Genomic DNA, 57,671 nt, shown 5'->3' on the forward strand with positions numbered 1-57,671 from the left:
GCGCCAAAACCCATGCCTTCTTCGATCATGCGCGCGAATTTGGCGACGTCGCCATTGGCATCGGGGTCGGTGGTGCCGCGACCGACCAGCACCAGGCAGGTGTCGGCACGGCGCACAGTCTTGGAGGATGCCGATTCGGCCTCGACGATACGTTGCTGAACGACTTGCAGCAACAACGGATGCAAGCCCATCGGCGCACCGAAATGAAAATCGACGTCGGGATGTTCGCGAGCCGAGGTCAGAAGTTCGCTGGGCAGGTCATTTTTGGCATGAGTTGCCGCCAGCAGGATACCGGGCACCATGACGATTTGTTTGGCATCGGCGTTCAATTGGGCTGCGATCGCCTGATCGATAGTCGGACTGGCAAACTCCAGGTAGCCGTGACTGACCTGATGCTGCGGCGCACGCTCCTTGACCAGTTCAACCAGTTGCTCGAATTCCCGGATGCCGTCGGCATCGCGGCTGCCGTGACCTGCGATAACGATGCCGAATTGTTGGTTTGTTTCAGCCTGCATTCGGTAACGGCTCCATTGCGGGTTCAATCTGGCTGGACATAGGGCTGCGAGTGCGGATCAGCATGATGCTCATGTCGCTGAATTCCTGTTTCACACAGTCGGCCAGCGTGCCGTGCCACTCCGCTTCCGAGCGGGTCAAATTCTCCCAAACCTCGGTCGGATGATCGGGCGATATGCCTTGCTCCAACAGATAAGCGGCGATATGGCGTGGCATGAATGAGCGAGCCTCGTCCCACGGGCAGGGGATCACGATCGCATTGCGTTGGTCTTGCAGCACATGCACCAGGTGTTGCTTAAATGGGGTTAAATCGCCGCGGCGGTGGAAGGTGATAAATGTCGTTTCGTCGAAACAGACCTTGGCACGCGATGCGAGTATCTGCGCCGAAGAGATGCCCGGCACGGTTTCCACCGGATGGCCGCAAGCGCGCTCGACCCGTTCCAGATACTGGAAGCCGCTGAAATGGATGTCGCCCATGAACACCACGACGCAGTTCTTGCCCGCATGGTGTTCAATCGCCACTTTCGCCAATTGTTCGGTCTGGTCGCGATAATTCATCAGCACGGTTTGCGCCGTAGCGGGAATCAGGCTTTGCACGACATTAATAACGGCATCGAATCCGGCTACCACATCGGCATTGCTGATCAGCTCCGCGCCGCGTTGGGTCAGGTAAGCCACGTCGCCGGGGCCTGCGCCTATGCAGATAATCATAATTGTTCCTTGCTATATAAAAACTTTTCACCACGAAGACACGAAGAAATAAAACTTCGTGTTCTTCGTGTCTTCGTGGTGAATAAAATATTTTTTAATCAACTTTATGCTCACTTAATACATCCACGCACCGTAAGCGCCAGGTTTTCAGCTGATAATTCTTCCAGCGTCAGGCATTCGGCACCCAACGCCTGCGCCAATTGCCGGGCTCTACCCAAGCGTAAATAGCCGGTTTCGGTATCGAGCACCAGGGCGGGTACGCTGCGTTCGGCCAGTAATTCTGCAAATCTTAGCGATTCCTGCCAGGGATCGTTACCATCTGTCAGCGCAACATTGGCCTTGCCGTCGGTAAGCAGCACGAGCAACGGCGGCATGCTGGTCTTTTCCAGTGTTTCCAATGCCACAGACAGCGCATGAGGCAAGGGCGTGCGGCCGCCGGTAGGCAGTTCGCGCAGATTCTGTTCGGCAAGATCGACGCTGCGGGTAGGCGAAAGCATTAACTGGGCGGATTCGCCGCGAAAGCTGATAACTGCGACTTCGTCACGCTGTTGGTAGGCATCGGTCAGCAGGGACAACACCGCGCCTTTGACCACTTCCATGCGCCGCTGTGCCGCCATGGAACCTGATGCATCGACCACAAACAAGATCAGGTTGGCGTTTTTGCCTACGCGGACTTGTTGGTGCAGATCGCTTTTCGTCACCTGGAAATCGTCGGCACCTCTGAGCGCCGCGCTGCGCAATGTCGCGCCGACGGCGAGACTGCTTGGATTTTGGTCCTGCACGACTCGCACGACACGGCCGCGCGGCGCATCTTGTGCAGTGCTGCGCTTGCCGGAAGCGTACCGATTGGCAACCGTATCGACTTCTATGCGTCGTACATTACCGGCAGACGCGGTGGCGAAGACTTGTTGTTGGTCTTGCGACTCGCCGTTATCTTGATTGTTTTCCTGCTCCGTATCAGCGTCGGATTCGCCTTCATCCGGCGGCTGTAACGCCTGTTGCATCAGCTCATCAAGCTGGTCTTTATCCAGTCCCGGTTGCTCGAACGGTTTGCGCCTGCGCCGGTGCGGCAACACCAGTTCCGCCGCGCCACGCACGTCTTCCGGCGTTACCTGAGATCGGCCTTCTAATGCCGCCAGTGCGCGCGCCGCTTTGTGCATGACGATGTCGGCGCGAAGACTTGCCACTTCGAATTCACAACATAAATGGCTTATCAGGTCGAGCAACGCATCATCCAGCGTCACTTTGGGAAGCAACAGTTGCGCGGTAGCGAGTTGATGGCGCAAAGTTTGTTGCTTCGCCATCCAGGCGGCAGCGTAAGCCGTAGGATTGGCCTCGAACGCGATGCGACGGCGCACGACTTCGGAACGCAAAACCTTGTCGCGCGGCGCGGTCACTTCAACCATCAGGCCGAAGCGATCCAATAACTGCGGGCGTAAATCGCCTTCTTCAAGATTCATCGTGCCGATCAGCGTGAAGCGGGCAGGGTGGCTGACCGACAAGCCTTCGCGTTGCACCGCATTGACGCCCATCGCCGCCGCATCCAGCAGCACATCGACCAGATGGTCGGGCAGCAGGTTGACTTCGTCGATATAGAGTATGCCCCGGTGCGCCGCAGCCAGTAAGCCGGGCTTGAAAACACGCTGGCCACCTTTGAGCGCCTGTTCCAAATCCAGGGTGCCGATAACGCGGTCTTCGGTGGCTCCCAGCGGCAAGGTGACGAAAGGCACGCTGTCCGCTTGCGCTGTCGCGTGTTCAGTATTGCAGGTCTCGCAATACTTATACGGCGCACCGGGAGCGCAATTAAATGCGCACCCATCAACCCGTTCGATCAGCGGCAGGATGTCGGTCAGCGCCCGCGCCGCCGTGCTTTTAGCGGTGCCTTTGTCGCCGCGTATCAGTACGCCGCCCAGCGACGGATCAACGGCGCACAGTAGCAACGCAGTCTTGAGCTGAGTCTGTTCGACGATGGCGGAAAAAGGGAAGGTGGCGTGGTTCATTTTAAAAATGGATATTTGTCCACGAAAAACACGAAAGAAATCAATAAAGTTGTCTGCAAGCAATTTGACCCTAATATTACGCTCGTTCCCAAGCTCCAGCTTGGGAATGCAGTTTTGGAAGCTCTAGCTTCCCATCCAGTATGCGAAGCTAGAGCTTCGCGTACTGAGTTCCCAAGCTGGAGCTTGGGAACCAGCTTAAATGATAAATACTGTTTACAGTTTAAAATTCGGTTTTTAAATCTCCTCACCCCAGCCCTCTCGGCAACCGCTCCCTGCGTTGCTCTACCTTCTGCATCCGTGCAGTCGTCCAGCAGGAGAGGGAGTTTAGGTGCCGAATTTTGATACATGAGGAATTGATCAAATTTATTTGGACAGTTATCTGAGTATTTTCGTGCTTTTCGTGGATAAAACAAATTTTCCATAGGCATTATGCCCCGCGCGGTGTTTCGCCGCGCGCCTCCAACAGGGTTTCGCTATGCAGGTATAAATCTTGTAAGGCATCCAGCGTTTGCTGCTTTGGTTCGGCCCACATGCCGCGGCTGGCGGCTTCCAGCAGGCGTTCGGCAATGGCGTTTTGCGCCCACGGGTTGGCTTGTTCCAGAAAGCGTTGCATCTCCGGGTCCATCGCGTAGGTTTCGGCGACTTGCTCGTACATCCAGTCGTCCATCACTTGCGCGGTGGCGTCGTACCCGAAAAGATAATCGACGGTCGCAGTCAGCTCCAGTCCACCTTTGTAGCCATGACGGCGGATGCTGTCCAACCATTTGGGGTTGACGACGCGCGAACGGAATACCCGCAAGGTCTCTTCCTTCAGGTCGCGCACTTGCGCCCGCGACGGATCGTGGCTATCGCCGAAATACTTGCGCGGCTGCGATCCGGTCAATGCTCGGATGGTGGCGATCATGCCGCCGTGAAATTGCAGGTAATCGTCGCTGTCGAAAATATCGTGTTCGCGGTTGTCCTGGTTGTGCAGCGCCACCTGAACGCCGGACAGGCGAGTACGGAACGCATCGCGCTGGTCGTTGCCTTGCTGGCTGCGGCCATAGGCATAGCCGCCCCAGTTGACGTAGGCTTCGGCAAAATCGGCATCGGCCTGCCAGTTCTTTTCCTGGATCAGCGGCAAGATACCCGCACCGTAACTGCCGGGTTTTGCGCCGAAGATGCGGAAGGCGGCGCGCTGCGAGGCTTCATCTTCGGTTAGGCCTTGGCCTATCCAGTCGCCCAGTTCGGCAAGATAGTGCTTGCGCACAAAGTTTTGCGCCAGCGGTTCGTCCAGCGCAATCACGGCATTGACAGCGTCATCAATCAAATCGATCAGTTGCGGAAAAGCGTCGCGGAAAAAGCCGCTGATGCGGGTCGTGACATCGATGCGCGGGCGTTTTAATTCGTCCAGCGGGATGACTTCGACGCCGGTCACGCGGCGGTTTTCAGTCTGCCACACCGGGCGGACGCCGAGCAGCGCTAGAATCTGCGCAACGTCGTCGCCATGGGTGCGCATCGCGCTAGTGCCCCAGATGCTGATGGCGACACTCTCGGGATAATCGCCGGTTTCGCGTACGTAGCGCGACAGCACTTCATGGGCTAGTTGCTGGCCGACACGCCAGGCGGATTGGGAGGGCACGCTACGCGGATCGACCGAGTAAAAATTGCGTCCGGTCGGCAGGATGCTGGCCATGCCGCGTGTCGGCGACCCGCTGGGGCCTGCGGGTACATAGCCCCCGGACAGGCCGCGCAGCAAATTATCGATTTCGTCGGTGGCTCGGGCAAGATTGGGCGCCAATTCGCGGCAGGCGAAGTTCAGTATGCGTCTTATGGCAGTGAAATCATCGTTCCCACGCTCTGCGTGGGAATGCAGGTTGAACCGCTCTGCGGTTCGGGACGCTGGAGCATCCCCGACTGGGTTACCACGCAGAGCGTGGGAACCATAAATACTGGTATCAAAGGTTTTACTGATAACTTGGTCTATGGCTGACTCGGAGTAATCATGCGCCTGTAATTCTGTGAATAACTGTTTGCATAGCGCTTCGATGGTTTCCATGACATCGGCGTGAGTAGCCAAAGGTCGTCCGGCCAGTTTTTCTAGCTCCGTATTTGCTTGCTCCAACCGACGGCCCTGATGCTCCAGCAGCGAGTCCATGCTCAGGCCGAACAGCCGCGCAATTTCTATAGGCAGTCCGGGAATGTCTTGGTTCGGCAAGCGGGTCAGCGAGACCAGCATGTCGGTCAATTGCTCGTTTTCGGGCGCCAATCCGAGTATATGCAAGCCGTCGCGGATTTGCGCCGCGCCCAGTTCGCAAAGATAGCCGTCCAGATCCTCGATCAAATGCGCAACGTCGGCACCGGCCATTTTGGTCAGGAGCTCGGGAAGTCCATCTTCGTTATCGTGATGATCGTCGTCGTGGTCATGATGATGTCCGTGGTGGCACTCCGCATGTTCATCGTTATGATCGTGATGATGTTCGTCATGTGCATGATCATGGTGCCCTTCGTCGTGGTCATGATGATGGTGATCATCATCATCGTGTTCATGCTCATGATGGTCATGACAGTGATGCTCGTGGTCGTGATCATGAGAATCATCGGCATGGTGATGATGTCCATGATGGTCGTCATCGTGATCGTGATCGTGATCGTGATCGTGATCATGGTCGTGGTGCAGCAGCCGGGCCTGCAAGTCGGCATCGAGATTGGTTTCCTTTACCAGGTCCCAGATTTGCTGTTGCAACAACGGCAGTTTGGCCGGATCGAGCACTTCCACCTGATAATATTCATCGACCAGTTGGGTCAGTTGCGCCAGTGCGCCGTAAGTGTCGGCGGTAGTCATCGGCGGCGTCAGGTGATCGACGACGACGGCATGGGCGCGGCGCTTGGCCTGTGCGCCTTCGCCGGGATCGTTGATGATGAACGGGTAAAACAGCGGCATGTCAGCCAACAGCGCATCAGGAAAGCAATTCTCCGATAAACCCACGCCTTTGCCTGGCAGCCATTCCAGCGTGCCGTGCTTGCCGACATGCACGATCGCATCGGCCTTCCATTCGTCGCGTAGCCAGCGATACAGCGCATAGTAATGATGGGTGGGCGGCAAATCGGGCTGGTGGTATATCGCGTCGGGATCCATGCCGTAACCGCGCGGCGGCTGTAATGCGACGAAGCTGTTGCCCAGTTCCAGGCCTGCCAATGAGATATGGCCGTCATGGACATAAGCCTCGCCCGGCGCTGCTCCCCATTGCGCGGTCATTTTGTCCTGCATCTCAATAGGTAGATCGTCAAACCATGCTTGATATTGGGTTGCCGATACGCGGCCGACAGCATGGTTTAGCTGTTCGCTGGTCAGATAAGTGTTGTCGTAAGCGCAACGGTCGATCAGTTCGTGGATCAGCGCCGTGCCGCTTTCCGGCAGTTCGCCGATGTTATAACCGGCGGCTTGCATGGCTTGCAGAATTCGCATCAATGATGCTGGGGCATCCAAGCCGACCGCGTTGCCGATTTGCGAGGCTTTGCTGTTGGAGTTGGTGAACACGAAGGCGATACGTTTGTCGGCATTGTCCAGGCGTTTAAGCCTTGCAAAGCGCGAGGCGATTTGGGCAATGCGCGCGACCCGATCCGGCAGCGGTTCGTATTCGATCAGTTCATTCGATAGGCCGGAGGCTTTCGCCTTGAACGACAGCGGTACGGTAATGATGCGCCCGTCAAATTCCGGCAATACCACGTTCATTGCCGCATCCAGCGGATTGAGGCCGCGCGCCGATTGCTCCCACTGATGCTGCATCATGCCGCTGGTGATGGCTTGCAGCACGGGCACATTGAGTTGTTCCAGCACCGACACCGACCAGCCTGCGGGTGTTGCTCCGCCGGGGGTGATTTCGCCCATCGCAAATGCGGTGGTGTTGATCAGTACATCGATATGCGCGCCTTGTTCGCCGTTAAAATAGCTTAACGCTATAGGAAGGGCATTATCGTTGTGGCCTGCGCGTAATGACGAAGTGAACACGGGCAATACGTTTAGTCCGCGTTTTTCAAGGGCGTCAACCAACGCGTCGATAAAGCGCGTGTTGCCGCTCATCCAGTGGGCGCGGTAAAACACGATGCCGGCGCTGGCTCGTTCGGGCCCTCGCAGGGCAAGCCAATCCTCTATGCTCGCATCTTGGGATAAATCGGGGTGATAAATGCCGTGTTCGGGCAAATCGACAGCCGGTTCAAAACCGACGCCGGTCAGTAAAAAATGATCGGAAAGATAGCGCAGCAGTTGCGCCATATTGACGCTGCCGCCCGCCTGAAAATAAGCCTGTACCTGATGCAGCACATCGGATGATACGGTGGATGCCGCCGCCAATTCGGGGTCCGGCTCGCCGGTGCCGCTGATCGCGATTAAGTGCAAACCTTGTTTTTTGGCGTGACGAATCAGATCGGCAAAGCCGGGCACGCTACCGAGACGACCCAGTACGCGCAGCACGATGATATTGGCCGAAGCAAGCTGATGTTCCAACAACTCGGCCATTTGCGCGTCGCTTTCCAATGCCTGCAAGTTAATGCCGGTGACCTCCGGAAAACCTTCCGGCATTTGCGCTTGTGCGTTTTGCAGCACCATCAGGTCGTTGGGTGCATGGGTCAGCAGGGCAATAGGCTTGTTCATATCGGCAATTGCTCCCTGCATTGCTCTACCTCCTGCATCCATACAGTCGTCAGACATCGCCGGTGCCCACGCGATGGAAAACATGCTCGCTGACTTCGGTGTCATTTTCCAGGTGTTCGCTGACGATGCGCTCCAGCACGGACTCGTCGGTACAGGAATACCAGACGCCTTCAGGGTAAACGACCAGGATCGGGCCGTTTTTGCAGACGGCAAAACAGTTTGAGCGTGTGCGTTTTACTTTAAGCTGAGGGCGGGCATCGATTTTTTGACCCAGCTGTTGAAACATGGCTTCGGCAACTGCTCCCTGCGTTGCTCTACCTCCTGCATCCATGCAGTCGTGTTCGTTGTTTCCAGAGCAGCGCGGGCCTGTACACATCAGTACGTGTTTGTTGTGGGTTCTCATAACTCTTTTTTGTAAAACTGCCCCATCAAGCCGCCAATCGCCAGCCAAAAGACAGCATTGGCAAAAACGGTGGCTGTTATAAAAGACTGCGCCAATTCGGCAGGCGCAGCGCTGCTGTGAACTTCCGGCTGCGGCGCACTGATTAAATGAGGCGCTGCGAGCAACACGATGCCGAAAAACTGGTTGGTTCTGGTTTTAGCAAAAGCCAGCAGCGACAGACCGAAGCCGGTATCGAGCACCGTTATCAGCCACCAACTTTGCCGGTCCGCCAGTCTGGCAGCCTCGGTACCGGGAACTTCCGGCGGCAAGCCCAATGACGGTGCGACGAAAAAGGTCAGGTAACCGGCCAGTCCCCACAACAGCCCCATGCGCCAATTGCCTGGGCGACCGCGCAAGCACATGACCGCGCCGATCAGCAGGGCGAAACCCACGCCCAGGCTGATATTGGCTACCGCAGTAAAAAATGTCCGCTCCCAACCGTTTTCAGGCTGCCATTCATGGTGTTCGTGACTGTTTTCCGTGCTGGGAACGACCGCAGCTTCCTCGTACACTTCGGCCTTGAGCAGCGTCGGGATAACTTGGATTTGTTGAACGGCGGTTAATAACAAACCCGCCAGCAAGCCCGTCCAGAGAGCCGCAATAACCAGCTCTCTGAAGGTGGTCAGATTAAACATTAATGGCACGGAAAACTGGCAGAATGTCGTCCATCATGGGCAGCGTTATGCAGTTGTGCGGTTTCGGCGAAACCGGCGGCATACAGCAGTCCCAAGCCAAGCATACCGGCCAGCATAGCGGGCAGGATTCTATCTTTTAAGGCTTCAGAACGGGCTGGTGATTGGGCGTTATCGAGCAAAACAGGTGTTGATGACATGTGTTTTCTCCTGGTTAAAGAGACAGCAAAGCCGGTAACGTTGCCGGCGGAAATAATCTGTACAGGGAGAAAATGCAGGACGGACGCGAAGGAGAGCAATCCATCTGGGCGCCCTCCGCGCACAAATTCGATTATCGCTTCAGGCCGGTCTCCGGGCTCACGAGTTGAAAGCAATGCTTGAGCTTCCAAGGTTGGCGCCTTCCCATGCGTGACACAGTGGCGTTTGCAAACCTTTTACTTGTTTACCGTTGCGGGGGCAGCGTGGGCTTCGTGCGCTAAATTTAAGCGAACTCACCAACTTCCCGTTTCAATTCTGCGGACGATAGTCCATGAATACCTAAAGCAAGTTATACCGGGCTAGTATATTCACTCGATAAAAAACTAGCAAGCGTGAGTCATTTCGGTATTCATACGTATTGTGCATTTAATTCGAAATCTTGTATTTTGAGGTTACGGTTGGGGGCAGTAATTTCTGATTGGGCAATGCATGAGTGTTTTGCGTCTTCATGATGATTCCGAACGATCAAACTAAGGCTACTTTTAGTAACGCCTAAAGGGACGTCAGGCTAGGATTGGTTGAGCCTGCAGACCTAATTCTATGGCTTCTTGGAACGCCTCTCGGATGAGACCCGTAGCTCGCCGACCCCGATCCGTAGCGCCTCGACATCGAGCTCATGTTCAAGGCGATGCAGAATATCGTCGCTGATCACACCGTCGTCCCGAAGATCGATCACGGCTAATCGTTCAGCGGTCAGGGTCTCGTGCCGCAAACGCCGGAATGCCTCGGCTGCCACTTTCGTGCATTTCGTGTCTGGAGTTTCGATGTCGACATAGCGTTGCAGTCGATGAGCGTAGTGAACGCGTAACTGTTCGATGTGATCCGGAACCGACCAGTCTTCGGCGGCCACATCATCGAGCCGTGCCAGAGCCGCCATTGCCGCACGTTCCCTGGCGTGTCTTTCCTCATGCTCAATGTTACTGTCTTCATTCAAATCCAGGGAGCGGATCAGCAAAGGAAGCGACAAGCCTTGTAATACCAAGGTAACCAGAATCACCATGAAGGCAATCAGGATGATTTCCGCACGAAATGGAAAGGGAATCCCGGCGGCAGTGGTCAGCGGTAAAGCCAATGCCGCAGCAAGTGAGACGATGCCGCGCATACCGGCCCAGCCGAGGATGAACAGGTTAGACCAGGGCGGCATCGGATCGCGTGCTCGCAACGAAGGACTCAGAAATCTCGGCACCCAGGCCGCTACAGGAACCCATATCAGACGCACGACGATGGCTGTTGCACTCACCAGTAGGCCGTTCACAGTGAGCAAAGCCAACTCGCTGGACGGAATGGCGTCACGGAGGGTATCAAGTTGCAGGCCGATGAGGATGAAAATGATGCCGTTGAGGATAAACACGAGAAGATCCCAGACCGCCCGCGCCTGGATTCGAGTAATGGGTGCAACAATGGCGCTGAAGTGTTGGCGGATATAAAGCCCTCCGACCACGCAGGCCAAAACAGCCGAGGCATGGGCTTGTTCGGCCAGGACCCAGGCAATGTAAGGGGCCAGCAGCGTGACGGCGATCTCGCTGAAACTATCTTCGGTCAGGCTTAAAGCCCAGCGGCTCACGATGCCGACGACGAACCCGACTGCAATGCCCATGGTTGCCGCAAGAAAGAAGTCCATGAGTGTGACATTTAACTCAAAAGTTCCACTGACGGCAGCGACAAGGGCTGTGCGGTAAAGCACCAGAGCGGTTGCATCGTTCACCAGACTTTCGCCTTCCAGTATGCTGATTCCGCGGCGAGGGAGGTGGAGTTGTTTCAAGATCGCGGTAGCGGAGACGGCATCGGGAGGAGAGACGATGGCTCCCAAAACAATGGCTCCGGCCCAGCCTAGACCGGGCAATACGGTATGGGCGACACACGCCACCGCTGCCGTCGTGACCAGCACCAAACCCACGGCCAATAGTGTGATCGGACGGGCGTTTGCGCGAAAATCCCGCCAAGAGGTGAAATAGGCGGCCGCCCAGAGCAGGGGCGGCAGGAAGACCAGGAAGATGAGATCAGGATCAAGGCGAATCGTGGGCAGGCCGGGTACAAAACTTAAAATCAGGCCCCCGACCACCAGCAGAATCGGATAGGGAATGGCAAGCTTGCGTGCGACCGTCGTCAAAGCGAGTACGGCCGTCAACAGTAAAATGATTATCTTGAGTTGGTAAAGATTGTTCATACAGCCTCCCCATTTCGTCGCAAAATTCAAAAGCCTTGTTTGCAGACAAAATTATACAGCTAAAGCCGTAAATTGCTTATAAGCGGGATTTGATACGATGTTGCCGAGTCATAAAACGGAAGTATCGACATTAAAAATTGCGTAAGCAACTTTTTAAGCTTGACCGGGCGAGTCGGTTTGCTCTATTAATCCGATTGAGTCACTAGGCAAACTTCATAGCACTGTCCCGTAACCCAAACGGTGCAGATACTCTCATCCTTGTTTGGTGGAGGAAGACCATGAACAGCGAAACGTCCCCTAGAGCCGAAAGAGATCGATTGGATAAACAGCGCCTCGGTAAGGAAGACTGGTTCCTGTGGGGGCCGTATCTTGCCGAGCGTGCCTGGGGTACCGTACGCGAAGATTACAGCCCGGGCGGCGCTGCGTGGGAAGACTTCGATCATGAGCAGGCGCGTTCCCGCGCCTACCGTTGGAGCGAGGACGGACTGGGCGGGATTTGCGATTGCGAGCAGCGTCTGTGTTTCGCGCTGGCGCTGTGGAACGGACGGGACCCGATCTTGAAGGAGCGCGCTTTCGGCCTCACTGGGACTCAGGGGAATCACGGCGAAGACGTGAAGGAATATTACTTTTACCTGGACGCGACTCCGAGCCACAGCTATCTGCGCTATCTTTACAAGTATCCGCAGACTGCCTACCCCTATGCTCGTCTGCTGGAAGAAAACCGCCGCCGTGGCCGTCACGAGCCGCCCTTCAGCTTGTGCGATACCGGTATCTTCGAAGACAGCCGCTATTTCGACGTAGAAGTCAGCTATGCCAAAGCGGGGCCAGCCGAGATCCATATCCGCATCTGGGCGAGTAACCGGGGTCCTGCGGCATCGCCATTGCATTTGCTGCCCACCCTTTGGTTTCGCAATACCTGGTCCTGGGAAGAACACTCAGGCGTCAAGGGCGAATTACGCCAAGCAGCCGTACCGGAAGGCGTGGCATGGGCCGTCGAGGCGGTTCATCCGAGCCTCGGCAGCTATTATCTCTACGGCTGCCAAGCGGCCGAACCTCTTTATACGGAAAACCAAAGCAACAACGAAAGGCTGTGGGGACGGCCGAATGCCACGCCCTTCGTGAAAGACGCGTTTCATCGCCGGGTGATTGCCGATGATCGTCAGGCGGTCAATCCCGATCATCGGGGAACCAAGTTCGCCGCCTGGTACTCACGGATGCTTGCCGCGGGGGAATCGACATCCATCGACCTGATATTGTCTACACAAATCCCGGCACAACCGTTCGCGCAGAGTCAAGATGTGTTTGCTCTCCGCAGCAAGGAAGCCGACCTTTTTTATCGCGATTTGCTCGATGAAGCCGACGAGCAGGACGGGCGTATCCTTCGGCAAGCCTGCGCCGGAATGATCTGGACCAAGCAGTTCTACCACTACGAAGTGGAACGCTGGATCAAGGGCGACCAATCCCCTCCGCCCGCGGAGCGTCAACACGGGCGAAACAGCGGTTGGCTCCACTTCAGTGCCGCCCATGTACTCTCCATGCCCGATACATGGGAATACCCGTGGTTCGCCGCTTGGGATATGGCCTTTCATTGCGCGGTGTTGGCCCTGATCGATGTGGATTTCGCCAAGTCGCAGATCGAACTCCTGCTGAAGGAATACTATCTGCATCCCAACGGCCAAATTCCAGCCTACGAATGGGGCTTCGGCGATGCGAATCCACCCGTTCACGCCCTGGGGGCGCTCAAGGTGTTTCGCGCCGAACGGGTGCAGCGGGGGACTGCGGACATCGACTTTCTTCGTCGCGTATTCAACAAGTTGCTGCTCAATTATTCCTGGTGGATTAACCGTAAGGATGCCGATGGCTACAATCTGTTCGAGGGCGGATTCATGGGCCTGGATAACATCTCGGTTTATGATCGCTCGAAGCCGTTGCCTACAGGTTTTCGGCTGAAACAGGCCGATTCGACCGGGTGGATGGCGATGTTTTCGCTCAATATGACCATGATGGCGCTGGAGCTGGCTACGGAGGATTCCAGCTACGAGGATATCGCCATCCAGACTTTCGAGCAGTTTCTGGCTATCGCCAACACCGTGCGCGGCCGCTCCGAGCACGGTGTTTCCTTATGGGATCCGGATGACGGGTTCTTAAAAGACCTGGTATTGCGACCCGACGGACAATATCAGCGGGTCAATATTTATTCGTTTGTCGGACTGATTCCCTTGTTCGCGACCGAGATCGTCGACCGCCGCCTCCTAGCCAACGTACCGCGTTTTGCCCGTGTACTGAAAAAACACGCCGGCGGTCTTTTTCGCGGAAACGCCATTTGCGCCTGCCCGGTGCATACCAATGACAGGGGCGAGCACATTCTGTCTTTGGTCGACGAGCAGATGCTGGTTCGCATTCTGACGCGGGTACTCAACGAAAAGGAGTTCCTATCGCCCTACGGGGTGCGCAGTATCAGCCGTATCCATGCCGAGTTGCACGCTATCGGTCATCTGGAAGGGATTGGCGAAGCGACCATAGACTATGTACCCGGCGAATCCACTTCGGGTATTTTCGGCGGCAATTCCAACTGGCGAGGTCCCATTTGGATGCCCACCAACTACCTGTTGATTCAAGCGATTGAGAAATTCCACCGCTTTTTGGGCGATGGTTTCCAGATGGCGGTACCCTGTAAGGTCAATCGGGAGATGAACTTGAAGGAAATCGCAGCGCTTTTAACAGGAAGATTGATCGCCATCTACCGGCGCGATGCCAATGGCTTGATTCCCGCCTATCCTGCCGAAAGTCCCTTCCAGAAGGACCCGCATTGGAAAGACCTGATCCTGTTCCACGAATACTTCCATGGCGACACCGGGCTTGGACTTGGCGCCGCCCACCAAACCGGCTGGACCGGCCTTTTGGCCAATCTGGTGTTGCGCCGCTATCGTCAAAATATTCCCGAATATTGGCGCGACCAGCCCAAGACCGGCGGTCAGTGTGAATAACTGCGATGGCTTGAGGGTGCCGTTTTTCAGGGATACTGAAACAAAGCTATTATCCCTCGGACTTGAAAAGCCGGACGTGACACGGGGTATCGAAATCAGGCGATTCAGCATTACGCAAGTCCCGTATTCCGGCAGGGATCCCGGATTCAATTCGCACGATTATAGCGGTTAATCATGCGCTGGATCTGCAGCGTTTCAGGAGCAAAATAATCATTTTTGAACCGGACTAGGTGGTCATGACACTTTCAAGCCTGTAAAATACAAACTACTGCAAAAAATTAAAGGTAATTTTTGGCGCATTTTTTTAACAACAATTAAGTTACGGAATAATTTATGTGTTTTAGTGCTGATATGTCTCTTGGCCTGGGTCTGGCTGGACTGGCCGCGTCTAGCGTTACTTTTCTTGATAAAAGCGAGCCGCTGTGGGTTCGGGTTGCCCGGTCTTACGCCATTTTTCATTTTTCCTTGATGGAATTTATTCAGTATTTCGCTTATCCGGTTGCGGATCAGTGCGGTTACGGCACCAATCAATTGTTGAGTGAGCTGTCGGTTTACCATATCAGCTTGCAGGCGCTGGCGATTATGCCCGCGTTGGCGACTTATTCATCCGATAAAACCGCGCTGAAAAAAGCGACCATCATCGGCGTAATCCTCAGTTCGTCGTTCCTGTTTTTCAGCTTTTTACCCAAAGAATGGCAACTATCCGAAATTGCGCCGAATTTTATCGGCAATATGATCTCGTGCTTGTTTATGGGCAAGTACCATATCGGCTACCACATCTCCAGCGCGTATGGCTTACTGGTTACGTGGGGTTCGTTGTTTGCTCTGGCGGTCAGCGGTTTTGTCTGGAAGGATAACTGGCGCATTTCTAGCTACCATTTCGTCATGGCGATTATGACCTTGTTTATGCCCCAGTGGATGTTCGGCGTGTCAACCGGCGAAGGCGCGGCGATGTACTGTTTTTATTCCATACCGATTACTGTCAGTTTTATGCCGCACTTTAAAAAAATCTTTACTGCTCAAGCCGCAATGGATCGGCGCGAATATGCCTAACAAGAGGGAGGGCGCGGTTTCTACCGCGCTTTGACGGTCTGCTTGGATTTCATCTATCTTATGCTTGCGCTAAAAAATAGCCCTGCTCGTTTTTAATATGTTTTTTGCCAAGGATTTTATTGAAACCGCTGAGGGACTCATTTTTGCGGTAGTGGAACGGGGTCTGGAAGGCGGTAAGGCGCTGTGTTTTTTACGCTATGTGCTTACGCCTTCCGGCTGGAAAAAAGTCGCGACTGAGCAAGCCAATCATCTTCTGCAACAACAGCATCCCGATTATCTGCATTACTCCCCGGTTTTGGATGCGCATCTGCATGCGGTCGCCGTAGACCGGGTCGTTAAACATCATCAGCCCAAACACCGATTGCAACAGCTCATGCAGGCAACCCGGCATGATGCTGTCGAGCGGGATTTGTTCAGGTTGTGCGAATTATTGGGTCAACACGGGCTGGATTTGGCGCAAACCGGCGTCACGGGTTCGATTCTGGTCGGCGTGCAAAATCCAAGTTCGGATATTGATTTGGTCTGTTACGGCAGGGAGATTTTTCACCAATGCAGGGCCATTACCCGCAAGCTTATCGAACAGGGACATTTGCAGGCTTTGAACGATCAGGATTGGCAGCAATCTTACGATCGCCGTTCGTGCGATTTGAGTTTCGATGACTATGTCTGGCATGAACGGCGTAAAAATAACAAGGCCGTGATTAACGGGCGAAAATTCGATTTGAATTTTATTGATCATCGTGCAAGTTCCGAGGCCGTTGTCTATCAAAAATGCGGGGCGATTACGTTGCAGTGCAGGGTGATTGATGATGCTCACGGGTTCGATTATCCTGCTGAATTCAAGATAGACCATCAGCAGGCTGGTTCTATCGTCAGCTTTACGGCGACCTATACGGGGCAGGCCGTCAGCGGCGAAAGGGTGGAAGTGTCAGGTATGCTGGAACAATCGGAGTTTGGCGTTAAGCGGATCGTGGTCGGCTCCAGCCGTGAAGCGTACGGGGAATATATCAAGGTTATTCAGTGATTAAGTTGGCTGATTTTTCGGCGGTTGTTTTCGATATGGACGGCCTGGTTTTGGATACCGAGAGTACCTACTTTATTGCCTGGCAACAGGCCGCAAATGCAATGGGTTATGGGTTTTCCGATGATTTTTGCCTGTCGCTGTCGGGGCTGCATTATAACGATATAGAACCGAAACTGATCGAATATTGCGGGACTGAATTTAATCTGCAAACCTTCAATCGGTTAAGCGGCGATTATTGGCGCGACCATGTTGATGTCCACGGCATAAGAATCAAACACGGCTTTAGCGAATTGCTGGAATTGCTGATCCGGCAAAAAATACCCTATTGTCTGGCGACTAACAGCCGGGCGGCAAATGCCCTGGAATGTCTTGAGCTGGCGGGAATAAAAGATGTTTTTTCAATCATCATCGCTCGCGATCACGTTCAGCACGGCAAGCCGGAACCGGATGTTTTTTTAAAAGCTGCCGAGGTGCTGCAAGTGGACATCAGCCGGTGTCTGGTGATTGAAGATTCTCATGCCGGTATCGCAGCGGCATCCAGAGCGGGAGCTGTTTCGGTGTTTATACCGTCGGTAGCGCAAGCCGATCCGCTGACAGTTGAACTGTGCGATTTGATGGTCAGCGATTTGGTGCAGTTAACCAATGCGTTCAGCCAATAAATTAACTGATTAATTCACCACGAAGGCACGAAGAGCACGAAGTTTTTTACTTTGGATTTTCTTCGTGAACTTCGTGTCTTCGTGGTGATATGCCGTGCAGATGGGTGTCAAGTTTCCACACCTTAGTTCGCAGCCGCTAGGCCGATCATGTATACTTCCAGCAATTTTTGCAGCACAAACACAGCCATAACCTTGATAGTTCAACATTCTAAAGTCTCAGTCATTGCTCCCGCCAGGTTACACATGGGGTTTATTGATTTAAGCGGATCATTAGGCCGACATTTCGGCAGCATCGGTGTTGCGCTTAATGAAATCAGCACCTGTTTGTCGGTAACCGGCGCCGAGCAACTCACCATTACCGGTCCCGCCGCACAGCGGGCAAAAAAGTGTGTGTCCATGTTGTGCAAGACGCTGCACGTATCCGACAAGCTCAATATCACCATTGAAACGGCGATTCCCGAGCACGTAGGCTTGGGTTCGGGTACGCAAATGTCGCTGGCAATCGGCGCGGCGCTTAATGAATTTTACGGATTGGGGCTTAGCGTGCGCGAAATCGCCGCGGTGACCGACCGGGGTTTGCGTTCCGGCATCGGCATCGGCGTTTTTGAACAGGGCGGGCTGGTTGTCGATGGCGGTCGCGGCGAAAAAACCATTACGCCGCCGGTGCTGGCGCATATGGATATACCAAACGACTGGCGGTTTATTCTGGTGTTCGATCAGCGAGGTCAGGGTTTGCACGGTCAGCAGGAAATACAGGCTTTTAAAGAGCTGCCGCCTTTTCCGCAGCAGGAAGCCGCTCGGTTATGCTACTTATTATTGATGCAAGGGCTACCTGCGGTAGCCGAAAACGACATTGTTAACTTCGGCGATGTGATCAGCCAGCTGCAACGCTCGGTTGGCGAGCATTTTTCCTCGGCGCAGGGCGGCGTTTTTACCAGTCCCGAAGTTGCCGCTGCCATGCAATGGCTGGAACAGCAAGGTGCGGTGGCTATCGGTCAGACCTCATGGGGGCCGACCGGGTTTTGCGCTATTGATGGAGTGGCATTGGCTGAATCAATCACTGATCAGGCCAGAAAGGCGTTTGCGCATTTCGATAAGTTGAGTTTTGTTGTTGCCAGTGCCAGGAATAGCGGGGGGGATGTTTTTGTTGGCTAGGGCGTAGCGTGGAAACGATATTGATAGTCGCCGGCTCAGGACGCATGCTGGCGCAGGCTGCAAAACACGCGGGCTTAAAGCCTTTGGTCATTGACCTGTTTGCCGATCTTGACATGCAAGGTTATGCGGAAGATTTCCGTCAGGTAAAGTCATTAGCCGAACAAGATTTAGCGCCTGCTGTAGATTATTTTATCGAACGTTATGCCGTAGCCCATGTCATTTACGGCAGCGGTTTTGAATGCTATCCGGAAAGCCTGTTTTACCTGAATAGTCGGTTGGTTATGCTGGGCAATGATCCCGACGCCTTTGCAATGCAACTGGATAAACCGGCGTTTTTTTCAACGCTGAATGCGTTAAATATTCCGCATCCCGATGTTGTTTTTAGCGCACCTGGTTGTGCCGAGGGCTGGCTGATTAAGCCTATGCAAGGGCAGGGCGGTATCGGGATACAACGTTATGATGGCGGTGCTGTCGATAATTCGGTTTACTGGCAAAGATTTCAAGCCGGTGCATCCTACTCGGTGCTGTTTTTAGCTGACGGACAGCAGGTGCAAGTCGTCGGTTTTAACAGGCAATGGCCGGTTCGTTTAAGCCAAACTCAGGAGTTTGTTTTTTCAGGGGTAATCAATAACGCCGATCTGTCGGATGCGCAAAAAACGGTGCTAACGGACTGGTTAAAACAAATAGTTCCGGCGTTTGGGCTAAAGGGCTTAAATTCGCTGGATTTTATTCATGCGGACGGTTGCAGTTATATTCTGGAAATAAATCCCAGGCCTTCTGCCAGTATGCAGTTATATGATCAGGATTTGCTGAACAGGCATGTAGGGGCGACTTCAGTCGCCTTGTCACCAGAAGTTGGGCGACTGAAGTCGCCGCCACAAACCGGCTATCAAATCATTTATGCCGAGCATGATTTAATTATTCCCGATCATTTCGAATGGCCGGATTGGTGCATGGATTTGCCAAAACCCGGCAATATGTGTCGCGCAGGACAGCCATTGTGCAGTATTATTGCGCACCAAAAAAACTCACGGTCAGTTGCAGAGCAGCTGCTGACTAAACAACAACTTATCATTAATAAACTAGAAGGTTTTGATCCTCATGGAATATACAGCCAGCGTTAATAAATTGACCCAGCCCTTGGTGCAGCATTTGCTCGATAATGCGGACAAATTGCGTTTAGGCGTGGAAAAGTTAGCCAATGGCTGCACCATCATCGACGCGGGTATTAAAGTGCCGGGCGGGATCGAGGCGGGGCGCATTATTGCTGAAATCTGCCTGGGCGGCATGGGCACTGTAACCATCAGTCACAGCACTTATACCGATAACTGGCCATTGTCTGTCAATGTACACACAGGAAATCCGGTTCTGGGTTGTTTGGGTAGTCAATATGCAGGCTGGAGTTTGTCTCATGAGAAATATTACGCATTGGGTTCTGGACCTGCGCGCGCTATGGCTACCAAGCTGAAAGACGGCAAGCAGGAACCGGTTGAAGAGTTATACAAGGAACTGGAGTATCAGGACAGCAACGATTCCACTGTGTTAGTGATTGAAAATGATGCGGTGCCGCCGGTTGAAATCGTCGAAAAAGTCGCCGCCGCCTGCAAGGTCGATCCATCCAAACTGACCATCATCGTTACTCCGACCAGCAGTCTGGCTGGTGGCGTACAAGTGGTTGCGCGGGTGCTTGAAGTGGCTATGCATAAGGCTCACGCCTTGCACTTCCCATTGGAAAATATCATCGACGGTAGCGGTAGTGCGCCGATCTGCCCTCCGCACCCTAATTTTGTTAAAGCGATGGGCCGAACTAACGATGCGATTTTGTTTGCCGGTCAGGTGCATATCTTTGTAAAAGGCAGCGACGAAGAAGCTGAAAAACTGGCTAATGAACTGCCCAGTTCAACCTCTAAAGATTACGGCAAACCGTTTGCGGATATCTTCAAGCAGTATGAATACGACTTCTTTAAAATCGACGCGATGTTGTTCAGTCCGGCCAGCGTTATTGTGACTGCGGTGGAGTCAGGCAAAAGTTTCCGCGCAGGCAAGCTGGATAATGCCTTGCTGGATCAATCATTTGGGGCGTAGAGCGTAGGCGTGGGTCGAATAGCAATTTTTACCGATGATCCCGGCTGGCATGGCAAACAATTAAGCTTGGCCTTTGCCAGTCGCGGCTATAGCTGCGATTACGTTTCGCTGACAGAGTGCCGGTTTGCAATCGAACCCGGTAGGCAGCCAATCTTTATTCCAGGCTTTGAACACGCGCTTCCCGATGCGGCTTTTGTACGCGGCGTGCCCGGCGGTTCGCTTGAGGAAGTCGTGTTGTACCTGGATTTTCTGCATGCGTTAAAGGCTATGGGGATTCCTGTCTACAATGACGGACATGCGGTAGAGCGCAGTGTCGATAAGGCCATGACCAGTTTTTTACTGCACCATGCAGGGCTTCCGACGCCGATGACCTGGGTGTTGCGTGATCGTGACGAAGCGTTGAGGATTGCAGAAGCTGAATTAAAACAGGGTAATTTGCTGATCAGCAAGCCCTTGTTCGGTTCGCAGGGTGAAGGCATACGCCGTATTGAAAAAACGACGGACTTGTTTTGGCTGACCGGCAGTCACGGCGTTTATTATCTGCAACGTTTTGTTCATTGCGAAGGTGAGGGGTTTTCAGATAACCGCGTGTTTGTGATTAACGGTCGGGCGGTTGCCGCAATGCGCAGACGCGGAAAATTCTGGCTCAATAACGTTGCCCGTGGCGCGAGCTGCGAGCTGATTGATTTGGAGCCCGAAATGGTCGATTTGGCCGTTAAAGCGACGACTGCATTAGCCATGGATTATGCCGGCGTCGATATTATTCGGGATAGGGACGGACGTTGCACGATTATTGAAGTTAACAGCATACCGGCATGGAAAGGCCTGGAAAGCGTTTGCGATATCAATATTGCCGGGCTGATGGCGGACGATTTAATCACCCGCAAGATGCACAAAAAAACTGTCGCCGCCTGATGGTTTCGCCAAAGCAGCTCAGCGAGCTCTATCGGCAAGCCTGCGAGGTTGACGTGCAGGCGTTTAAACCCGGCAATGTCAGTGTTTATGCAGAGGGTCATGATATGACCGTAGCTGATTTCAGAGCTAGCGCCGAGGTCAGTGCGGAGCCTCTTTGCAATCCCGATTACTCCTTGGGCGAGAAAATTTATTACGCCGTCAAAGCAACGCGTGAGGCAGTAGGATGCAACACCAATTTAGGTATTATTTTGCTTTGTGCGCCATTGATTCAGGCTATAAATCTCAAGGATCCAGAATTAACCTTAAGACAAGCGGTCAGCAAGGTTATTTTCGATACAACGGTAGAAGATGCTGACTGGGTTTTTAAGGCCATAACACTAGCATCACCGGGCGGTTTGGGCAGCTCCGATCAACAGGATGTTAATGAAAAAGCCTCGGTTACATTGACTGAGGCGATGAAAATAGCCAGCACAAAAGATCGTATTGCGCTCCAATACACAACTGATTATCAAGATATTTTTAATTTCCTACTTTTAAGGTATAATGCCAGTCTTGATCGATGGGGTGACAGGAATTGGGCCGCGGTGTCAGCGTATGCTGACATGCTGAGTCAATTTCCAGATAGTCATATCGAAAGGAAATACGGAGATCAGTACTCTGAGATGATAGCTACCAAAATGGCTCAGCTCAGTGAGGAGCTGTCTAAAACTGATAATCCTGAGCAAATAGAGCCATTGCTTTTTTGTCTGGATCAGGAGCTTAAGATTTATGGTATAAATCCGGGTACTACAGCCGACATGATTGTGGCGACAGTATTAACGGCATTTTTAGAGGATCTTAATCAGTAACAATACTGTTACTAATAGGGCTTCAAAAGGAATTTGTTAAAAACAAATAAGGGGACATTAACAATGTCGATAGTAGATTCAATTTTTTCATTTTTTTCTTCACAGGGGATAATAAGCATGGCTAAGATTAATAAATTATGCGTTGGCGAATCTTTAGTTGGTGAAGGCAACGAAGTTGCTCACATCGATTTGATGGTTGGACCACGTGGTTCAGCTGCTGAAACAGCGTTTGCAAACTGCTTAACAAACAACAAAGACGGCTTTTCTAGCTTGTTAGCTGTTGTTGCACCTAACTTGATGGTAAAACCTTCAACTGTTATGTTCAACAAAGTAACAATCAAAGGCGCAAAGCAAGCTGTTCAAATGTTTGGCCCAGCACAACGCGGTGTTGCTATGGCTGTTGCTGATTGTGTAGAAGACGGCACAATCCCTGCTGCTGAAGCTGATGATTTATTCGTATCAGTTGGTGTATTCATTCACTGGGCTGCAGAAGACGATGCTAAAATCCAACAATACAACTACGAAGCTACTAAAGAAGCTCTGAAACGTGCTGTTGCCGGTACTCCTACTGCTGCTGAAGTTGTTGCTGCTAAAGGTACTGCTGTACATCCATTTGCTGCTAACTAAGTTTTATTTAGTTATCAAGAATGGTAAAAATACCCCGGTTTAATGGGGTATTTTTTTGCCTGAAATTTCAGTAATCTCTTCAGATTTAATAGTGCGTGAGTGCAACGCACTGGCAACAAGCGCTTGATGAATTCCCGCCTTACTTAAAAGCACACAATCCTGTTTATTTCTTATACCGCCTGCGGCAATAAATTTTTTGTCCGGGTATTGCCTGCAAAACTCAGTTAACTTCTCCAGATCGGGGCCATGGTTGCTGCCTACGCGCTCCAGCGTCATGATGATGATATTTTCCGGCCAAAAAGTGGGATCTGAAAAAAGACTAGGCGCACCCAACGCATTTGCCTTCGAATAATCCAGCGAAAGAATAAAGTTGTTTTTATAGGCTTTGATTTCTGAAATGGTTTCATTTTGATAAGATTCACTGCCCAAAACAGGCAGAGTGTTGCCGGGAAGCTGTGCGGCCTCGTCATATTTTTGATAACCCTTGTCTATCCAGAATGTTATTTGCGGGAAACGAGTCAGTACGTCAGTTATTAAATGATTATGGCTGCCTTGATGAGTAATCGCATTCAGGTCTGCAATATAGAAGGTATCAAACTCATAAACACCCAGGAATGCCTCAATAACCTGAAAAATATCAGATGATTTGCACAAGTCAGTGTTAATGGGTTGATAGTGCTCGCGATGGCCTTGTTTGGCGTGAACGACTACGCCGTCTTTTAAATCTATTACCGGGATTATTTTCATGAAGCAGGATTTGCTGGTGATACAATATAACGTTTATTTTATAGCTGTTTATTGAATATTGTGAAAATTCTGGTGTTCGAGTATATCACTGGCGGCGGCTTTAATAAGCAGGCGTTGTCGGATTCATTGGCAGAGGAAGGGAGGTTGATGCGCAATGCATTGCTCGATAACCTGACCCGATTAAACCAAACCCGGTCAAACCGTCTCGAAATCACAGTCATGATGGATTGGCGACTTAACGATTCAGCAAGCATGACGGGCATAAATACCGTCATCATCAGGCCTGAGCATGATGTTACAGAAGAATTTGCGCGACTGGTTAAGCAATGCGATCTGGTATGGCCGATAGCGCCGGAGTTTGACGGTATTTTACAAAACCTGTGTCAAACGGTTGAATCATTAGGCAAGATATTACTGACGTCGCCTGCAACGGCCGTTGCTATTGCCGGTAACAAACTCAAGACTTATGAGCGGCTCAACCGTCATCATATAGCCGCCGTTCCTACCCGTATCTTTGATGATGATTACTCCCCCGGTGAATGGATGGTTAAACCGGTTGATGGCGTGGGTTGTGCAGACAGCTATGTCCTTACCACTCGGCAGGACTTTGAGCGGATGGCTACACAAAAAGGCCACGACTGCATGGATGCAGGAGGTAGAGCAATGCAGGGAGCAATTGCCGAATATGTCATGCAGCCGCATCTTCAAGGCGCAAAAACCAGTCTTTCGTGCTTATTCAAGCAAGGCCGCGGCTGGTTAGTGTGTGCCAATTTGCAGCGTTTTGAGTTCATCAAACAGCAATATCACTTGACAGACATCGTGGTGAATCACCATCCCGACCTTGGCCGGTATCAGCCATTGATTGATAAAATAGCCCGAGCCTTGCCTGAGTTGTGGGGTTATGTAGGTATCGATTTGATAGAAAGTGATCACGACTGCATGGATGCAGGAGGTAGAGCAATGCAGGGAGCAATTGCCGAGACATGGGTGCTCGAAATAAATCCCCGCCTGACCACTTCGTTTGTCGGTATATACGATGCTTTAGGTATCAATATTGCCGAGGCTGTTTTGCAGTTAGTGCATGGCGAGCCGATACTCAACCAGGCTTACAACAGGCCCATTACCGTTCAAGCAAAACAGGAAACTCATGCAAGCTAATATCATGGGCTGGGACATAGGCGGCGCTCATGTCAAAGCGGCGGCAATCAATAGCGCCGGTGAGATCATCGCCGTTTATCAGCAACCGTGTCCGTTATGGAAGGGACTGGACCAACTGCAACAGGCTGTAACCGCTATTATGCAGCAGCTACCCGACTCAAACCTTTGTCATGCTACAACCATGACTGGTGAGCTGGTTGATTTGTTTGATAATCGGGATGATGGCGTCAAGCAAATCATTCAAACCATGACCGATCTGTTGCCGGGATCGGAAATACTGGTTTTTGCGGGTCAGGAAGGCTTCCTGAAATCCACGCAGGTTGAAGTCAGTCATTATGCGTCCATCGCTTCCGCCAACTGGCTGGCGAGTGCCTCATTTGCCGCGCAAAAGCTGGGCAACGGGCTTTTTGTCGATAGCGGCAGCACTACTACGGATATACTCTTGCTCAATGACGGGCAAGTGCTGGCGGAAGGCTACACCGATTACCAGCGTTTAATATCTCAAGAGTTGATTTATACCGGTATCGTCAGAACCGCCGTGATGGCCGTTACGCAAACAGCATTGGATCAAGGCAAAAAAATAGGCCTGATGGCCGAGTATTTCGCCACCATGGCCGATGTCTATCGGGTCACCGGCGAACTCAATGAGATACATGACCAAACCGATACGGCGGATGGCGCGGAAAAAACAGTTCTCGCCAGCGCCAGACGGTTATCGCGGATGATAGGTTGCGATTTTTATCCCGAGGAACTACTGCGCTGGCAACAATTTGCCGAAAACATCCGTGGCCAGCAAATACAGCAAATACAACGCGGCTGCGAAACCCGGTTATCCCAACATGAGCTTTTGCAAGACAGCCCACTGATCGGCGCCGGAGTAGGGCGATTTCTGGTTGAACAGGTTGCATTGAACTTAGAGCGTCCTTACCTGGATTTTTCCGATTTATTTCCGGTAGCCGCAATTCAGTCAGGCATGACTACAGCGGATTGCGCTCCTGCCGCTGCTGTAGCTTATTTAGCCGCAAAAATGAATTCCAAAGGCGGTTAAAAAATTTACTTAGCAATATCGATTCGATACTTAATTAATTGTGATAAAATAGCCTTTTTTGTCAACATTAATAAATGTTTACAGGCTCTATGGAAAAAGTTGATGTATTTGATCTGATCGAGCGGATGTCAGCGCTGATCCGGTCTGAAGAACGTAAAAAATGTACTGAACTAGGCTTGCAACCGGTCCATTTGCAGGTCATGGACTATTTGTCTCGCTGCAACCGTTATAGCGACACTCCGGCAGCGCTTACCAATTATTTGGGCATGACCCGTGGTACCGTATCCCAAACTTTACAGTTGCTGGAAAAAAAGGGCTACATTAAAAAAACAGCTGATGTAAATGACCGGCGCATGGTGCATCTTAGCCTTTTGACGGAAGGCGATACCATCTTGAATAAAGCTCGTCCGGAAGATTTATACAGTCAAGCCTCGGCAATCTTTAACGAAAATGAAAGCCAGGAAAACGTTTTTGTTAACGCACTGACCGCACTGCAAAAAGCCAACAAATCCCAATCATTCGGGCTTTGTAAAACGTGCAAATATTTCACCAGAACGTCGGATGGTTTTTTTTGCGGCTTGACCAAAGAACAGCTTAGCCAAAGCGATAGTGAGAAAATATGCCAGGAGCATACCGTTTGTTGATGGTTGTATCCATTGCCTGCGTGGATGTGGCTGAGCAACGGCATAAAAAATGAAGAGCAAAAAAATCTCAAGAATCTGTGTACTAGACACATGATTGACTGAATTTTTTTCAGGAAACTGCTAGGCTTACAGGGTTGCCTTAATTTTTCAGAGAATAACGTGGAAGAAGATTTAACCACTGATTTAGTCGCGTTACAAAGCCATTTAGAAACCCTGTTTAAGCGTGTTCAGCAAAACAGCGCTACTTTACAGAAGTTTCGGGCGTTCGAAATAAGATTACTCAAGCTCAATTCCTTACCGGATACCATCGACCACCTGCTTGAAGAAGCTAAAAACTATTTTGATCTTGATATGATCAGCTTGTGCCTGATCGACGAAACAGGTGAAATAGCAAAAACGCTTATTGATAATGGTTACCCGTGCAACTCAAAAAACGGCTTAATGCTGCTGGATAGTGATACGTCTATAAAATCAACCGCCATTCAACCCTATATTGGCGTTTATGAAAATAGCCAATGCTCTGACTTTTTCCCGCATATTGAAAAACAACCCGCCAGCGTTGCCATTACACCCTTAACTCGCCGGAGTAAATACCTGGGGACTTTAAATCTCGGCAGCTATCAGCTGGATAGATTCGCCGATAATATGGCTACGGATTTCATTGAACACCTCAGTTCTGTCATTAGCGTGTGCCTGGAAAATAATCTTCACGTCGAAGAGATAAAACGAATCAGTTATATCGACGTATTAACCGGGGTTAACAATAGACGGTTTTTGGAACAGCGCATCGGCGAAGAATTAAAGCGCAGTCAACGCAATGCAGAGCCGTTATCTTGCCAGTTTTTTGATATAGATTTCTTCAAGCCAGTCAATGATAAGCATGGTCATCAAGGTGGTGACCTGGTTTTGTCTCTGGTAGCCGCCACCATAAAACACCAATTAAGAGACAATGACGTGTTTGTCCGTTACGGCGGAGAAGAGTTTGTCGCGTTATTGTCGAATACCGATGAGGCCAAGGCCCTGGAAACTGCCGAACGGGTACGCAAAGCGATTCAGACGCTGGTGATTGCAGTTAATGATATTTCCGTTTCGGTTACCGTTTCTATCGGCGTGTCAACTTACGTGCCGGACGGTACATCTATTTCAATAGACGGTGAAATCGCTACCCGCTTGGTTAAATCGGCCGATTCCGCCTTGTACAGAGCCAAACATAATGGCCGGAATCGTGTGGAAAATGGTGGGATTGTTACAGATAAACAAGTGTTATAAATAAACGACTAACCACGAAGACACGAAGACCACGAAGTTATTACATCGATTTTTCTTCGTGGTCTTCGTGGTCTTCGTGGTCTTCGTGGTCTTCGTGGTCTTCGTGTCTTCGTGGTGAATGCTTACCCCTTCAGCGCTTTCAATACCGCCTGCATAGTCGCATTGGCATCGCCAAACAACATGCGGGTGTTTTCCAGAACGAATAGCGGATTACCCACACCGGCATAGCCTGACGCCATGCTGCGTTTAAGCACGACGGTGGTTTCACCTTTCCAGCATTCCAGCACCGGCATACCGGCAATCGGGCTGTTTGGATCATCCAGCGCTGACGGATTGACAATGTCATTGGCGCCGATCACGATGGATACGTCAACATGCGCCCAATCTTCATTGACTTCGTCCATTTCATAAACGATGTCGTAAGGTACTTTGGCTTCGGCTAACAGCACGTTCATGTGACCGGGCATTCGTCCTGCAACCGGATGGATGCCGAAACCCACTTTCTTACCTTTATCGCGCAACAGTTTGGTAATTTCATTAACGGTGTGCTGAGCTTGCGCAACCGCCATACCGTATCCTGGAATGATCATGATGTTTTTTGCATCCAGCAATAATTGTGCGGTTTCTTCAGCGCTGATCGGTGTAACTTCACCTTCAACGACTGCGGCTTCGCCACCTGAACCGGTGCCGAAACCACCGGCAATAACGCTGATAAAGTTGCGATTCATCGCGCGGCACATGATGTAACTCAAGATTGCGCCGCTGCTGCCGACCAATGCGCCGGTCACAATCAACAGATCGTTGCTTAACATAAAACCGGTTGCCGCCGCCGCCCAGCCTGAATAGCTGTTGAGCATGGACACCACCACCGGCATATCAGCGCCGCCGATAGCCATAACCATGTGTATGCCGAACACCAGCGCAATCCCCGTCATAATCCATAAAGGTAAAGAACCGCCGCCGTTTTCCGTTTGTTGTAAAAACATCCAGCCCAGAACGATGGCTGCAACCAGTAAGCACAGGTTTAACCAATGACGACCCGGCAATAACAGCGGTTTGCCGCTGATACGTTCGCTGAGTTTGCAAAAAGCAATCACCGAACCTGAAAAAGTCACAGCCCCGATAAGAATACCGATGTAAATTTCTATTTCATGGATGTTTTTTTCTACACCGACCAGGCTGATAGAGCTGTCCATAAAATTGGCATAACCCACCAACACGGCAGCCATACCCACCAAGCTGTGCATGATGGCGACCAGTTCCGGCATTTGCGTCATTTCGACTTTTAATGCGGCTCTAGCGCCAATAGCGCCGCCGATCAGCAAGGCAACCATTAAAATAGCGTACGAGGTAACCGATGCGCTTAATGCCGTAGCGATGATGGCAATCGCCATGCCCAACATGCCGTAATAATTGCCCTTGCGGGCGGTTTCCTGGTTGCTTAACCCACTCAGGCTAAAAATGAACAGAATGGTGGCGACGATGTAAGACATCGTGACTAAACTATGGGACATCATATTCTCCTTGTTATTTTCTGAACATTTCTAACATACGGCGAGTGACTAAAAAGCCACCGGCAATATTGATAGATGCAATGAGTATCGCCAATCCGGCAAGGATGCTGATATTCTGGTCCTGAGCGGAAACCTGTACCAGAGCGCCGATCACAATAATGCCGCTGATGGCGTTGGTTACACTCATAAGCGGGGTATGCAGCGATGCCGAGACATTCCATATCACCTGATAACCGATGAAACACGCCAGCACAAACACGGTAAAGTGCGTCATGAACGAAGCAGGAGCGACCGACCCGATGCCGAACAGAACCAATCCGGCGATAACTAACGGCATAAACTGCTTAATCACGCTTGGTTTTTGCTGTTCTTGTGCCGCTGAATAAGCGGGTGCTTCGGTTTGCGGGGCAGGGGCTGCGGAGAGCTTGGGCGGTGGCGGCGGCCAAGTGATCTTGCCTTCCTTAATGACCGTGGTGCCGCGTATCACCTCGTCGTCCATATTGACGTTGATCGTGCCGTTCTTTTCGGGGCAAAGTTCGGTCAATAAATGCCTGAGATTGGTCGCATAAAGCTGGCTCGATTGGTTCGCCAAACGACTGGGTAAATTGCTGTAACCGATAATAGTTACGTCGTGTTTTACCACCACCTGGTCTTTCTCGGTCAAGGCGCAGTTGCCGCCTTGTTCGGCAGCCAGGTCGACAATAATACTGCCCGGTTTCATAGATTTGACCATGCCTTCCGTAATCAGCTTGGGTGCCGGTTTGCCGGGAATCAGCGCCGTGGTGATGATGATGTCCACTTCCATCGCCTGTCTGGCGAACAAGGCCATTTCAGCTTCGATGAATTCCTTGGACATGGTTTTGGCGTAACCGCCGGTGCCGGAGCCTTCTTCTTTAAAGTCCAGCATCAAAAACTCGGCATCCATGCTTTCAATTTGTTCTTTAACTTCGGGGCGGGTGTCGAAAGCCCTGACGATAGCGCCCATGCTCTTTGCCGTACCGATGGCGGCAAGACCGGCAACACCGGCACCGATAACCAACACCTTAGCCGGTGGAATTTTACCGGCGGCGGTAATCTGTCCGGTAAAAAACCGGCCGAAATGTTGCGCGGCTTCAATAACGGCGCGATAACCGGCAATATTGGCCATAGAACTGAGCGCATCGAGTTTTTGCGCCCTGGACATGCGCGGCACGCTATCCATAGCCAGAACCGTGGCATTTTTGGCCGCCAGTTTCTGCATTAATTCTTCATTTTGCGCAGGCCAGATAAAACTGATTAAACGGCCGCCTTCGGACAACATGTCAATTTCGTCCAGCGCCAACTCGGGATGCTGCTCTGGGGCGCGAACTTTCATGACAATGTCCGCTGATTTCCACAGCGTCTTGGCATTGTCAACGATTTCAACGCCCACTTCTTTGTAGGCTTCATCGGAAATATTCGCGGCAAGCCCCGCGCCGCTTTCGACCAGGACGGAAAAACCCAGTTTTATAATTTGTTCTGCGGCCTCAGGCGTAGTGGCCACACGTTTTTCACCTGGGTGGATCTCTTTAGGTATACCAATCTTCATACAGTCTCCAATGCGAGTAGTTTAGAGCATAGTGAGCAAGGGCTTTAACATCTGGTCAAAACCTCAGCGTGGAGAATAGGAGATTAAGCTATGTTTTTCAATAAAAAACATAATACGGGTGAGTGAATGTTGGTTTTTCAAGGGGTAGATGCTTTTTTATCTGTATGAAAGCCGCTACATCCAATTTGGATCATTGATAGCGCTAGGTTTACAAAAAATCAGTTTAAGCTTACAGAAAAATCAGCTTTGGCCGATATACAGCTGCAATTTTATGGCCGACGATGACACCATCGCTTAACCCCCTCAATCATACCGGACTTTCTTGTCCGACATCCTGCGGTTGAGTGCATGTCATGGGTGCTCGGAGCATGACCGCAATTGATGATGAGGGGGCGATGTACTTTGGGTATTCTTAAATTAAAGAACCGATAGGATTATCGTAGGAAAGCCTAAAACCTAGCATTGCTAGAACATACTTTTAGCTGTTTTTATAAAATTGATAATTTATAAGAATGGCATGACATTTTTTATAGGTGATGATTTTATGATTGATGATGTTCTTTTCTTGTTATCTGATATGTCATGCGTTTACGCGGTAACAGGTGATTTTTCCCATGCGTAAAATCTTATACTTATTACTGATATTGTCGTCAAACATTGCGAATGCAGGCGCTTTTCCGGCGGCTAACACTGGTCCAGCGCTCACTTTAACGGCCGAGTCGCAATGCACACAATCAGGGTTGTCAGCGTTATACGGGACGGCTTATACCTATGGAATTGCGGGGTATAATCCATCGCAATGGAGCGGTCTAAAATGCAAGGCATTTTTAAACGGCGTTTGGACTCTCACAGTTTTTTTATTTCCTTATCAATATTGTCCCGCTGGTGGTTCTTATTACATTTATGAGGATATATGTGTTTATGCATCTGCATGTATAGCCCCCCAAAAAAGAAACGCAACAACCGGCATTTGTGAATTACCGTCTACCCCTGCCGTCATCCCCCTCAAAAACACCGGAAAGCCACCACTTTGTTCAAGCGGCGGCAACCCCATCAACATCGGCACCGGCAACAAATACCAGCCTGAAACTGATTATCAGGGCGCTGGCGACTTCCCCCTGGTTTTCGAGCGCACCTACAACAGCGATGCCTCAACCGTTAGCGAACGCCTCGGAACCGGCAGCGGCTGGCGGCATAGCTACGAGCGCTCGATTACCAGCGCCGCCAACAGCAGCCTGGCGACCGCCTACCGCGCCGACGGCAGCGCTTACGATTTTACCTTAACCGGCAATAGCTGGTCGTCGCCTGCCGATGTCAACCTGAAACTCAGCCGCAGCGCCTCACCCGATACCTGGCTGTTAACCACCGAAGACGGCAGCGTCGAAACCTATAACGCCACCGGCCAACTGCAATCGATCAAAAGCCGCTCGGGCGCTAGCCAAACACTGACTTATGATGCCAATGGCCTGCTGACCGCCGTCACCCATTCCAACGGACGCAGCCTGACCTTGAGCTACGACAGCAACCTTCGCGTTACCACCCTGCAAGATCCGGCAGACGGCCTTTATCGCTACGGCTACAACAATGCCACCGGCAACCTTGAGACAGCGACTTACCCCGATCAAACCACACGCACCTACCTGTATAACGAATCCGCCAACGTCGGCGTCGATATGCCGCATGCCTTGACCGGTATCATCGACGAGAACAACCACCGCTTTGCAACCTTCCAATACGACAACCAAAAACGGGCCGTCTTGACCCAACACGCAGGCGGAGCCGAGCGCGTCAGCGTCGCCTACGGCAGCAATAGCAACGTCGTCACCGATGCGCTGGGCACCGCGCGTACCCACCGCTTTCAAACCCTGCAAGGCGTGGTCAAAAGCATCGGCAGCGACCAACCGGCGGGCGCAGGTTGCAGCGCCGCTGCCAGCGCCATCAGCTACGATGCCAACGGCAATACCGCCAGCCGCACCGACTTCAACGGCAACCGAAGCTGCTATGCCTACGATCTGAGCCGCAACCTTGAAACCACCCGGATAGAAGGCCTAGCCCCCGGCTCAAGCTGCCCCGCCGATCTGGCGAGCTACACCCCCGCCAACAGCAGCGAACGCAAGACCAGCAGCCAATGGCATGCCAGTTACCGTCTGCCCAGCCAAATCGACCAAGCCGGGCAACGCACCACCTTCAGCTACGATGCCCAAGGCAACCTGCTGCAAAAGATCGTCAGCGCAGACGGCCAAACCAAAACCTGGACACTGACCTACAACACCAACGGCCAACCCTTAACCATCGACGGGCCGCGCAGCGACGTTAACGACGTCACACACTTTAGCTACGACGCCAAAGGCGACCTCAACACCGTTACCGATGCACTGGGCCATGTCACCACCATCACCAGTTATAACGCCAACGGCCAACCGTTAGCCCTTAAAGACCCCAACGGCCTAATCACCACCTTCCAATACGACCTGCGCGGAAAACCGGTTGCCTCAGGCGTCGGCACAGAAATCACCCGTTACAACTACGATGCCGCAGAGCAGCTGATCAACGTCACCTTGCCGGACGCCTCCACCATTGCCTACAGCTACGACAACGCCCACCGGCTGGTGAGCATTGCCGATACACTGGGCAACCATATCGATTACACCCTGGATAAAATGGGCAACCGCCTCAGCAGCCAAGTCACCGATCCCGCCAACAACCTGACCCGTACCCGCGCCCAGGTTTTTGACAGCCTCAGCCGACTGGCGAAAACCATAGGCTCACAAAACCAGACCGCCAACTACGGCTACGACGCCAACGGCAATGTCACCACCATCACCGACCCGCTGGGTAACAAAACAGCGTTCGCTTACGATCCGCTCAACCGCTTAATAAAAAGCATCGACCCCACCGGCAAAGTCACCCAAAGCAGCTACGACAGCCATGACCACCCGCTATCCATAACCGACCCCTTGGCGCACATCACCGACTACAGCTATGACGGCTTCGGCAACCAGCTGAGCACCGACAGCCCCGATACCGGTCAAACGCAAGTCAGCTACGACGATGCCGGAAATCCCCAGAACAGAACCGATGCCCGGGGACAAACCGTCAACTACAGCTACGACGCCCTAAACCGCGTCAGCCAAGTCACTTATGCCGACAAACCGCCCATTACCTTTACTTACGACCAGGGCAGCAACGGAACCGGCCACCTGACCCAGATGGTCGATGAGTCAGGCACCACCCGCTGGAGTTACAACCTACAGGGTAAAGTGACCAGCAAAAGCTTCAACACCGGTTCGCTGACCCTGGTAGCCAAATACGCCTACAACAGCAACGGCCAACTCACCGCGCTCACCTACCCATCCGGCAAAGTCGTACAGCTGACCTACAGCAACGGCCAAATAAGCGCAGTGGACGCCAACCGCTCATCGCTGCTCAGCAACATCCACTACCAACCCTTCGGCCCCGCCCAAGACTGGATGTTCGGCAACGGCGTCCAAACCAGCCGCAGCTTCGACCTGGATGGCCGCCTCATCGACTACGACCTGGGCGACCGGTCGCGGCAGTTGACCTACGATGCCGCAGGCCGCATCACCGGCTACAGAGACTCCGACCTCAACTACGACCAAAGTTTCAGTTACGACCCACTGGGAAGATTGATAAATTACACCGACCCTACCAGTCAAACCCGCTACAGCTACGATGCCAACGGCAACCGCACCGAACAGCAAGGTGGCGCACAGGGCAAAAGCTTTAACATCGAAGCCATCAGCAACCGCCTGCTGTCCATCACCGACAACCAGCTCCAGACCCTGAAAAGCTACAGCTACGATGCCGCAGGCCACATAACCGGCGACGGCTATCATCATTTTGCCTATGATGGCAGAGGCCGGATGGTGCAGGCCTCCAGCATCGGCCACGGCACTGAACAATACCGGGTCAACGGGCTGGGGCAACGCGTGGCGAAAATCCATGGACACGCACATGAAAAGTCCAAAGATGACGATCATGACAGCAAGCAAACAGAGACCGACCACCATCGCAATGAGCAAGACAACCATCAAAACGATGTGCCAGCAGGCATCTACTTCGTCTATGACCAAGCCGGGCACTTGCTGGGCGAATACAACCAACACGGCAAAGCAATACAGGAAACCGTCTGGCTAGGCGACATGCCGGTAGCCGTGCTGGCAAATAACCAGCATTACTTCGTCTATGCCGACCACCTCAACAGCCCACGGGCGATTACCGACCGCACCGGCAGAGTCGTCTGGCGTTGGGACAGCGATCCTTTTGGCGCTACGGTCGAAAACGAAGATCATGACGACGACCATCATCACGCCTTCGGTAGCAAAAAAGCCGACGAAGACCCCGACCGGGATGGGCAAAGATTTGTTTACAACCTGCGCTTTCCGGGGCAGTATTACGACAAGGAAACGGGGCTGAATTATAATGGATTTAGGGATTATGATTCGGAGGTGGGGCGGTATCGGCAGAGTGATCCGATTGGGCTAGCCGGAGGCATTAATACCTATGTATATGTGGGTGGGAATCCGGTTAACAGGATTGATCCGACAGGACAATTTGCTCAAGTTATCATACCAGGGGTTGTCATCGGAACTGGCGTAGCTGCTATTCTTTGTGCGTCCAATCCTTCTTTATGCCAGAAAGCCATCAAAGGTTGCTTTGACGGCATCAACAAGATGTTTAATGAAGCTACTGACAAGCATCCGAGCACTCCAACAGGTCAACGTGGCTCACCAATGGATGTGCCTAAAGGTACAAATGCTCCAACGACTATTGGTGATAGAGATTATGGCGGTCACGCTCTCGATCAGATGCAAGGCCGCGGTGTTCCTCCAAGCGCGGTCGAAGATGCCATTGAGAACGGAAATTCAAGTCCGGACAAGAGCTACCCAGACTCACGCACCGAGAACACTAGTGCCGATGGTCGTGTTGTTGTTATTACAGATAATGACACGGGCCGTGTCATTACCGTTATCACTAAATGAACGAGGATTTGATGGACGAATTTTTAAGTCGACAATTGTCGCAAATTCGAATGGCAATAGCGGACTATCGAAAGGAAACACTCGGTTTGAATGCCCTAATTAATCGAATTGAAGCGGTTGGGAATATAATCGGGGGTGAGTTTTGGGAAGAACGACTGTTTCCACTCGTGCTAGATATGGAAAGAATTAATAGCGAGATTATCGATAAAAAACGAATGATGAATTCGGTTGAACGAGAACAAATCAATGTTACCTTAAACCTATTGGAAGCAATATTTGATAATTTGAGCGAAAGACGGGGTCAGTTCTAACATTCCAACATTTATGGCCGACATTTTGATGTTTAAATATAAAAACAGTGCAGTAGGCTGGGTTGAATGTAATGAAACCCAGCGTTGTTCGCATTAATTCTGGGTTACGCGTTGCTCTACCCAGCTTACGGCACCGGAATTTCGGGCAACGAAAAACTGTCGCCCGACGTAAAAAAGCCGGGGTCAGGCCTTACATTTGACATATCTATCATGCTGCCTTACTATTTTGTCAGTTTAATTTCGTATCGGATATACAGATGGCGAGGCCTTTAAGAATTGAGTTTGCGGGGGCGTTATATCATGTAACTGCGCGAGGTAATGCTCGGGAAGATATCTATCGAGATGATGCTAATCGTCAGCAGTTTTTGATGTTGCTACAGAATACGGTCAATCGCTATGACTGGTATTGTCACGCTTATTGTCTAATGGACAATCACTATCATTTGTTGATTGAAACCAATACGCCAACCTTGTCCAAAGGCATGAAGTTTCTCAATGGCACTTACACGCAATATTTCAATCGTCAACATCAACGTGTAGGCCATGTATTTCAAGGCCGATTCAAAGCCATACTGGTGCAAAAAGATTCCCACTTGCTGGAATTGGCACGTTACATCGCTTTGAATCCGGTGCGTGCTCAAATGGTGCATAATGCAGCAGAGTGGCGGTGGAGCAGCTATCGTGCAACGGCTGGATACGATGACAACGACGCCTGTTTAACCACCGAATGGATACTCGCCGGATTTGCCGAAACAAAAATCGTCGCACAGCAACGCTATCGCGAGTTTGTTCAAGAAGGCAAAGGACAGTCTTCACCTTGGCAACAGTTGAAAAATCAGATTTTTCTGGGTGACGATGGTTTTGTAAACAACATGCAATGCAAGCTTAACCCAGAGCAATCGCTTAAAGATATACCCAAAAAGCAAAAACAAGCTCCTGTAAAACCATTGAGTTATTATGCTGAGCGATATAAAACCCGCGACGAATGTATGACCCAAGCGTATTGGAGTGGACACTATACACTTGCCCAAGTGGGCGAATATTTTGGCGTGAGTTACGCCACCGTGAGTCGGGCGGTGAAACAGGCTGAAAAGAGGGGGAGTGTCAAATGTAAGGCCTGACCCCCTGACTCATTTGACCCCCTGGCTCATTTTGGCGATGCCTCAGAATCTGCCTGCCTTTTCCGTGAATTCACTGGATTCTTTTATGGTTTGCGTACTTGCTGCGAACAGTCCATCATCAGGCACCCGTTTTCTCAAATTAAGATTCGCTGATGAATAGCTTAACTAATACATGCAGTAATATCGTGATTGTGGATGATCTGCCGAATAACCTTCGTGTTTTGAGCGAGATTCTGCAATCGGGAGGTTACAATGTACGTCCGGCGATAAATGGAGAAGTAGCTTTAAAATCAATTGCATATAACCTACCCGATCTTATCTTGCTGGATATTCGCATGCCGGGTATGGATGGATACGAAATTTGCCGGCAGCTCAAGAACGACCCCATGACACGGGAAATTCCGGTTATTTTCATTAGCGCTTTAAACGACATTGAAGATAAATTGGCCGCTTTTAATGTCGGCGGCGCCGATTTCATATGCAAACCTTTCCAGACGGAAGAGGTGTTGGCGCGGGTCGCCACACATACGGCTTTATTTAAGTCTCGGCAGGCAATTAAAGCGCGCGAAGAATGTCTCCAACGCAGTCTTCAAGACCTGGAAGCGGCACACTTACGCTTGAAAGAGATGAGCGGCCAGCTGCTGCAATCCGAAAAATTGGCATCTATAGGGCTTTTGGCCGCCGGGGTTGCTCACGAAATTAATAATCCTATCGGATTTATCAGCTCAAATCTCAATATCCTAAAAAGTTACGTCGGCTCCTTACTGCGCTTGATAGACGAATATGCCTTACTAGAAACCAATGCGCCGGCTGATACGCTAAAACGGATAGACGAAACCAAGCAGGAAATCGATTTACTGTTTTTGCGTCAAGACGTGCTGGAATTGATAGGAGAGTCAATCGATGGGAGTGGGAGAGTTCGCAAAATTGTCCAGGATTTGCGCGATTTTTCGCATCCCGGAGACTCCGAATGGCAGCAAGTCAATCTGAATACGGCATTGGATAGCTCGTTAAACCTGGCCTGGAACGAGATTAAGTACAAAGCGGAAGTCATCAAGGATTACGATGATGTGCCGATGGTTGAATGCCTATACCATCAAATTAACCAAGTATTGCTTAACCTGTTGGTTAATGCCGCGCAAGCAATAGGCGAAAAAGGGCAGATTATTTTACGGACGCGTCGGCAAAATGACTGGGTTACTATCTCGGTTATCGATAACGGCTACGGAATACCGCCTGAAAATATCGAAAAAATATTCGATCCCTTCTTTACCACTAAACCGGTCGGCAAGGGCACCGGCTTAGGGCTATCGACGGCCTACGGCATTATTGCCAAACATGGAGGTAGGGTTGTTGTAGACAGCACGCTAGGTAAAGGAGCGGCGTTTACAATTTGGCTGCCTATTAAGCGTAACGATTCAGCATAACTATAATCAACTCCTTACTGTCAACCGCGCCAGAGTATGTTGATGAAGCCAGGCAATGCTACCATCCGCCGGGATTGTTCAACGGAGAAAATGGGAGAAAATGGGGACGGAGCCCGAAAAATTTGGCCTTAGTTTGAGGGGAAAATGAGTGTGATGATGAACATCGGGCTCCGTTCTCATTTTCTCAATAGAATCAATGCGGTCGGTGGCGTTGATTTTTAACCCCATTGATTCCTCACAAACAATTTACCTCAATGAAGCGCAACCTTTTGTATACTCTTGGTTTTACCGGCCACCTTAATATCGGTTTTGGGTTTATAAAAGTTTTTGCTTTTAGCCGGGAGCTTGCTGACAGGTTTTATACTGGCTTGGGCCTGTTTGATAACTTTAGGCGGAAGCTTGCTCTTGTTAATGGGTTTAATGCTAGTCTTGACCCTAGTGATAGTTTTAGGTCGAACCGTGTTAACGCCTCTAATGTTGGTTTTGATTCGACTGATATTTTTGTGCTTAGGCGTATAGCTGACCTGATTAGAGGTTGGTATTGAATGCGTAGCGGCTCCATTGCCGCAATCAAGTTGGTAGGGCGGGGTGCCGGCTGAGCTTGTAGGCATGGTGTTGATGTTTCTTGCAGAATCGACGTTGGTTAAATTAGCGAAACTGGCATCCATTTTTTGCATCATTAACTGATAGCGTTCTTTGCTGGTCATACCGCCCATCACCACGCCGATCAGGTGTTTGCCGTTTTGATGCGCCGCGCCGATCAGGTTGAAACCGGAACCGCAGGTAAATCCTGTTTTCATACCTTCGGCACCGGGATAGCTGGCTGTAAACTTGTTGATGCCTCGCAGCTCTGTCCCTTTGTAATTAAAGCTGTGCGCAGAAAAGTAATGATAATACTCGGGAAAATTGCGCTGTGCTTTCCATGCCAGAACGGCCATATCTCTGGGCGTAGTCACTTGCCAGTTGTTGGGAAGGCCGGTCGCGTTCATGAAATGGGTGTTATACATGCCCAATGAATCCGCTTTTTCCGTCATATTAACGGCAAAATTCTCTTCCGTGTCACCCAGATGTTCCGCAAGAACAACAGAGGCATCATTCGCAGAACGGGTAATAATGGCTAAAATAGCGTCTTCGACGGTTAAATGTTCGCCGCGTCTCAAACCCAGTTTGCTGTTGGGTTGCTGTGACGCGCGAGTTGATGCGGTTAAGGTGTCGTGCAGATGAATTTGACCCGCTTTCAACGCGTCGAATGTCATGTACAGTGTCATCAGTTTTGTGAGCGAGGCGGGATACCATGACTGAGTTGCTTCTACTTCATGTAAAACGTTGCCGTTATCTGCGTCGATAATGATGGCGGCATGGCGACCATAACTGACTTCGGACACTGCAAACAACCATACGGCATTTAAAATAAGTAGCGTTAGTTTAACTTTAGTCATGTAAAACTGTTCTCAAAAAAATCGATAATCAAAAGCACGAGTGCCGGTTTCATTCGCTTAACCCTGATTGTCCGAGCGCCAAAAAATAGGCGCTTTCGGCGACACGGTCACGCTACGTATCATTTAGTGCCGCGCTCTGTGCTTAACAGATCCTGCGTACTGTAAATTTCAAAAAGCGGCGATTATAAACCCCGTTGTTTGTAATGCGTAATCATATTTTATGGGCTGTGGGATGTGCCAAAGAACCAGGCGTATGACTAAGTGGTGTGCTTAGCTTGGTCGGCTCATCCTGCGCACTAAAACCTTAAGCAAGTATAAGGCGGCTCTCCCTGGCAAACTCCCCAGAAATTGCCGAAGTCGCCTTCTTCGCCAGGTTTCCAGTTTTCTGAAAACGCTTCAAATACTACGCCCGACCAGCCCTTTTCGGCTAGTTTTTTGAAGGTCGATTTAACGACCAAGGCTTGATTCTTCTTGCCGGCAACGCCGCAACGCTGCTGGGTGAACTTATTGGTTTCAATGCCGCCTTCGGGGCCGTTCGGCCAGCCGAATTCGGTCAGGATTATTTCTTTACCGGGATAAGTCCGGCGCAGTTGTTCAATTCGCGCAATATGAAAATCAGCCGCCTTGTTTGCCGGAGTGCAGGGAAGAACGTCGGAATGCTTGTTTTCCCACCACGGGAAAACATTGATGCCTATCCAATCGACTTGCGCGCCGAAATTGGTTATGTGACAGGGTGATACGCGGTTGCACCACTCCCACCAGGTATCGATTGTGGTGATCGGCTGGACTACGCCTGCTTCGCGCAGGGCGCTTATGCAACGGCTGATTTCGCCGTCAAAGGCATAGTTGTGACGGGTTCTGACTTCGGAGCCGCAGCTTAGCTTTATGATGGTTTTGGGATAGGCTTTGGCGACCTCAATGCCTGCAGTTATGGATCGCGAATTGACGGCGATGTCGTTATCCAGCCAAATGATTGCAATGACTTTAAGATGTCGGGCTTCGGCGGCGGCAAAGGTGTATTCCAGGCCATTCATGACCCCATAGGTCATGATGCAGCGGAACGGGGTTTCTTTGATTAATTTGTCCAATAGTTGATCAATTAACTCTTTGGACGGATGTGCGCCGTAATCGGGGTTGAGCTTGCCCACGTAGGGACTAAAAGCGGCACACTGCAATGCGCTGGGCTTAACCGATTTTGTTGCTTTTTCTCGTGCTGATGCGTTTTGGCAAACAACTAACATCATGGAAATTACGATGAATGATAATAACTGTTTCATAAAACCCTCGACAGCAATGATTAGGTGGAGCGGAAAGTAGGGCGTGTCGTACGCGCCAAAGGATTGGAAAATTATTTCGGCAGCGGAAAAAGCGCGCACGGCACGCCCTGGCTATTCTTACCGTTTATTTCTTATAACAAAAAACGGAATAACGCAGCCTATCAACGCACAAACAATCAACACCGCCCAAGCCGTTTGATTCCAATCTACCGGATAAATATCGGCTTTGACCGGCTTGCTGATGCCGGGAATGCTGGGTAAATCGCCATCGCCGCCATCGACTTTTAATTGCGCCTTCATGCCTTTTTCCATGTGTTGCGCCAACTCGCAATGAACAAGATAGGTTTTTTTCTGGCTGGGCACAATCAATGAGGCCTTTAATTCGCCTTGTCCGTAGAGTTCCAGATGAAACATGCCTTGAGGGTATATATAGCCCGGTAAGCCGTGAATCATTAACTGATGACGGATCTGGTCATCATTGATGAAGGTGATGTTGATTCGGGAGCAGGGCTTGACATCCCATTCCTGATTGTCAAAAGCAAACATTTTACCGGGGAATTTCAGCGCGTGTTTCTGACCGGCGTGGATGGTGATGTTGACGTCGCCGGAAATCTTCGGGCAGTCCTTGGGAAGATTGTCGCTGTTGGCATTCATGATCATGCCTTTTTCGTCCATCATCATGCTGCCGTGATGCATCATTGCCATGGTCTCATCCCCAAGTGCCGCGTGGGAATGCAGGCCCAGCATTATCAGGAGTGTCACTAAACATTTCATAGCTTTTGTTTCCGTTTATAAACCAGCGCCACAAGAATGATCAGCCCTATGGCTAATCCGGCTGCCAAGCCAAAAACGACGATGCGAACATAGTCGGGTGCAATTAATCCGGCTTCGCCCAGTAACGGCGCAAAGTCACCTTCTCCCCAAACCGCCTGTTTTTTGGCATAGTAATCTTTGTTGAATACCTGGTCGAGCAGGGCATCATGCATTTTCGGCATGCCTTGCTCGTCAAGCAATGGCTTGTAGGCGAGGATGGCCATGTTGCCGCCCGGTTCCATGCCGTCGGTGGTGGTGCCGGTCGGTACATGATCATGAAACATCCACAGGCCGGGACCGTAGCTGTCCAAGCCGTTGTTTTGGGTGCGCAGACGCAAATCAAGCCGTTGCGCCGGAGCGATATCGAATACGTCCCGCGTGATCTGCGACCCGGCTGGCTGTTCAACGCCGTCATAAGCGGTGATGGTGGCCTTATGGCCGTGGATATGCAGCGCTACCAAAGAGCGTTGGGCGTTGGCGACATGCAGTTTTATATCTTCATTGTCATTGGCGACGATCACCGCGTCCCGTAGCGTGTAGGGGAAGGAATGGCCGTTCAGCATGAAGTAGTTTTCAAACGATTCGGTCATGTTGTATTCGCGGCTCATCCGGTGCGCGATAAGCCTTGGATCATTGGCATTTTGTATGATTTTCGCCAGCTTTTTATCGACGGACTGATAATACAAATCGTATTCCTGGCTGTAGGATTTTTGCACTGCAACCGAAGGATGACGCACTTGCCCCGCACCGATATTAAAGGTCTGTACCCAATTATTCGGCTGATTTTCTTCGACGATGAACATGCCGTTCAAGCCCATCATGTAATGCTGGGCGGTTTGGACGTGGCAATGATAAAACATGGTTCCGGCATGCCGGGGCTGGATTTCATAGGTGTGGCTTTTGCCGGGGAACACCGGGTGTTCTTCCATGCCGTCATTATCGTCACCGGCAGCGGTTACCCAGGAATGATCAACACCATGAAGATGGATGGTGTGCGGTAAATAATGGGTGTTTTCCAGCGTGATATAAACCTTGTCGCCTTGTTCAACCCGAATCACCGGCGATGGCGCACGCAGCAGCGGATTGGCGACCAGCGAGTTGAAGTTCTTAAGCGCCATGCCGCTGGATTTGGGTGTAAAAACCCAAAGTCCCGGCTGGATGCTGGGAGCAATGTCGTAAGTGTTAATCAGGAAATCGCCGTCGGGACTCGCACCATTTAGCTCCGCGACTTCCAGTTTGATACGGATAACGTCGGGATCGCCATCGCCGTCCAGGTCATCGGTCATGGTCAAGGCGTCCTGGGCCAGATGCGTCTGCATCAAGGTCTGCATCGACACGTTGTTGGCGCCTTTGACGGCAACGGCAATGTCGTAAGGATTGTCCGGTTCGCATGACGGCGCTTCATTAATTTTCACACCATCGATAACTTGCGCCTGCCGCCATTCGGGATGTTCGTTAGAGCAAGGCTTTTCTACGGCGACGGTTTCTCCAGATCGGTTATAAACGGTCGCAGGCGGCGTAATATCGGCTTTCTGCAACATGGTCGGTGCAAAATAAACGGCAACGGCGACTAATGCAGCGATGATAAAGAGCATTAATAAAAGGAGGGATTTTTTGGACATATAACGACAGAGAATTTCTACAAAGTAGAGCTATTGTAAATGGCTGCCAAGTTAAAACCTAGGTGCATTTTTAAATGCTTTTATTATGCGAAGGCCGACGATGAATGAGGTAAACATAACGAGGTATCCGTATGCTTCATCCTACTCTGAACCTTGGCTGTTATTTAAATAACACCGCCAGACAGTATACTTGCTATAATTCGGCCAAATTTTAATGGTTATCAAGGTGGCTGTTCCTCGTTAAGCTAGAGCGCCAAACCTTTTCGATCTTTACCTATACAAATCTTTACTTGGTATTAAAGCATGTCTAATTCGAACTCGTACAACCCCGATCTTGATTGGACTCAGGTAAGGGAAACGTCAAAAATGCTCATTTTATCGGCTATTCAAGTAGAAGATATGCTGAATGAAGCGGATTTGTCGGTCAATACGCTGACAGAATCGTTTACTTCCATCGTTGAACATATGCAGGCTATTAATACGCATTTGCTTGCCCTTGATTCTTGTAAAGTTAGGGACGAGGCAATCGTTTGCTGTTCGGAAACAACCGACAAAATTCAGGCGTCTATTATCGCATTCCAGTTTTATGATCGGATGCAGCAATGTTTGCAGCATGTCACTTCAAATCTAAAGGGCTTATCCGAACTGGTGGAAAGTCCTAATCGACTTTATAATCCGGACGAATGGCGGCAATTTCAGAGTCAAATCCGCTCCCGGTATACGATGGAGTCTGAAAAACTGATGTTCGATGCCATTGTACAAGGTAAGTCTGTAAATCAAGCGCTTGCAATAAAAAATGCGCATCAAGAAGAAGACCAGTCCGACAATATAGAGCTTTTTTAATACACGATGTCACTCAAACGATTAGTTATAATTTGCACACTGCCGTCTTTTCTTGCCGGTTGCGCCGAGTTCTACGGTTCACAGCCTCCTGCTCCGGTGTACGGCGGCCAACCGAAGAGTCAAAAGCCTTCAGTCGGCTCACAAAAAAAAGCCAGGCCGCCTAGCGCTGCATCTAAAGAAATTGTTAAAACGCAGCCGCTTAAAGACTTCTCGGCAATAAAGTCCGAACCATTGGCTCCCCCGCCGCTGCCGCCCTCAGAGCCGACACCTACGGAGCCTGTTACGTTAGAAGCGCTGGAACCGTCATCGCCCCCCCCTCCGCCTCCTTCGGAATTAACGCCGTTTCAACCGATAGAGGCTACCGTTCCGTTGTCGCCCGTCGTAGGCGCTCTAGTTTCAGCGGCCAATCAAAACAGTAAAGCCGGAGATCTCGATTCGGCGGCGGCTTCCATTGAACGTGCCATCAGAATTGAGCCAAGAAATGCGACTTTGTTTTATAAGTTGGCGTTATTAAGGCTGCAACAGTCAAAGCCCCGTTTGGCGGAAGATCTGGCAAAAAAATCCGCGTTACTGGCTTCTACAGACAATACGTTGAAAAAACACTGCTGGTTATTGATAGCCCACGCCAGGGAAATGCAACAGGATTTTCCCGGAGCAAAGGAAGCGCGAGCAAAGGCTGATAGTTTTTAGTGGTTTTTTGCTATAAACAGCGTTTTGGTTTTTTCCTGAACTGCACGAATAATTTTTACATTCAAAGAAAAACTATTTTTCGATAGGGTAGGGGCAGTATCAGCACACCCGCGATCAAGAGCGACTTGCCGGAAAGCTCCGCCGACCCGTTAATTGCCAAGCCGGGTTCATGCTGTGCCAATGATCCTCTTTGGTGGACTACTCTAACGTTATCCGCCAATATATTTCTGTTCAATGATGACGACTGAAGTTGGTTACGGCTAATTAAAGACATTCTTGATAGCAGGCCGCTGGCTGTTCGCAGGGCCATAGCTATTCAAAAAAGCCTCGGCGGATATAAACTTATCCTGTTGATTCAACCTTAAACGCATTGAGAATTCATCGTCAGCCAGGTGTCGAGTTATTAACGCTCATCAGACTTTCTCTGTGGGTAAAGTGAAATAAAAAGTGGTACCTTTTCCGGCTTTGCTATTGAAATTCAAAGTACCTTCATGGGCTTCGACAAGTGAGCGAGTGATGGAGAGCCCCATGCCCATACCGTCTGCCTTGGTGGTATAAAAAGGCGTCAATATTTTTTGTTTTTGGTCTTCATCAATTCCCGCGCCATTGTCCTTTACCTTGACCTGTATGTCATTATTGAGTGTCAATCGACTAGAGATGGTTAATTGGCGTTGCTGTTTTTCCGGTAAGTTTTTTAAGGCATCAACACTGTTTCGGATCAGGTTGATGATGACCTGTTCAATTTGTATCTGATCGACATGAACAGGCGGCAGATTATTTTTCAGTTCAAATGTTAGCTTTATGTTGTTTTGTTTAAGCTCACCAACACACAGACCGGCACATTCATGAATCAAATTATTAACGTCGGCGACTGAGCGCTTTTGTGCATGAGATTTGACAAATTCCCTCATACGATGAATTATCCGTCCTGCTCTTAAAGCCTGTTGCTGTGTTTTGTCTAAGATCTCGGTGAGCCTTGCCAGATCAGGGGGTTCAATGTTAATAAGGTTCAAACTGACTTGCGTATAGCTGGAAATCGCGGACAGCGGCTGGTTGACTTCATGAGCGATACCTGATGCCATTTCCCCCATCAGTCCAAGACGAGTAACATGGGCGAGTTCGTTCAGATGTTTCTTGTCTTTCTGTTCCCGTTGCTTGCGCGAACTCACATCACGCACAATATGGGTAAAATAATGTTCATTATCGATTGAATACTCCGCTGTGGACAGGTCTAAAGACACCAAAGAACCATTTTTGTGAATGCCATCAATCTCCTGAATTTGACTGACAGGTTGTGCAGCATGGAGCAAGCTACAACAAATCGTTTCTCTTGGTGATGATTGTATGAGTTTGTTAATGCTGCAACCCATGAGTTCTTCCGGTTTATAGCCAAAAATAGCGTCTACTGCGGCATTAGCGGATATGATGATGTTGAACATATCAATGGTGATAATACCTTCCACTGACGCATTAAAAATTGAGTTGAGCTTGGCCTCCCGTTCCATTAATTGGTGCTTGGAGCGGCGGAGTTCTTCAATTTTCCTCATTAAGCTCAGATTACTTGCAGTCAGTTCGTTGGTTTGTCTGTGAACTTTTTTCTTCAGTTTTTCATTAAGACAAGTGATGGTTTCTTCTGCCTGCTTGCGTTCAGTAATATCCTGAATGGTACCTACCAGTTGCACGGGATTGTCGACTTTGTCGTATTCGATGTAGCCATGAGCGATCACCCAGCGTGTTTTGTCATCGTTTGGGTGGGTAATGACATACTCCATCGAAAACCGTTCGTGGTTACGAATGACGTCCTGATAGTGATCAAGCACACGTTGGCGGTGTTCGGGATGAATCAATGTTGCCCAATTGGGAATATCCCGATCAAAGTTCGCGTCGATGCCGAAAATCTGATCGAGCAGGGGCGAGCTTTCCCAGAGACCGGTCGCCAGATCAATCGCGTAGTAGCCTATTCCTGCCGTCTCATGCGCCAAGCGTAAAAGTTTTTCGTTACGACTGGCTTTTTTATTTTTTCGTTTTAGCGCTCTATAGGACGCCAATAGCGTTAAGGTACTAATGCCGGTTAACAGGGTAATGGTTACGGCAATTCTGATATATTTGAGCAGCTTTTCCTTATCGGCTTTGGGGTCGGGATCGTAGCTGAAATTTTGCAAAAACTTATCGTTTTCAACCATGCCCGTCTTGATGAAGGTCTCTGCCATGTGCCGCCAGCGCCAGGGATTCATGTGTCCCAGATCAATCACATCCGGTACTATTAATGGGCGTATTGCGTCGGCTTCAAAGTTAAGATGGTCTCTGGACTTGGTAACTTTGTATTTGTTAAGCAATAAGTCAATGATTTCTTGCGGGTGATCCATTGCGTAATACCAGCCTTCAAGACTGGCTTGACGGAATGCTTTGACGCGTTCGGGATGCTGTTTAAGTTCATCCTCCGTTGTAAACAGAATATCGCTGTAGAAGTCGACACCGTAGTTGCGCGGGTTAAGTACGTTGAACTCAATACCTTGCTGCTTGAGAAAATAAGGCTCGTTGCTCAGATATGAATTAAATGCGTCCGCTTTGCCGTCAATCAAATCACGAATTTCATAACTGCTGGGGATGATATGAAGACGGTTGATGTCTATGCCTTCATTATTGAACATGGCGACAAAATCAGCATCGACAGTCTGATTTAACAACATGATTTTTTTTCCGACTAAACCGTCAGGTGAAGAAATCTCGGCATCTTTGCGGGCGATTAACACGGAAGGTGAATGCTGGTATATCGCAGCCAAGGCGACCAGCGGCGCGCCGCGCAACCGTTCCAGCAGTAATTCGCTGTTGGCCTCGCCGTATTGGGCATGACCTTGAAGGACTTCCTGCACCGGTTTTTTTTCCGGCGTGCCTTCGTGGATGATTACGTCGAGCCCCGCATCTTTGTAATAACCTTTTTCTAACGCCGCATAATAGCCGGCAAATTGAAACTGATGATGCCAGCGTAACTGGAGATGGATAGGTTCAGCCGACACCCAAAAGCATTGGCATATTAATACTATAAAAAGCATAGCACGGACTTGTATCATATTGAGGCGATCCATTTTCTATGCTTGATTATGTGCTGTTACACAAAAAACCGCAGAATAGAGCGCCCAACTTCTTTAATCAATACGCATTATTACCTATCAGTGAACTTACTATTGAGCTGCCTTACATAAAGTGGCACAGCCTTCCACGATGCCACGTTGGGTAACCGGTTATGTCGTACATCAACCGTTAGCTTTGGGTTGGAAATACGCAGTCCTTGTCACCGAGCTGACAGTGAGTCTGTTGTAATCAACTGGTTTTTGATCAAGAATTAGCGGAGAAATATAGCTATTGTTCCAAATCGGTATGGGTGCATGATACTGCCATTGGCTTGTTGGCCGATAAACCGGCGTTTCCGATTATAATTTTCGACCCATTACTCATCGTTAGGTATTAAAGAAGGCCTGCACGCTGGCGCCGGTATCTTTTCAAATAGGACAGGAGAAAATCCATGAGCAAAATAGACGACATCAATATTGAAATACAACATATACAGCAACAAATGCAGGAATATTTGCAAATACATTGGCGGCTGTTTCTGGCGGAAGGTATTTTATTCATTTTCCTTGGGCTTTGCGCGATTGTGGTGCCGCAGTTTTTTACGGTGGCGATAGTCGTGTTTTTAGGCTGGATTTTGCTGTTCGGCGGGATAGTTCATGTTAGTCGGGCCTTTGTTTTTGCCAATATGCCCGGCTTTGGTTGGTGGTTATTCATGGGTGTCTTGCAGGTTATCGTCGGCTATTTGTTTATCACCAAACCGGTTGCCGGCGCACTGACCTTAACGATGTTGATGACGGTGTTTTTTGCTCTGGAAGGCGTTGCCAAAATTTCCCTGGCATTGATGATGCGACCCTTGGCTAACTGGGGATTTATTCTGTTCAGTGGCATTACAGCTTTGGTTTTTGCGCTGATTATCTGGATTAGTTGGTCTGAATCGGCGCAGTGGCTGCTGGGTTTGTTTTTAGGTATTAACATGATTTTTCTGGGTTGGTCGCTGGTTAAAATAAGCTTGCACCATAAAGCGCAATAACTTCTGAAAGGTAGTTGTTTATGCAGCAAAAACGTAATAAAAAACTGATCGTAAAAGTGCTGATAGTCGGCGCAGTCATCGCCATTCTCAGCTATTTGTTTCATCCCGGCGTTGGGCAGCTCAGCGTTATGCTCAACGGCGAACCTGTTGCAGAACCGCTGGTTCGCTTTGCCGCCGTGCCGACATTTTTGTTGATCATGATTGTCACCGGCGTATTGATGGTGCTGCTGTTTTTAGGCGTCGGCGTGTTTATGTTTCTGTTCGCCATGTGCGTTGCATTGGTGGGAATTTTTATCATGGCGCCTTATTTCTGGCCGGTGCTGGTCATTATCTTATTGATGACAACGCTGATGACTGTGGGTAACGGCAATGGAGACTGAATAGTTGATCTGCCCATTTGCCTGCCCAAGCGTTACAATATGCACCATCACGGTTAACTTATCAGTCTTATTCAATCAGGCATGGCTATGGAAAAAATAAAGGTTCTTTTCGTTTGTTTGGGCAATATCTGCCGGTCGCCCACGGCTGAAGGCGTGTTTACAAAGCTGGTCAAGGATCATAACCTGGAAGCGCATTTTACTATCGATTCAGCCGGTACTCATGCTTATCATGTCGGCAATGCGCCTGACTTGCGCTCGCAAGCGGCAGCTCTTGAGCGGGGCATTGATTTATCTAATTTGCGGGGCAGAAAAGTCATTAACGGGGATTTCGAGGATTTCGATTTTTTGCTGGCAATGGATGATGAAAATTATTCAATACTGATTAGCGCCTGTCCCGAGCAATATAAAACCAAAATCAAATATTTTCTCGATTACGCACCACACCTGAACGAACGTCAGGTGCCCGATCCTTATTATGGCGGCGCATACGGTTTTGAGAGAGTGCTGGATATGATAGAAGAGGCTTCCGCCGGTTTTTTAAAAGCCTTACAGGAATCAGGCAGCATTAAACGGAGAGGATAAGGTCATGGCAATAGTATCGAATACCGTGATTTATCTGGATGGCGATGTGGTGCTGGAAGCTTTCTTTGCATTTGATGATGCGCTTTCAAGTCGCAGGCCGACGGTTTTAATCAATCATACCTGGGCCGGTCGGGATGATTTTGTTGCCGAAAAAGCCAAAAAACTCGCCGCCTTGGGCTATGTCGGCTTTGCGGTTGATATGTATGGCAAAGGCGTTTTGGGCTCGGACCCGGAAGAAAACATGAAACTCATGCAGCCTTTTATGGCTGATCGGGCAATGCTGCAAAAGCGCATGAAAGCGGCTTTGTCCGCTGTGAAGTTGATGCCGTGGGTTGACGATAGCAAAATCGCCGCAATCGGTTTTTGTTTTGGCGGTTTGTGCTCGCTTGACCTTGCCAGAACGGGCGTTGACATTAAAGGCGTGGTCAGTTTTCATGGCCTGCTGAATGCACCGGATAATCCGCAGGGTACCGCCATCAAGGCAAAAATCCTGGCTTTGTGTGGCAGGGATGATCCGTTGGTTCCGACTGAGCAAGTGCTTGCCTTCGAGCAGGAAATGACCGAAGCCGGTGCAGACTGGCAATTGCATACTTACGGCCACACCCTGCATGGATTCACCAATCCGCTCGCCAATAACCCGGCATTCGGCACTGTCTACCAACCCGCCGCAGACCGACGTTCATGGCTAGCGATGCAAAACTTTTTGACGGAAATGTTCGCCTGACAATAAGCGCTGGAAGAACGGAATCTTAAAGCCTGCAAATGCGGACTGCGCCCACCTATTAGTTGCCTCGATATAAAATACTATCCGCTTCGACACTATTGAGACAATTTGCTATAATCTCAGGCTTATTTCATGTCATGTAGTCACACTTAAACAGAAAAAATCAAGGAAAGTGTGTTTGTACTTAGTCACGAAACCATGCCGGTATCTATTAACGGCACACAGTGTATATAGGGATCAATGTCAAACTTCGCTAAAGAAATAATACCTGTTAATCTCGAAGATGAGATGAAACAGTCCTATCTCGATTACGCCATGAGCGTTATCGTCGGTCGAGCCCTTCCAGATGTCAGAGACGGCCTTAAACCGGTTCATCGCCGTGTGCTGTATGCGATGAGCGAGTTAGGCAATGACTGGAACAAACCTTATAAGAAATCAGCGCGTGTAGTCGGTGACGTGATCGGTAAATACCATCCTCATGGCGATACCGCGGTTTACGACACCATGGTGCGGATGGCGCAGAATTTCTCAATGCGTTATATGCTGATCGACGGGCAGGGCAATTTCGGTTCGGTCGACGGCGATTCGCCTGCGGCGATGCGTTATACCGAAGTGCGCATGTCGAAGATTGCTCATGAATTGCTGGCCGATCTGGACAAGGAAACCGTCGATTTTGCGCCCAACTATGACGAGTCGGAGTCCGAGCCCAAGGTACTGCCAACACGGGTGCCGACTTTACTGATTAACGGCTCGTCCGGTATCGCAGTGGGCATGGCCACTAATATTCCGCCGCATAATTTGTCTGAAGTGATCAGCGCTTGTTTGGCGATGATCGATCAGCCGGATCTGACCGTGCATGATTTGATGGCTCATATTCCAGGGCCCGATTTTCCTACGGCAGCCATTATCAACGGCGCTTCCGGTATTTACAACGCTTACACTACCGGTCGCGGCAAAATCTATCTACGCGCACGTTGCCATTTTGAAGACATCGGCGACAGCAGCCGTCAGGCGATTATCACTACCGAATTACCCTATCAGGTCAACAAGGCCAGATTGCTGGAGAAAATTGCCGAGCTGGTTAAGGAAGGCAAGCTTGAAGGTATTTCCGGCCTGCGCGACGAGTCGGATAAAGACGGCATGCGTATGGTGATTGAACTGCGTCGAGGCGAAATGCCCGAAGTGGTGTTAAATAATCTGTACAAGCAGACCCAATTCCAGACCGTGTTCGGCATCAATATGGTTGCCCTGCTGGATGGCCGTCCGCATTGCATGAATCTCAGAGAGATTATCAGCGCCTTTATCAATCACCGGCGGGAAATTGTTACCCGCAGAACGATTTATAATCTGCGTAAAGCCAGGGAAAGAGCCCATATTTTAGAAGGGCTTGCGATTGCTTTAGCCAATATCGACGAGATGATTGCGCTGATTAAGGCGGCTGCCACACCGGCCGACGCTAAAGTCGGTTTGTTGGAGAAAAACTGGGATGCAGGGCTGGTTGCAGCGCTGTTGGATCGTGCCGATGCGGATCGTTCAAGACCGGATGATTTACCGGTGGAATTTGGCATTCATGCCGGAATTTACCGCCTGTCTGAAACCCAGGCTCAGGCCATTCTTGAGTTGCGTCTGCATCGTTTGACCGGTCTGGAGCAGGACAAGATAGTCAATGAATACAAGCAGCTGCTGGAACAGATTGACGAGTATCTGTTTATTCTGGGCAGCGATGTTCGCCTGATGGAAATCATCAGGGAAGAGTTGGTGGCTATCAAGGAGCAGTATTCCGATGAGCGGCGCACCGAAATCCTGCAAAACCATTCGGATTTGTCCGATGAAGACCTGATTACCGAAGAAGATATGGTGGTGACCATGTCGCACGAAGGCTATGTCAAGTCTCAGCCGTTGAGCGATTACAAGGCGCAACGGCGCGGCGGTCGCGGCAAATCGGCAACGGCCACTAAAGAGCTGGATTATGTCGATAAACTCATTGTAGCCAATACCCACGACACTATCTTGTGCTTCTCCTCGCGGGGCAAGGTTTACTGGCTAAAGGTCTATCAATTGCCGGTTGCCAGCCGTGCAGCGAGGGGTAAGCCTTTCGTCAATCTGCTGCCGCTGGAAGAAGGCGAAAAAATCAATGCGATATTGCCGATTCGCGAATTTACCGACAGTAAGTTCATCTTTATGGCCACAACGGCGGGTACCGTTAAAAAGACTCCGCTAAAAGAATTCGAGAACCAACGCGCTAACGGCAAAATCGCGATCGATTTAAGGGAAGACGATACGCTGGTCGGCGTTGCGGTGACCGACGGACAGCAAAACGTGCTGTTGTTTAGCAGCACCGGCAAAGCAGTCTGCTTCAACGAAGCGGATGTGCGTTCCATGGGCAGAACAGCGTCCGGGGTGCGCGGAATTCGTTTGCAGGAAGGACAAAAAGTCATTTCCCTGATTATCGCAACCGAAGGCACGGTGCTGAATATCACCGAGAACGGCTACGGCAAGCGCACCAAGCTGGAAGAGTTTACCTGTCATAAACGTGGCGGCCAGGGTTTGATTGCGATACAAACGTCCGCGCGTAACGGCGCTGTGGTTGGTGCGGTGCTGGTCAACGACAATGACGAAATTATGCTGATTACCGATGGCGGCACGTTGGTGCGGACACCGGTTGACGGCATTTCGGTGGTTGGACGGAACACCCAGGGCGTGACCATTATCAAGCTGGGTAAGAATGAAAAAGTGATCGGCGTTGACCGTATCGAAGGCTTGGCAGGGGTGGATGATGCCGATGAAGACGATCTTTTGGAAGGTGCCGAATCAGAGCTGGGCGCATCGGAAGAAACAACCAATGACGATAGTGAACCAGGTGAGGAATCGTAATGTCCAGAGTTTATAATTTTAGCGCAGGCCCGTCTGCATTCCCTGAATCGGTATTGCAGCAAGCGCAGCAAGAAATGCTGGAATGGCGCGATAGCGGCATGTCGGTCATGGAAATGAGCCATCGCGGCAAGCATTTCTCGATTATTGCCGAAGAGCTGGAAAGCGATTTAAGAGCGCTGCTGGCCGTTCCTGAAAACTATAAAGTTTTGTTCCTGCAAGGCGGTGCATCGGCGCAGTTTTCGCTGATACCGCAGAATATCCTGAACGGCAAAAGCAAAGCCTGTTACTTGAAAACCGGCGCCTGGTCGGAAAAAGCCATCAAGGATGCCGGCGCTTATTGCGATGTAGTGGTCAGCGCCAGCTCGGAAAGTACAAAATTTACTACGATTCCCGATGCTGCAAGCTGGGCAATCGATAGTGAAGCGGCTTATCTGCACTATACCTCCAATGAAACCATTCATGGCGTGGAGTTCCAGTCTTGCCCAGACAGCAAGGGCTTGCCGCTGGTGTCGGATATGTCATCGAATATTTTATCGCGCAAGATCGATGTCAGTCAGTACGGTTTGATTTATGCCGGTACGCAGAAAAACATGGGACCGGCAGGCGTCACCGTAGTGATAGTCAGGGACGACTTGGTCGGTCATGCGCCTAAAACCGTGCCTTCAGTTTTTAACTATGCCGAGCAGGCAAAAAACCAATCCATGCTGAATACACCGGCAACCTACAGCTGGTACCTGACCGGCTTGGTGCTTAAGTGGTTAAAAGGGCAGGGCGGCGTTGAGGGTATCGAGCAACGCAATATCGCTAAAGCGGCGAAACTGTATCAGTCCATCGACCAGTCGGCTTTGTATGCCAATCCGGTAGAAATCGCGTCCCGTTCGCGGATGAATGTGCCGTTTATTCTGTCCGACGAAAGCCTGGATAAGCCGTTTTTGGCGGCTGCGGAAGCCAATGGCTTGCTTGAGCTGAAAGGTCATCGCTCAGTCGGCGGCATGCGGGCCAGTATTTATAATGCGATGCCGGAGGCCGGTGTGCAGGCTTTGATTGATTTCATGGCTGAGTTTGAACGCACCCATTAATCGAAAACCGTAACTACTCAGTCGTTTAATACAATGGAACGCAGATGGCGCAGATGAATATGATAAACACGGATAACTCAAGAAAAATCTTATTTAATCTTAACTATCAGCGTCATCAGCGTTCCATTTTGCTAATTAGTGAATAGTTACCGAAAACCTAATAATTTAAGGCCGCCATGTCATCCGTTACACCCCTTTCAGAATTAAGAGACAAAATTGATGCAATCGATAAGCAGATTCTGCTATTGATTAATCAGCGTGCGTCTTGCGCAATGGAAGTTGCCAAGACCAAGAGTGCGCAGGGTGAACAAGGGTCGTTTTACCGCCCGGATCGCGAGTCATTGGTATTGCGGCGCATCAAAGACATGAATCAGGGGCCTTTATCCGATGATACGACTGCCCATTTTTTCAGGGAATTGATGTCCGCGTGTTTGGCGCTGGAAAAACCGCTGGACGTGGCGTATTTAGGTCCCGAGGGCACTTTTACCCAGCAAGCCGCAATTAAGCATTTCGGCTCTGCGGTTAAAACCGTACCGGCTGCAACCATTAACGATATTTTTAATGCGGTGGAGAACGGCAACTGCCAGTTCGGTGTCGTGCCGGTCGAGAACTCTACCGAGGGCGTCATCAGCCATACGCTGGACCGGTTTTTGAATTCGCCGCTAAAAATATGCGGCGAAGTTGAAATCAGGGTGCATCAAAACTTGTTGGGACTGGTGGATAGCCTGGATGAAGTGACCGAGGTGTTTTCGCATCAGCAATCCCTGGCGCAGTGTCGGCAATGGCTGGATAATCATCTGCCGAATGCCAAGCGAACCGCGGTTAACAGCAACACCGAGGCCGCAAGGTTAGCATCAACCCATAAACAGGCGGTTGCGATAGCGGGTATTGTTGCCGCTGAAATTTATCAGTTGAATGTCATCAAAAAAAATATCGAAGACGAATCCAACAATACCACCCGTTTTATCATTATCGGACAGCAAATATCGTCTTCCACGGGTAACGATAAAACCTCGCTGGTTGTGTCCACAGGCAATCAACCCGGTGCGTTATACCGGATACTGGAGCCTTTCGCGAGATTTAACATCGGCATGGTGCATATCGAATCCAGGCCGTCACGCCAGGGGTTATGGGACTATGTGTTTTTTATCGATATTGAAGGCCATAGCGAAGATGACGATGTTGCCCAAGCTCTGGCACTATTGGATGACAACGTCAATATGCTCAAGCTTTTGGGTTCTTATCCCAAGGCCGTACTCTAAAATTTCTTTCTCATCCTTCAGATGAGTATTAAACGATCTCAAACAAACTCCATGAACAACACTGATAAAATCTATAATCTTGCCGTGTCCGGCGTGCAAAAGCTGATTCCTTATACGCCCGGCAAACCGATTGAAGAACTTGAGCGCGAGCTGGGGCTTTCCAATATCATAAAGCTTGCATCCAATGAAAACCCTTTAGGGCCCGGAAAAAAAGCCTTGGCTGCGATACAGGCGACTTTGAAGGATTTGGCCTTATACCCGGATGGCAATGGTTTTAATTTAAAGTCCGCGCTAGCTGAAAAGTACGCTGTCGATATGAGCCAGATTACGTTGGGCAATGGCTCCAACGAGATTCTGGAGCTGGTCGCCAGGGCATTTTTAACGCCGGGACTTGAAGTGGTTTTCTCGCAGCATGCTTTTGCCGTGTATCCTATAGTAACCCAAGCAGTCGGCGCTACGGCGGTTGTGGCTCCCGCGTTGAATTACGGTCACGATCTGGATGCCATGCTGCAACGAGTGACCGACAAAACGCGGTTGGTGTTTATAGCGAACCCCAATAATCCTACCGGCACATTGCTGAACCACGCCGACTTGGAAGCGTTTATTGGAGCGCTGCCGGATACTTGCGTGTGTGTGCTCGATGAAGCCTATTGTGAATTTGTTGGCGGACAAAGCGAGGACAATTCAATCGCCTGGCTGAAGAAATACCCTAACTTATTAATTACGCGCACCTTTTCAAAGGCCTACGGTCTGGCCGGACTGCGCATCGGATATGGCTTGTCCAGTCCGCAGCTGGCCGACATCCTGAATCGGGTGCGGCAGCCCTTCAATAATAATATGCTGGCCTTGGCCGCCGCCGAAGCGGCGTTGACCGATGTCGAGCATTTGCAAAACACCATTACCGTTAATGCCCAAGGCATGCAGTTTATCACCGAAGGGTTTAAAAACTTGGGACTGGGGTGGATTCCATCGGCAGGTAATTTCGTGTTGGTTGACCTGAAACAGCCTGCAATGCCGACTTATGAGGCATTGCTGCGCAAAGGGGTTATCGTCAGGCCGGTTGGTGTGTATGAATTACCCAATCATCTGCGTATTACCATCGGCACACAGGCGGAAAACCAGCTGTTTCTACAGGCATTAACTGAAGTTTTAGGTCGCATCGGTTCCCTGCCGATTGCGACACTTCCGCCATCCCTGGCAGTCGCAGGTTAATGTTTAACCGGATTTGCATTATCGGCGTCGGCCTGATCGGCGGCTCTATCGCCCGCGCAGCACGGCAGCAGGGTTTGAGCAATACCATAGTCGGGTACGGTCGTCAGCAGGATGAGCAAAATCTGCAAACGGCAAAACAGTTGGGTGTTATTGACGACTATATGCTGGATCTGGCGGAAGCTGTTCAAGGCGCTGATTGCGTTGTGATTGCGACGCCGGTTGCGAGTATCGAAAGCATTTTTGTTCTGCTCAAA

Annotated in this window: 46 protein-coding genes and 1 riboswitch (2 of these 47 cut by a window edge); of the genes, 29 read left to right on the top strand and 17 right to left on the bottom strand. The window is 50.4% G+C overall.

Going from position 1 to position 57,671, the window contains the following annotated elements; all coding sequences use genetic code 11:
• From METTU_RS20005 to METTU_RS20045, 9 genes are all read right to left on the bottom strand, one after another.
• Positions 1-515 carry the 5' end (the start) of a precorrin-8X methylmutase gene (locus tag METTU_RS20005; protein WP_006893827.1) on the bottom strand. The gene continues 1,063 nt to the left of window position 1, outside the view, so 515 of the gene's 1,578 nt are visible here — the first part of the coding sequence; the start codon lies at positions 513-515; its stop codon lies off the left edge, out of view.
• Positions 505-1,224, bottom strand: coding sequence for a cobalt-precorrin-7 (C(5))-methyltransferase (locus METTU_RS20010; protein WP_006893833.1), 720 nt, complete (start codon positions 1,222-1,224; stop codon positions 505-507). The genes METTU_RS20005 and METTU_RS20010 overlap by 11 nt, the downstream gene beginning before the upstream one ends.
• 110 nt (positions 1,225-1,334) lie before the next feature.
• Positions 1,335-3,224, bottom strand: a complete 1,890-nt coding sequence (locus METTU_RS20015; protein WP_006893834.1) for a putative cobaltochelatase — start codon at positions 3,222-3,224, stop codon at positions 1,335-1,337.
• Positions 3,221-3,646, bottom strand: a complete 426-nt coding sequence (locus METTU_RS20020; RefSeq protein ID WP_150107937.1) for a hypothetical protein — start codon at positions 3,644-3,646, stop codon at positions 3,221-3,223. The genes METTU_RS20015 and METTU_RS20020 overlap by 4 nt, the downstream gene beginning before the upstream one ends.
• A 5-nt stretch (positions 3,647-3,651) precedes the next feature.
• Positions 3,652-7,878, bottom strand: coding sequence for a cobaltochelatase subunit CobN (locus tag METTU_RS20025; protein ID WP_006893836.1), 4,227 nt, complete (start codon positions 7,876-7,878; stop codon positions 3,652-3,654).
• 28 nt (positions 7,879-7,906) lie between these two features.
• A complete protein-coding gene (locus METTU_RS20030; RefSeq protein WP_006893837.1) occupies positions 7,907-8,260 on the bottom strand; it encodes a (2Fe-2S) ferredoxin domain-containing protein in 354 nt (117 codons plus the stop codon).
• Complete coding sequence (locus METTU_RS20035; RefSeq protein WP_006893838.1) at positions 8,257-8,934, bottom strand: CbtA family protein; 678 nt, start codon at positions 8,932-8,934, stop codon at positions 8,257-8,259. The genes METTU_RS20030 and METTU_RS20035 overlap by 4 nt, the downstream gene beginning before the upstream one ends.
• Positions 8,934-9,131 (bottom strand): CbtB domain-containing protein, encoded by a 198-nt coding sequence (locus METTU_RS20040; protein WP_006893839.1) that lies wholly within the window; start codon positions 9,129-9,131, stop codon positions 8,934-8,936. Before METTU_RS20040 ends, METTU_RS20035 begins: the two co-directional genes overlap by 1 nt.
• A gap of 125 nt (positions 9,132-9,256) precedes the next feature.
• A riboswitch (cobalamin riboswitch) is annotated at positions 9,257-9,487 on the bottom strand.
• A gap of 240 nt (positions 9,488-9,727) precedes the next feature.
• Complete coding sequence (locus METTU_RS20045; RefSeq protein WP_006893840.1) at positions 9,728-11,356, bottom strand: Na+/H+ antiporter; 1,629 nt, start codon at positions 11,354-11,356, stop codon at positions 9,728-9,730.
• A gap of 278 nt (positions 11,357-11,634) precedes the next feature.
• On the opposite strand from METTU_RS20045, the gene METTU_RS20050 reads away from it, so the two are divergent.
• From METTU_RS20050 to fae, 10 genes are all read left to right on the top strand, one after another.
• The gene (locus METTU_RS20050; protein ID WP_006893841.1) at positions 11,635-14,343 is read left to right on the top strand and encodes an MGH1-like glycoside hydrolase domain-containing protein; all 2,709 of its coding nucleotides are present in this window, start codon (positions 11,635-11,637) and stop codon (positions 14,341-14,343) included.
• Positions 14,344-14,676: 333 nt separating this feature from the next.
• Positions 14,677-15,396: a DUF5765 domain-containing protein gene (locus tag METTU_RS20055; protein WP_006893842.1), complete on the top strand. Its 720-nt coding sequence runs from the start codon at positions 14,677-14,679 to the stop codon at positions 15,394-15,396.
• Between the two features lie 97 nt (positions 15,397-15,493).
• Positions 15,494-16,420: a hypothetical protein gene (locus METTU_RS20060; protein WP_006893843.1), complete on the top strand. Its 927-nt coding sequence runs from the start codon at positions 15,494-15,496 to the stop codon at positions 16,418-16,420.
• Positions 16,417-17,079, top strand: coding sequence for an HAD family hydrolase (locus tag METTU_RS20065; RefSeq protein WP_006893844.1), 663 nt, complete (start codon positions 16,417-16,419; stop codon positions 17,077-17,079). The genes METTU_RS20060 and METTU_RS20065 overlap by 4 nt, the downstream gene beginning before the upstream one ends.
• A gap of 192 nt (positions 17,080-17,271) precedes the next feature.
• Positions 17,272-18,234: a beta-ribofuranosylaminobenzene 5'-phosphate synthase family protein gene (locus tag METTU_RS20070; protein ID WP_302050609.1), complete on the top strand. Its 963-nt coding sequence runs from the start codon at positions 17,272-17,274 to the stop codon at positions 18,232-18,234.
• Between the two features lie 8 nt (positions 18,235-18,242).
• A complete protein-coding gene (locus METTU_RS20075; RefSeq protein WP_006893846.1) occupies positions 18,243-19,358 on the top strand; it encodes an ATP-grasp domain-containing protein in 1,116 nt (371 codons plus the stop codon).
• Positions 19,336-20,319, top strand: a complete 984-nt coding sequence (mch, locus tag METTU_RS20080) for a methenyltetrahydromethanopterin cyclohydrolase (RefSeq protein ID WP_006893848.1) — start codon at positions 19,336-19,338, stop codon at positions 20,317-20,319. Before METTU_RS20075 ends, mch begins: the two co-directional genes overlap by 23 nt.
• 9 nt (positions 20,320-20,328) lie before the next feature.
• The gene (locus METTU_RS20085; protein WP_006893849.1) at positions 20,329-21,234 is read left to right on the top strand and encodes an ATP-grasp domain-containing protein; all 906 of its coding nucleotides are present in this window, start codon (positions 20,329-20,331) and stop codon (positions 21,232-21,234) included.
• Positions 21,234-22,082, top strand: a complete 849-nt coding sequence (locus METTU_RS20090) for a triphosphoribosyl-dephospho-CoA synthase (protein ID WP_006893850.1) — start codon at positions 21,234-21,236, stop codon at positions 22,080-22,082. Before METTU_RS20085 ends, METTU_RS20090 begins: the two co-directional genes overlap by 1 nt.
• Before the next feature lie 117 nt (positions 22,083-22,199).
• Positions 22,200-22,709 (top strand): formaldehyde-activating enzyme, encoded by a 510-nt coding sequence (fae, locus tag METTU_RS20095; RefSeq protein WP_027150261.1) that lies wholly within the window; start codon positions 22,200-22,202, stop codon positions 22,707-22,709.
• A 39-nt stretch (positions 22,710-22,748) separates the two neighbouring features.
• Here the strand turns inward: fae and METTU_RS20100 are convergent, their stop codons facing one another.
• The gene (locus METTU_RS20100; protein ID WP_006893853.1) at positions 22,749-23,456 is read right to left on the bottom strand and encodes a HisA/HisF-related TIM barrel protein; all 708 of its coding nucleotides are present in this window, start codon (positions 23,454-23,456) and stop codon (positions 22,749-22,751) included.
• A gap of 60 nt (positions 23,457-23,516) precedes the next feature.
• Between METTU_RS20100 and METTU_RS20105 the strand changes: the two genes are divergently transcribed.
• From METTU_RS20105 to METTU_RS20120, 4 genes are all read left to right on the top strand, one after another.
• Complete coding sequence (locus METTU_RS20105) at positions 23,517-24,614, top strand: ATP-grasp domain-containing protein (RefSeq protein ID WP_006893854.1); 1,098 nt, start codon at positions 23,517-23,519, stop codon at positions 24,612-24,614.
• Entirely contained in the window at positions 24,604-25,662 is a 1,059-nt protein-coding gene (locus METTU_RS20110) for a hydantoinase/oxoprolinase family protein (protein WP_006893855.1), read from the top strand. The genes METTU_RS20105 and METTU_RS20110 overlap by 11 nt, the downstream gene beginning before the upstream one ends.
• 89 nt (positions 25,663-25,751) lie before the next feature.
• Complete coding sequence (locus METTU_RS20115) at positions 25,752-26,306, top strand: MarR family winged helix-turn-helix transcriptional regulator (RefSeq protein WP_006893856.1); 555 nt, start codon at positions 25,752-25,754, stop codon at positions 26,304-26,306.
• Between the two features lie 159 nt (positions 26,307-26,465).
• Positions 26,466-27,575, top strand: coding sequence for a GGDEF domain-containing protein (locus METTU_RS20120; protein ID WP_006893857.1), 1,110 nt, complete (start codon positions 26,466-26,468; stop codon positions 27,573-27,575).
• Positions 27,576-27,697: 122 nt separating this feature from the next.
• On the opposite strand, the gene pntB is transcribed toward METTU_RS20120, so the two are convergent.
• Both pntB and METTU_RS20130 read right to left on the bottom strand, forming a co-directional pair.
• Positions 27,698-29,089, bottom strand: a complete 1,392-nt coding sequence (pntB, locus tag METTU_RS20125) for a Re/Si-specific NAD(P)(+) transhydrogenase subunit beta (protein WP_006893858.1) — start codon at positions 29,087-29,089, stop codon at positions 27,698-27,700.
• Positions 29,090-29,102: 13 nt separating this feature from the next.
• Positions 29,103-30,656, bottom strand: coding sequence for a Re/Si-specific NAD(P)(+) transhydrogenase subunit alpha (locus tag METTU_RS20130; protein ID WP_006893859.1), 1,554 nt, complete (start codon positions 30,654-30,656; stop codon positions 29,103-29,105).
• Positions 30,657-31,270: 614 nt separating this feature from the next.
• Between METTU_RS20130 and METTU_RS20135 the strand changes: the two genes are divergently transcribed.
• The 4 genes from METTU_RS20135 (at position 31,271) to METTU_RS20150 (ending at position 38,518) form a co-directional block, all read left to right on the top strand.
• Positions 31,271-35,659, top strand: a complete 4,389-nt coding sequence (locus METTU_RS20135) for an RHS repeat-associated core domain-containing protein (RefSeq protein WP_006893861.1) — start codon at positions 31,271-31,273, stop codon at positions 35,657-35,659.
• Positions 35,656-35,970 carry a hypothetical protein gene (locus tag METTU_RS20140; RefSeq protein ID WP_050897824.1) on the top strand — a complete coding sequence of 105 codons (315 nt, stop codon included), beginning with the start codon at positions 35,656-35,658 and terminating at the stop codon, positions 35,968-35,970. Before METTU_RS20135 ends, METTU_RS20140 begins: the two co-directional genes overlap by 4 nt.
• A 257-nt stretch (positions 35,971-36,227) precedes the next feature.
• Positions 36,228-37,091, top strand: coding sequence for a transposase (locus METTU_RS20145; protein ID WP_006893863.1), 864 nt, complete (start codon positions 36,228-36,230; stop codon positions 37,089-37,091).
• A 152-nt stretch (positions 37,092-37,243) separates the two neighbouring features.
• Entirely contained in the window at positions 37,244-38,518 is a 1,275-nt protein-coding gene (locus tag METTU_RS20150) for a response regulator (RefSeq protein ID WP_006893864.1), read from the top strand.
• Positions 38,519-38,769: 251 nt separating this feature from the next.
• On the opposite strand, the gene METTU_RS20155 is transcribed toward METTU_RS20150, so the two are convergent.
• From METTU_RS20155 to METTU_RS20170, 4 genes are all read right to left on the bottom strand, one after another.
• On the bottom strand, positions 38,770-39,957 hold the full coding sequence (locus METTU_RS20155; RefSeq protein ID WP_006893867.1) for a D-alanyl-D-alanine carboxypeptidase family protein: 1,188 nt from the start codon (positions 39,955-39,957) through the stop codon (positions 38,770-38,772).
• A gap of 296 nt (positions 39,958-40,253) precedes the next feature.
• Positions 40,254-41,234: a glycoside hydrolase family 17 protein gene (locus METTU_RS20160; RefSeq protein WP_040581700.1), complete on the bottom strand. Its 981-nt coding sequence runs from the start codon at positions 41,232-41,234 to the stop codon at positions 40,254-40,256.
• A 117-nt stretch (positions 41,235-41,351) separates the two neighbouring features.
• Complete coding sequence (locus METTU_RS20165) at positions 41,352-41,996, bottom strand: cupredoxin domain-containing protein (protein WP_254258124.1); 645 nt, start codon at positions 41,994-41,996, stop codon at positions 41,352-41,354.
• Between the two features lie 8 nt (positions 41,997-42,004).
• Entirely contained in the window at positions 42,005-43,642 is a 1,638-nt protein-coding gene (locus METTU_RS20170; RefSeq protein ID WP_006893869.1) for a multicopper oxidase domain-containing protein, read from the bottom strand.
• A 330-nt stretch (positions 43,643-43,972) separates the two neighbouring features.
• On the opposite strand from METTU_RS20170, the gene METTU_RS20175 reads away from it, so the two are divergent.
• Positions 43,973-44,512: a hypothetical protein gene (locus METTU_RS20175; protein WP_006893870.1), complete on the top strand. Its 540-nt coding sequence runs from the start codon at positions 43,973-43,975 to the stop codon at positions 44,510-44,512.
• Between the two features lie 6 nt (positions 44,513-44,518).
• Positions 44,519-45,202, top strand: coding sequence for a tetratricopeptide repeat protein (locus tag METTU_RS20180; protein WP_006893871.1), 684 nt, complete (start codon positions 44,519-44,521; stop codon positions 45,200-45,202).
• A gap of 413 nt (positions 45,203-45,615) precedes the next feature.
• Here METTU_RS20180 and METTU_RS22820 read toward each other — a convergent pair whose 3' ends face one another.
• Positions 45,616-48,219, bottom strand: a complete 2,604-nt coding sequence (locus METTU_RS22820; protein ID WP_254258126.1) for an ABC transporter substrate-binding protein — start codon at positions 48,217-48,219, stop codon at positions 45,616-45,618.
• Between the two features lie 506 nt (positions 48,220-48,725).
• Here METTU_RS22820 and METTU_RS20195 point away from each other — a divergent pair.
• The 9 genes from METTU_RS20195 to METTU_RS20235 form a co-directional block, all read left to right on the top strand.
• Entirely contained in the window at positions 48,726-49,304 is a 579-nt protein-coding gene (locus METTU_RS20195) for an HdeD family acid-resistance protein (RefSeq protein ID WP_006893874.1), read from the top strand.
• A 20-nt stretch (positions 49,305-49,324) separates the two neighbouring features.
• Positions 49,325-49,684, top strand: coding sequence for a hypothetical protein (locus METTU_RS20200; protein ID WP_006893875.1), 360 nt, complete (start codon positions 49,325-49,327; stop codon positions 49,682-49,684).
• Between the two features lie 87 nt (positions 49,685-49,771).
• Entirely contained in the window at positions 49,772-50,266 is a 495-nt protein-coding gene (locus tag METTU_RS20205; protein WP_006893877.1) for a low molecular weight protein-tyrosine-phosphatase, read from the top strand.
• A 4-nt stretch (positions 50,267-50,270) separates the two neighbouring features.
• Positions 50,271-50,990, top strand: a complete 720-nt coding sequence (locus METTU_RS20210) for a dienelactone hydrolase family protein (protein WP_006893883.1) — start codon at positions 50,271-50,273, stop codon at positions 50,988-50,990.
• 240 nt (positions 50,991-51,230) lie between these two features.
• On the top strand, positions 51,231-53,864 hold the full coding sequence (gene gyrA / locus METTU_RS20215; protein WP_006893885.1) for a DNA gyrase subunit A: 2,634 nt from the start codon (positions 51,231-51,233) through the stop codon (positions 53,862-53,864).
• Positions 53,864-54,943: a 3-phosphoserine/phosphohydroxythreonine transaminase gene (gene serC / locus METTU_RS20220; protein WP_006893886.1), complete on the top strand. Its 1,080-nt coding sequence runs from the start codon at positions 53,864-53,866 to the stop codon at positions 54,941-54,943. Before gyrA ends, serC begins: the two co-directional genes overlap by 1 nt.
• Before the next feature lie 176 nt (positions 54,944-55,119).
• On the top strand, positions 55,120-56,205 hold the full coding sequence (gene pheA / locus METTU_RS20225) for a prephenate dehydratase (protein WP_006893888.1): 1,086 nt from the start codon (positions 55,120-55,122) through the stop codon (positions 56,203-56,205).
• 51 nt (positions 56,206-56,256) lie between these two features.
• A complete protein-coding gene (gene hisC, locus METTU_RS20230; protein WP_006893889.1) occupies positions 56,257-57,417 on the top strand; it encodes a histidinol-phosphate transaminase in 1,161 nt (386 codons plus the stop codon).
• Positions 57,417-57,671 carry the 5' end (the start) of a prephenate dehydrogenase gene (locus METTU_RS20235; protein WP_040581668.1) on the top strand. 624 nt of this gene lie beyond the right edge of the window, so the window shows 255 of its 879 coding nt (coding positions 1-255); the start codon lies at positions 57,417-57,419; the stop codon falls past the right edge of the window. The genes hisC and METTU_RS20235 overlap by 1 nt, the downstream gene beginning before the upstream one ends.

Source organism: Methylobacter tundripaludum SV96, assembly GCF_000190755.2.
GTDB lineage: Bacteria > Pseudomonadota > Gammaproteobacteria > Methylococcales > Methylomonadaceae > Methylobacter_A > Methylobacter_A tundripaludum.

Coding starts and splice junctions, on each gene's coding strand:
- METTU_RS20060 (WP_006893843.1), top strand. CDS start 15,494: ATGTTTTTTGCCAAGGATTTTATTGAAACCGCTGAGGGACTCATTTTT.
- pntB (WP_006893858.1), bottom strand. CDS start 29,089: ATGTCCCATAGTTTAGTCACGATGTCTTACATCGTCGCCACCATTCTG.
- METTU_RS20145 (WP_006893863.1), top strand. CDS start 36,228: ATGGCGAGGCCTTTAAGAATTGAGTTTGCGGGGGCGTTATATCATGTA.
- METTU_RS20175 (WP_006893870.1), top strand. CDS start 43,973: ATGTCTAATTCGAACTCGTACAACCCCGATCTTGATTGGACTCAGGTA.
- METTU_RS20050 (WP_006893841.1), top strand. CDS start 11,635: ATGAACAGCGAAACGTCCCCTAGAGCCGAAAGAGATCGATTGGATAAA.
- gyrA (WP_006893885.1), top strand. CDS start 51,231: ATGTCAAACTTCGCTAAAGAAATAATACCTGTTAATCTCGAAGATGAG.
- METTU_RS20160 (WP_040581700.1), bottom strand. CDS start 41,234: ATGAAACAGTTATTATCATTCATCGTAATTTCCATGATGTTAGTTGTT.
- METTU_RS20140 (WP_050897824.1), top strand. CDS start 35,656: ATGAACGAGGATTTGATGGACGAATTTTTAAGTCGACAATTGTCGCAA.
- pheA (WP_006893888.1), top strand. CDS start 55,120: ATGTCATCCGTTACACCCCTTTCAGAATTAAGAGACAAAATTGATGCA.
- METTU_RS20155 (WP_006893867.1), bottom strand. CDS start 39,957: ATGACTAAAGTTAAACTAACGCTACTTATTTTAAATGCCGTATGGTTG.
- hisC (WP_006893889.1), top strand. CDS start 56,257: ATGAACAACACTGATAAAATCTATAATCTTGCCGTGTCCGGCGTGCAA.
- METTU_RS20040 (WP_006893839.1), bottom strand. CDS start 9,131: ATGTCATCAACACCTGTTTTGCTCGATAACGCCCAATCACCAGCCCGT.
- mch (WP_006893848.1), top strand. CDS start 19,336: ATGGAATATACAGCCAGCGTTAATAAATTGACCCAGCCCTTGGTGCAG.
- METTU_RS20020 (WP_150107937.1), bottom strand. CDS start 3,646: ATGGAAAATTTGTTTTATCCACGAAAAGCACGAAAATACTCAGATAAC.
- METTU_RS20170 (WP_006893869.1), bottom strand. CDS start 43,642: ATGCTCTTTATCATCGCTGCATTAGTCGCCGTTGCCGTTTATTTTGCA.
- METTU_RS20110 (WP_006893855.1), top strand. CDS start 24,604: ATGCAAGCTAATATCATGGGCTGGGACATAGGCGGCGCTCATGTCAAA.
- METTU_RS20100 (WP_006893853.1), bottom strand. CDS start 23,456: ATGAAAATAATCCCGGTAATAGATTTAAAAGACGGCGTAGTCGTTCAC.
- METTU_RS20180 (WP_006893871.1), top strand. CDS start 44,519: ATGTCACTCAAACGATTAGTTATAATTTGCACACTGCCGTCTTTTCTT.
- METTU_RS20055 (WP_006893842.1), top strand. CDS start 14,677: ATGTGTTTTAGTGCTGATATGTCTCTTGGCCTGGGTCTGGCTGGACTG.
- METTU_RS20030 (WP_006893837.1), bottom strand. CDS start 8,260: ATGAGAACCCACAACAAACACGTACTGATGTGTACAGGCCCGCGCTGC.
- METTU_RS20195 (WP_006893874.1), top strand. CDS start 48,726: ATGAGCAAAATAGACGACATCAATATTGAAATACAACATATACAGCAA.
- METTU_RS20210 (WP_006893883.1), top strand. CDS start 50,271: ATGGCAATAGTATCGAATACCGTGATTTATCTGGATGGCGATGTGGTG.
- METTU_RS20010 (WP_006893833.1), bottom strand. CDS start 1,224: ATGATTATCTGCATAGGCGCAGGCCCCGGCGACGTGGCTTACCTGACC.
- METTU_RS20200 (WP_006893875.1), top strand. CDS start 49,325: ATGCAGCAAAAACGTAATAAAAAACTGATCGTAAAAGTGCTGATAGTC.
- METTU_RS20015 (WP_006893834.1), bottom strand. CDS start 3,224: ATGAACCACGCCACCTTCCCTTTTTCCGCCATCGTCGAACAGACTCAG.
- METTU_RS20150 (WP_006893864.1), top strand. CDS start 37,244: ATGAATAGCTTAACTAATACATGCAGTAATATCGTGATTGTGGATGAT.
- METTU_RS20135 (WP_006893861.1), top strand. CDS start 31,271: ATGCGTAAAATCTTATACTTATTACTGATATTGTCGTCAAACATTGCG.
- METTU_RS20090 (WP_006893850.1), top strand. CDS start 21,234: ATGGTTTCGCCAAAGCAGCTCAGCGAGCTCTATCGGCAAGCCTGCGAG.
- METTU_RS20035 (WP_006893838.1), bottom strand. CDS start 8,934: ATGTTTAATCTGACCACCTTCAGAGAGCTGGTTATTGCGGCTCTCTGG.
- serC (WP_006893886.1), top strand. CDS start 53,864: ATGTCCAGAGTTTATAATTTTAGCGCAGGCCCGTCTGCATTCCCTGAA.
- METTU_RS20115 (WP_006893856.1), top strand. CDS start 25,752: ATGGAAAAAGTTGATGTATTTGATCTGATCGAGCGGATGTCAGCGCTG.
- fae (WP_027150261.1), top strand. CDS start 22,200: ATGGCTAAGATTAATAAATTATGCGTTGGCGAATCTTTAGTTGGTGAA.
- METTU_RS20045 (WP_006893840.1), bottom strand. CDS start 11,356: ATGAACAATCTTTACCAACTCAAGATAATCATTTTACTGTTGACGGCC.
- METTU_RS20025 (WP_006893836.1), bottom strand. CDS start 7,878: ATGCAGGGAGCAATTGCCGATATGAACAAGCCTATTGCCCTGCTGACC.
- METTU_RS20130 (WP_006893859.1), bottom strand. CDS start 30,656: ATGAAGATTGGTATACCTAAAGAGATCCACCCAGGTGAAAAACGTGTG.
- METTU_RS20205 (WP_006893877.1), top strand. CDS start 49,772: ATGGAAAAAATAAAGGTTCTTTTCGTTTGTTTGGGCAATATCTGCCGG.